Origin of the sequence: Metabacillus arenae, assembly GCF_014773385.1 — a bacterium.
GTDB lineage: Bacteria > Bacillota > Bacilli > Bacillales > Bacillaceae > Metabacillus_D > Metabacillus_D arenae.
In genome coordinates this window covers 1-57,671 of sequence record NZ_JACXAI010000005.1, presented here as the reverse complement: position 1 = coordinate 57,671, position 57,671 = coordinate 1, and the positions used below count along the sequence as shown (strand labels likewise).

Sequence of the window (57,671 nt, the reverse complement as noted above, 5' to 3'; positions counted from 1 at the left end):
TTTTCAAAAACTAATGATTTTCTTAGGAATCAGGGCAAAGAAGAGATCGACTGGTGTATTCCTTCTTTACAATATAAATAATGGAATACCAGAGAATGTATTTGTTCAGGCATCATCAGTTAAATAAAAAAAAGAAAGACCTTCAGAAAATCGAAGGTCTTTCTTTTTGATGTACATAGTTTTAGAATACTTGAAGTATTTTCAACTAAAGTCTCCAGTCACTTGCTTTTTGGTGGTCAGTGACGAATAAAAGGATTTTCCCTTCATCCAGCTTTTCTTCATATACCTCAGCTTCTTGTGAAGAGAATCCAACTTCTTGAATCTTATTTCGGAGCTCGTCCCCTTTTTTCATAAATAAGTTCCCAACTGCTGTATCTAATCCCATCTCATTTAAGCCAATGGTACTTGCATTTGAAACATCGGCAACTCGATTTGTCCGCTCATCATCATGTGATAAAACATAAATATCCTCCGGAGAAACTCCTCTAGCTTGCAGGTCATTCACATCATTTTTTAATAAATCTTCATTTTGATATTCCTTTACAACTGGTTTCATTTCTATTCCCTCCTTAAAAGGTTTATTAATCAATATCCCGAAAACACCTGTATAAAACATCTTTTTTCGTAAAATGTGACCAACATCTCATTAATATAGAAAAGGAAAGATAAACTAGAAAGAAGGATTCTTTTCGATACCTTGATATAATAAGGGAAAAGCAAAATGGTGAAAATATGAATACGAAAATAAATTGTATGGCTTGCAAACATTTTTATATAACTTGGGATAGGCAGTACCCGAACGGATGTAAAGAATTTGGATTTAAATCTAAGGCTGACCCTTCTTTGCAAGTACAACGAGCTTCAGGAGCACCATGCTTAAAATTTGTTGATAAGAGAAAAAGGTAAACAATTAATGTAATCGCTCTGTTAAAATAAAAAACATAATCTGTTTTTACGGAGGAACACTATGAACATCCATATTTCAGCTTTGATACATAAAATGGAAAAAGAGATCGGTGAAGCAAAAAAGGCTGGAGATGAGCAGTTAATCCGAATGCACATACAGGTTGTTCAATCATTATGTGAGGTAATTCTTGAACAACAGTCAAGTGAACACCAGCCCGCTATTCAACCTAAAAAGGAAACGAATCCCCTAGTAGATCAATGGGAGCTGCAAAAAATGATGGGATCAGCGCCTTCCAAAAAACAATCGTCATCTTCCAAAGAAAGTGATGCAAACGGCGATTCAATTTTTGATTTTTAGTATTCGTTAGTAATAATCTCCAAAAAAGGACAGCCTTCATAATCTGTTTGGAAAAGGAAACAATGATGATAAACAACTTTTGGAGGTTTAATATGTATTTTCATTATTACCCTAAACAGCCAGATGAGGAATTCAGTCTGGCTTTCGATACAAATACTTGGCATGACCGCTATGAGGTATACGTAAATGACAATTATGTAGGCCTAAAAAAACTTCTTTCCGTTTCAGAAAAAATAACAGATCTTGAAGATTTTTTGCATAGTGAAGGCTTTAAAAGGTTTGATACACATCTTGAAGGGGACCACTATATGATTCACACAAGTGAAGGTATGAATGGTCTAACGGATGCTCTTAAAGTCTATCTGCAAACAAGGTGAATTTGAAAGAAAATGTGTAGTTGGAATAGACGGTAATCAATCGGTAACTTTCTGGCAATTCAAGGACATTTTCAAACCTGTTAGGGAAAATTGATTAATTGCTTCTGCCCTAATAGTTTTCGCAAAGATATAAAAACGCATGGATGTCCCTCTATCCATGCGTTTTTATATCTTATAACCTATCCGTCTTTAGCGTCGACTTTTGGGAAAAAGCTTATTTACTAATAAAAACACTCTCAGACTTGCTTTCTAAAAAGTATCTAAGCTTTTTTAACTTATTTCCAAAATGTAATTTTATAATACTTATCTTCGAAAATAGAATATATCTTTGAACTTCGCATCAAATCAATAAAAGCCAACTAAATCGACATCAACAACACTTTTCTTACACCGGTCTCCTGTCTAACCTAAACCATCCGTTCTTTTAATTGTCTGTCTAGCACAAATGTCCCAAATGGTATCACGGAGGCAATGACGGCACCAATTGCCCAAAGGAATGACCATTTATGTCTAAATTTCACTTCAGCTGTAGAAAGGACAAATAAAACAAATAAACCGCCATGTAATCCACCTGCAATGGTAACGGCCATCGGGATATCCATAAAATGCTTCAAGGGCATTGCGATTCCAAGAAGAACAAGATAGGAAATCCCCTCTAATATTCCAATCACACGTAATCTGCCAATAGCTGTTTTTAACATAACAGTCACCTATTCTTTTTATATAGTCTATTTCATCATAAACGATTCATCACTTGAAAACATTGTACAAATCGTGAACATTTGAGCTCATGATTTTTTTGAAATTTACATCAAAGAACGAAAAGCGCAAGGCTTCCGCATATCGGCGATAAGTATTCGGGCGAGTCGGCTGGAAGGGTTGTTCATTAACCTTCTCGGGCGGATTTACTTATGACCTAAGGGCCGAAGCGCTTGGCCGGCGTCACGTCCTTATGTCTGCCGGCACTAGGACGTCTTGTCCGCCTGCGCTGGACATCAATGGCTAGTTTTTACCACGTTAACTTAATTAACTAAACTTTCTTAAGAAAAAAGGAACCCTTTCTGGGCTCCTTTACTCTTATCGCTTTATAAACATCTGTGTCCAATAATGTCCGTAAGATCCGCCTTTTACATAGCCGACCCCAATTTCTGTGTAAGTAGAAGATAGAATGTTTTTGCGGTGGCCTTCACTATTCATCCATGCTTTTACCACTTCATTCGGAGTAGCTTGTCCAGCTGCAATGTTTTCTCCTGCTGCAGTATAACGGATACCAAAGCTCTTCATCATATCAAAAGGCGAGCCGTAAGTAGGAGATGTGTGGCTGAAATAGCCTCTATCTCTCATATCTTCTGATTTATAGCGGGCTACTCTCGCAAGCTCCCAATTTTCTTTAAGAGGAGCTAACCCATATTTTGCTCTTTCCTGGTTTACTAGTTTTACGACCTGGTTTTCAAAGTTTAATGTTGTATTTTGAACAGCAGGTATTTTCACAGATTGACCAGGATAGATCATATTAGGGTTTTTGATTTGAGGATTGGCTTCGATGATTTCTGGCACTCCAACTTGGTATTTTAAAGCGATTTTCCACATTGTATCACTGTTTTTCACGGTGTATGTATTCCCAGCAGCAACGGCAGTTGTGCTAATTCCAAAGGCAAGGGCAACGACCAACAAAATGAGATTAAAAGATATAAAGTTTTTCATAAGGCTATTAAACCAAAGAATAGGAGGGAAGAATAGAGGTAGTTTTTACCGATTGAGAAACCGCTAACTATTCTAACTGTTTAAAGATATTGGTAGTTTAAGGGAGGGAAGAGGGGTTTTTTTCTAAATATTAGTGATAGTATGATATCCTAGGAAAGGAAGGAAAAAGGAACTTAGCAGTGCTCTTTTTAATAAGTATATCTATCGTATAGATCAGTTCCTTACAATTAAAACCATTTTGCAGCATGGAAACGCTTAAAAGAACCTTATATAATTGGAAGTTAGAGGAGATCGATGTAAGTGAAATTATTTTTTGCTGCCTTGCAGTGGATGGCTTTTATTATTACTTCCACAATTGTTGTGCCAATTGCAATTGCACAAGCCTATTCTCTAGGTCCTGAAGACACAGCCGTGCTTGTTCAAAATACAGTCTTTGTCCTTGGGGTAGCAGCCTTAGTCCAAAGTTTATATGGGCACCGTTTGCCGATAAATGAAGGGCCGGCTGGATTATGGTGGGGAGTATTTGCCATTTATGCGGGTTTAAGTACAACTTTATATGCTTCCAATATTGAGACGTTGAGAGCTCTTCAAAGTGCCATGTATATGAGTGCGGGCTTTTTCTTCTTGTTCAGCCTTTTCGGATGGATTCAAAAGTTAGCAAAACTGTTTACCCCTGTAGTAACAGGAACCTATTTGTTGCTTTTGGTTTTTCAGTTAAGTGGTCCGATCGTAGGTGGAATAATGGGAGTGGGCTATAAAAGCAATGAGGTGGATTTATTTGTGTTTTTACTCGCCATGATAACCATTGCTTTCACATTATTTTTATCTAGAAGAAAAGAAACATTTTTAAAACAATATTCGATTTTAATTGGCCTTGCATTTGGGTGGATCTTGTTTTATTTGTTTGGCGAGGCTAAGCCCATCCAAGCTGCTGAAAGCGTGCTGGCTTACCCAAGGTGGTTTCCTTTTGGCCCGCCTTTTTTGGATTGGAGCTTGCTTCCAACTGCCTTCTTTATCACGATACTACTCATTGTAAATATGCTGGCAAGCATTAAGGTAGTTGAAATTGCGGTGGAAAAGCTGACAGGAGAAACACATAAGGATCACTCAAAGTCTGCAGGTTTTGCCTCAGCTATTAACCATATGATCAGCGGAGTGTTCGGTGCGATCGGCCCTGTTCCGATTTCTGGAGCAGCCGGATTTATTTCTACGACAAAGCTGTCATCTAAAAAACCTTTTATATTAGGAAGCCTCTTGATTATTGGGATTAGCTTTATACCTTCTGTTATCCAAACGTTTTCTGCCTTGCCGACTCCGGTGGGCTTTGCTGTTAATTTTGTTATTTTCTCAAGCATGATAGGAATGGCACTGTCTGAATATGATCAATATAAGGATCATCGAAGAATTAGAACTGTCATTGGCTTGGCGCTTTTAACCGGTGTAGGGGCTATGTTTACACCGGAAGATGCCTTTGCATCAGTACCGCCGCTGTTAATTTCCCTCTTAAATAATGGGTTAGTTTTAGGCACAATTGTAGCCATATTCGTAGACCAATTTTCTTTGAGAAGAGAAAGAAGCCGGCAAATTTAACAATTTTGTGAGACTGCTGCCTGCTTTGATTGAAATTTTGTTTTCCTAATGTAAGATAGAGTTAAGAATGGTTGTGTGATAGGAGTCGAATAAAATGAAAATTTTTCTTGTATTGGCAGCTGTGAATGCCTTCTTATCAGTAGCATTGGGTGCTTTTGGAGCACATGGCTTAGAAGGGAAAATTCCAGAAAAGTACATACAGATTTGGGAAAAAGGTGTAACTTATCAAATGTTCCATGCTGGCGGATTGTTTGTCATTGCATTCCTTGCAGATAAGCTTCCCGAGGCAGGCCTTATTCCTACGGCCGGCTGGATTATGCTTACAGGAATTATTCTGTTCTCCGGCAGCTTGTATGTCCTGGCACTTACCCAAATCAGCGTGCTGGGAGCCATCACTCCGCTCGGCGGCATCGCCTTCCTTGCCTCATGGGTGATGATTATTATTGCTGCGGTTAAATACCTTTAAGATAAAATGGCCCATCCTTTTTGCCGTGAAATAAGACCATTCGAGTTTTCGAATGGTCTTATTTCGTGGTTTTAGAAGGTTTATTTATATTAAAGTATTAACGCATTAAAGTTTGCTATTTTTCGGTGCCTTTTTCGGTGCCAGGCACCAAAATTCATTAATGGGGTCAGGCTCCAATGCGAATATTAGAATTTCTGAGCGAAGTTTCTCTGTTCTCCGAGGTAAATCCTTTAAAATAGGGGAGGGTGCCAGGCACCAAATTGAAATTTGGTGCCTGGCACCCTCACTTGTTATCTGGGTGAATAGGTCGCCATGTCGTATGGATATTCGTAGTTGATTTCTTCGTCGAATGTGATGTAGTCAAGATAGACCATGAGAAGGAGATATCTCTTTCCAGTTTTTGGATCACTTAAGATAATGTGATCGCGTCCTGCTGCTTCAATAGCCCCTTTGAAGACTTTTGCGTTCCACTCTTTGTTGTTTTCAAATGTCATATAAACGGTTGCTACCTTGCCGCGGTTTAAGCGAAGTATGTTCTCTATATAGGATTCTTGTAATGGCAGCATCCCTGGTATGTCTTGGGCAGGTGATGGAGCTGACGGCATAGGCGGGACTTGCATACCTTGCTGGCCTTGTTGTGTTTGAGTAGGCGTTTGGGTCTGATAGGTGCCATATTGCTGCGGCTGTTGTTGGCGCTGGTACCCATAAATATATGGCTGTGGATACCCTTGTATCTCATAACCATATGGATTAACTTGCTGATGTTGATTGTTTGCAGACTTCACTTTAATTTCCTCCCTTTTTTAAGAATAAACACCAGGACAATCAGATTGTGTAGGAATATAGAAACAATGTGATTTGAAGCGCCCTGAATTACTTTGGTTATACCACTGCCCAGGACATGCCCCAGGCGGTTTGAAAAACCATAAGGAGTATTCAGCAGGGTGATACCGTTTTCCAGCAATAACTTTTCGCGCGAGGTCAATTTCATCTGATCGTGCTCGCTGATAAAAATAACTTTTTTGAGTTGCTTCAAACCCGCCAGGACTCTATACCATTTTTCGAATTGTTGTAATATCTTTAAAATCCAAACAAGCAGCTCTTACTCGGTTTACACCCGTATTTCCTACCATCAGCATTCCTAATTTTCCATCACCTTCTGCTTCAGCACGTAATAGACGGGCTAAAAGCTTCACATCTTCTTCGGTATGTTTAATAACTGCCATTTTTTCACCTGCCTTTTCATTACACAAGAATTGCTTCAACCTGAAATTCAGAAGAAAATAAGTCTTTTAAAAAGCTTCACTTATGTAAGTGAATATAAGTAAATGCTTGTGCAACGAAAAAATGGACAATTTTTTAAAAACCTTTGGCCTCTTTCAAGCGTATGTAAGGGGGAAAAAAGATATGACAAAAAGCCTCTATCTATTTAGACAGAGGCTTAAAAATCATACTATTGACTACTTATTTATAAACAACCTACACATGCAAGAATGAATACACTTTTTCAGGAGGCATAATGTTTCCGACAAAGAACGTACCAAACTCTCCGTAGCGGGCACTTACTTCATCAAAACGCATTTCATAAATAAGCTTTTTGAATTGCAAAACATCATCAGCAAAAAGGGTAACGCCCCATTCATAATCATCAAAGCCAACAGAGCCGGTAATAATTTGTTTTACCTTTCCAGCATACTGCCGTCCAATCATTCCATGACTGCGCATTAAGCTTCGGCGTTCCTCCATCGGAAGCATATACCAGTTGTCGCCGGCCGCGCGGCGCTTGTCCATTGGATAAAAGCACACATGTTTAGCTTTTGGTAATGTTGGATATAAGCGTGAACGCACATGAGGATTTTGATAAGGGTCTTCATCACCAGGAATATAATTTCCTAATTCCACAACAGATACATAAGAGAAAGTCGGAATTGTATACTCAGCAAGCTTTGATTTGTTAAATTCTGTTTCAATTTCATTTAATTCTTCCATGGTAGGCCGTAAGATCATAAGCATGAAATCAGCTTTTTGGCCCACAATTGAATAAAACGCCTGGCTTCCTCTTTCTTCTGTTTCTGCGATGCCCCATTTTTCAATAAGTCCTAAAAATTCGTGTATAGCAGCTTGACGCTCATCACTGCTTAACAGCTTCCAAGAAGTCCAGTCCATGGCACGAAAATCATGTAAAGAGTACCAGCCGTCTAATGTTTGAGCAGCTTCATTTGTACGTTTTTCTTCGCTCATTTTTTTCACTCCCGTAAAAAGATTACAGCGTTATATGTATATCTAAACTATAACATAGTTTATCCTTATAATAATTGAATAAAACTTGAACATCATGATTAAAGAATAATTGGTTCATAATAAAAAACCAATTGAATTGTCATTCTTTTTAGAAAAAAATGAATTTATCTTGAAAGCGTTTGATAGAAAGAACCTTGTTTAAATTCGATGACAAGAGGAGTATTCTAAATAGAGATTAGTTTTTGTACATAACTTAAGGAGGTTATTTTGTGTCTGATTTATTTTCAGTATTAAAAGATAAAGTTTCCAGTCATGATGTAAAGCTTGTTTTTCCGGAGGGTTTAGATGAGCGAGTTTTAACAGCGGCTAACCGGTTAGCTGGCGAGGGGATTCTTACCCCGATTGTCATTGGAAATAAAGAAGAAGTAAAGAAAAAAGCAGAAGAATTCAACCTGACATTAGATCGAGTGGAGGTCTTTGATCCACAAAACTATGAAGGGTTTGAAGACCTTGTTCAATCCTTTGTAGAACGCCGCAAGGGTAAAGCAACAGAAGAACAAGCAAGAAAGATTCTATTAGATGAGAACTATTTTGGGACTATGCTTGTTTATACAGGAAAAGCTCATGGCCTAGTTAGCGGAGCGGCTCACTCTACAGCAGATACAGTCCGTCCTGCTCTTCAAATCATTAAGACAAAGGAAGGCATTAAGAAAACATCAGGAGTCTTCATTATGGTACGCGGAGATGAAAAGTATGTTTTTGCTGACTGTGCGATTAATATTTCTCCTGACAGCCAGGATTTAGCTGAAATTGCCGTGGAAAGTGCTAATACAGCGAAAATGTTTAATATTGAGCCAAGAGTTGCCATGTTAAGCTTTTCTACAAAAGGATCTGCAAAGTCTCCAGAAACTGAAAAAGTGGAGCAAGCTGTGACGATTGCAAAAGAAAAAGCACCAGAGCTTACTTTAGACGGAGAGTTTCAATTCGATGCAGCATTTGTTCCATCTGTTGCTGAAAAGAAAGCTCCGGGCTCTGAAATTAAAGGTGATGCAAACGTATTTGTATTCCCAAGCTTAGAAGCAGGCAACATCGGATATAAAATCGCTCAGCGCTTAGGTAACTTCGAAGCAGTCGGACCAATTCTGCAAGGCTTAAACATGCCGGTAAACGACCTATCCCGAGGATGTAATGCCGAAGACGTATACAAATTAGCACTAATTACAGGTGCACAAGCGCTGTAAAAATTAAAGAAGAGGAGGTATTCTATGAACGAATAGATGCCTCTTTTTTTGTTGGAATAAGAAAAATTAGTTTTTTGTAATTTGTTTTAGTGTCTAGCTCCAGGCGTGGGGTGCAAAAAAATGACAGGGCAATACTATGTTGGTTGGTCAGTAAAATTGATGAATTGGTTGAATTAATTGTGAGATGATCGAATTAATTCGAATAGAAATATATGGTAATAATTAAAAAGGTCAAAACACCTAATAAATTGGCCGAATTGACACTTAGATTAACTGGATAAGCATTTAATTAGCCAGATTTTCTACATTTGCTGGATGTACCGCTGAATTAGCCGAACCGATAAAGAAGATTGTGGCGGGTTATTTGCTGCCCATTCTGCTTTCTCAATCTCTTATGGTATAATAAGATCGTTTGTACGAATGTAGAAGGAGAAAGTTATGATGCTGCAATCATCTGTTACTTTATTAACACAGCCTGCTTGGCGAATTATTGATCAATCGGGTTTAGGCCCTCATTTTGAAGCAAAACATTCTTTTGCAATAGATGATACCCTTTGTTCAACAGTTGGGAAGGGATTGTCTCAAGCGGTTGCGAGATCGTGGGTCCATCACGATACAATTGTTCTTGGCATACAAGATACAAAGCTGCCTTTTTTAAGTGAAGGTACTGCTTTTCTGCGTGAGCAGGGATATCGAGTTATTGTGAGAAATTCAGGCGGGTTAGCTGTGGTTTTGGATGAAGGGGTGTTAAATCTTTCGTTAATTTTTTCTGAAACAGAAAAAGGTATTGATATTAACCGCGGGTATGATGCGATGTGGGATTTGATGAAAGAGCTTTTTAAAGAAAATGATGTAAAGATTGAGGCAAAGGAAATTGTTGGCTCATATTGCCCCGGGAGCTATGATTTAAGTATAAATGAAAAGAAATTTGCAGGGATTTCTCAGCGCAGGCTAAGAGGTGGAGTAGCTGTGCAAATTTACCTGTGCATAAATAAAAGCGGGTCAGAGCGTGCCGAGCTTATCAGAAAATTTTATGATATTGCTTTAAAAGGAGAACGAACAAAGTTTTCCTATCCGCAGATTAAGCCCCATACAATGGCATCCCTTAGTGAACTGCTGGATTGTGAATTATCTGTACAGGATGTAATGCTGAAGCTGTTAATTACGTTAAAAAGCTTTAGTGAAAAGATTTATTCTTCTCAATTAACAGCGGAAGAACTAGAATTATTTACAGCGAATTTACAGCGGATGGTCGATCGGAATGAGAAAGTGTTTGGGCTGTCCACATAAAATATTAGGCTGCTTTTCATAAACTTTATTTCTATCTGCAACAAAATCTATCATATCTTGAATCTTTGGGGTGAGGTGCAGCAATCTCACCTATTGACATTTATAAAAGAGCTAATTAGAAAGTGCCAGACTCCTAAAATTCAGGGGTCTGGCACTAAAAAAGAGAATAGTACTTTGCCGAATTATTCTGCAAGCTTTTCCAGATTTCCGTTGCGGTCCATTTTAAAGGAGGTTGCAGAACGGTCTTCTTCTTCAAACAGCACAAGCTTTCTTGCCCTGTTCATAATCTTCATTAATGTTTCATAGTCTTCTTGTACTGTCACTGTTTGTTCTTCTAATTTCGTTACTTGTTTCTCTAACTCTTTGTTTCTCTTCATAAGCTCTTCGTTTTCTCGTTTGATTCGCGAGTTTTCTTGTGATAGTACACTAATATGTGTGGTGTTCCCTTTATAAGATTTTAAAAAGTTAATGACCTTCTCAAGTGTCAGTTCGCTTTGCTCAATTTGTGGGTTTGGCATAACCGTCTCTTTAACAACCTGGCCTACTGGCTCATTTATCTCATGTTGGCTTACTGGAACCTCACGCTCCGGCTGTTCATAGGCTTCTGCGATAGGCATCTCTAAATCTTCTAATTCATGATCAATGACTAGCCCAGTTTCAGGTGGAGAATACAGTAATTTCTTTTTAGCAGGCTGTCCTGTGCCCATTGCACGCATGCGTTGCTTTCGTTGTTTCTTTGCTAGTTGAAGCGCTTTCTCGTAATTGTGCCTTACAACCGCATTCCATCTAAAACCGCAGGCTGCTGATGTTCGATTCAGCTTGTCCCCTACTTCTTCAAATGCATTCAACTGTGTGCTGCCTTCACGGACATGCCGTAATACTGTTTCAGCTAGTAATAAATCATTTTCCTCAGACCAAGCATCTTGTCTTTGCTTCATCTTTTTCCTCAACTCCCTTAAAAACGTAATAATAAGTGATGAAACTTATTACAATTTTGTCCAGATAGGGAGACTTTTATACAAATTACTTAGCAGGATAGTAGTTTTTTGAAAAAGCGGGATGAAATGTAGAATGTACTAGGAGAAACAGCCTTTTCTTATTCTGGTAAACTACAAAAGAACTTATTTCCATTGGCTTTATGTTATTCCTTCCTAAGAACTGTGACTTGCAATGGCGTTGCAATCCATGTAAAATACCCTTTAGTGTTTATCAAATGCAGATAGTTATGCAAACTTTAACAAACTAGAGGTAATAATTGATATATGGGACATTGTCTCCTAAATACTAACAGCAAACTCTCTTAAAAAAGAACTCCTAAATGTAAAATGCTATAAGGTTTTTAAGCCAATCATATAAAGTTTAAATTAGAAAGGGTTGTTAGGCAGTGGCCAACGAATTTCGAGTGTGTGATGATTGCCAAGCAACAAATATAAAAACTTTGTTGCCACGCTTAGAGAAAATTGACCCTGATGCAAAGGTCGATATCGGCTGCCAATCGTATTGCGGACCTGGCAGAAAGAAATCTTTTGCTTTTGTCAATAATCGTCCATTATCAGCTCCTAATGAAGATGAGTTGATCGAGAAAATTAATAAGAAATTAACCAAGTAAAATAAATTTTCCATCAGTAGGATTTTCTACCCATAGGAAGTAGATCCCGCGGACGAAGACATCAGGAAATCTTTGTCTGTGTTAATTTTTTAGGACCTTGCAGGCAGTGAAACCCACTTTTTTCTTCGATTCAGCTAAAGGATTATAGTGGATTTTACTTCGTATTAAGAGCGGAATAAAATCGCCAGGAAGAAATTTGTCCTGGTGATTTTTCTTTGTTTAAATTAAGCCTATCATACTAGGATTTCAAGTGTGGGACTTAAAAAATTAGAAAATTTTGGCTTTTATTGATAAGTTAAAGTCGATATAATGAAAGGAAAAGTTCAATTAGAATATCATGTCACAATTAAAAGAGGATATACGATGGCTCAGTACAATGAAAAATTATCGGAAGAAAAAGTGTTTAAAGATCCTGTACACCGTTATATACATGTTCGTGACAAGTTGATATGGGATTTAATTGGTACGAGTGAATTCCAAAGACTCCGCCGCATTCGTCAGCTTGGGACAACTTATTTAACATTTCATGGAGCGGAACACAGTCGTTTCAATCATTCACTAGGTGTATATGAGATTGTCAGACGAATCGTGGATGATGTGTTTAAAGGCCGTTCAGAGTGGAATGAAAAAGAAAGAATGGTCAGTTTATGTGCAGCTCTCCTTCACGATTTAGGACACGGCCCTTTTTCTCACTCTTTCGAAAAAGTTTTCCATTTAGATCATGAAGACTTTACAAGAGCCATCATTTTAGGTGAGACAGAAGTGAATGCTGTTTTGCAAAGAATAGGGATTGATTTTCCAAAGCAAGTAGCAGAGGTCATCGCCAAAACCTACTCTAATAAACAAGTTGTCAGCCTGATCTCAAGTCAAATTGATGCCGACAGAATGGATTACCTGCAACGGGATGCCTATTTTACTGGAGTTAGCTACGGTCATTTTGATATGGAACGGATCCTCCGTGTTATGCGACCGAGAGAGGATCAGGTTGTCATTAAACAAAGTGGTATGCATGCTGTAGAAGATTATATTATGAGCCGATATCAAATGTATTGGCAGGTATACTTTCATCCTGTTACAAGAAGTGCAGAGGTTATTTTAACGAAGATCTTGCATCGGGCAAAACAGCTCCATCAGGATGATTACACATTTAAGCAAAATCCTGTTCACTTTTATTCAATATTTAAAGAAGAAGCGACGTTACAAGACTATTTAAAATTGGACGAATCCATTATTCTCTATTATTTTCAAACATGGCAGGAAGAAGAGGATAAAATATTAAGTGATTTATGCCGCCGCTTCTTAAACCGAAACCTGTTTAAGTATATAGAGTTTCATCCTGCAAATGAAGAAATGATGAAATTACTTGAACTAAGAACACTGTTTAAAAAGGCGGGGATTGATCCTGATTATTATCTGGTAGTTGATTCTTCTTCAGATTTACCATATGACTTTTATCGTCCTGGGGAGGAAGAAGAGAGATTACCTATTCATCTTCAGCTGCCAAATGGTGACCTGCGGGAACTGTCAAGGGAATCGGAAATCGTTGATGCAATTTCAGGGAAAAGAAGAACAGACCACAAGTTATATTTTCCTATGGATCTTATTGAGGACATGTCATCAAGAAAGAGCGCTAAGAAAAAGATTATTGAGCTGCTTAACATACATAAATAAATAGATAAAATAATGGCAAAATTAAAGAGATAGGAGATGACGGGGTGTGCTACAGGAACACGCGAAATTGATGAAGGTGTTTTCAGCATCTAAAGAAATCATTGGTCGGAAAAAGCTTCAAAAAATGATTTATATTGCAAAGAAAACAAATTTTCCATTTTACGAAAAATACGATTTTCACTTCTACGGTCCTTATTCAGAGGAACTAACCTTAAGAGTAGAAGAACTATGTAATCTAGGGTTTGTAGAGGAATTAAAAGAAAAGAAAGGCGGATATTTTCAATATCGTTATTTTTTAACTGAATCAGGGGAACAATTCCTTTCTCACTATGAATTGGACATGCCGCCTTTAAAGCCTTTCATGGAAGACTTAAACAGCCAGACTTCCCGTTTTCTGGAGCTTGTCTCTACCGTTCTATTTTTTGATGATTTGGAAAAAGAAGAAGTAAAAGAAAAAGTATTCACGCTTAAAAGTAAGCAGCGCTACACTGACGAAGAAGTTGAAGACGCTTATCACTATATAGAAAAACTAAAACTAAAAGGGGTGCCAGGCACCAATTAACGTAAAGGGTGCCAGGCACCCTTTACGTTTTTTTTACTATTAAAAGGGTAAAACGATAGTAAACAAGTTCAGAAGAGGTGGTCTAAAAGCTATGAAGATAGCAATTCCGTTTTTTTATGCTTTGTGCTTCTGTAGTCTCCTCGTTTTATCTGGCTGTAATCTAAATGGAAATAATACCGAGGATTATGAGGATGCAGCACTAGAAGAGAATACGCCTGAGGATACAGCTGAAGAAACAGGAGAAGGAGAAGGGGACAATAAAAAGGACAAGGCCGATACCTATTCCCTTCGTTTTCAAGAATTTGATCTAGATGTGATGTACGAGAACGAACAAAGCTATAAAGCAGAATATGAAGGGCTGGAAACAGGCGAGGAGGCAGAGATTGAGGATACTATAAATGACCAGAAGCTCGAAGGTGATGAAGCAGTAAAAGAGATAAGGTCAAAGCTTGAAAATCTGACCTTCTTAGAGGACACGCCTGATGAGAAGGCCATTAACGAAGTTGAGTCAGCCTTCAGCCTTAAAGAAGGCTACAAAAATTTCAATTTGAAGGTGACATTTGAAAATGGAAAAGAAAAGGAATATAGTGTGAAGCAATAGTTGCGTATGAGCATGTAAAGAGGCTCGTCCAATAACAGGAGGAGCCTTTCATTTATGCTGTTCTTTTTTTATTAGGGAAGGAATGTATGTTTAAGTTAAATAAAGTATTAATGTAGTAAAGAATGTTATCCATTTCCAGCTACAGCTCCAGCGCCTAGCCCGCCTGAGGTCACAAGCCAATCCTCCCAAAAAGGAAAAGACTTCCTTTTTGGAAGGCTCGTCTTGTGCTTGTCAGGGCTGTTCAAGACGCTTCAGCTTTTCTTAATTAAATCAGCTACAAGCACATAACGTTCGGGTGCTGACCCGATAAAATCAAAAGGATAGCATGTTGTGACAGTTAATGTCGCTTTTGGAGTTGGAACAATGACGGTCCTGTCATCCTCATCGACAATCCGGACCTTTCGGACTTTGTAAGTAAAGGTTCCAGTTCCTGTTGTGACGACAAGTAAGTCTTCTTTCCCGACTTCCCCAAGCTTACGAAAGACGGTATCCCGATGGCCTGATAAGACGGAGTTATCCTTTTCACCTGGTAAGACAGAGCCGGCAAAATGGCCAACACCCTTCTCAAGCTCATCCTCATTTGTTCCATGAAAAATCGGCAAGGTCGCATCCAGCTTTGGTATGTAAAGTTGGCCCATCTCATCTCCAATAGCCGGTGATTTGTTATAATTCTTGGTATCATTTAACAGAGGTTCCGCATCCTTCTCAAACTTGGCAGTTTTAATCTTAAGCTCGGTATTTCTTGTCTCGTGCCTGCTCTCTTCCGATTCAGCCACCTGGCTCGTTTTAAAAAGAACATACCCTTTTAATAGTTTAAAGCTGTTTGAACCTAACAAGAGGATGCCGCTGACAATTAATAGAATGGCAATGCTTCCTGTTAGAAGTCCTCGGCGCTTTTTCTTCCGAAACTTTTTAGAGCGTTTAAGCATATATTATGCTGCCTTTCTTCTAAAAAGGAAGACACCTGCTAAAATCAATACGGCACCTGCTGCAAGACCTTCTCCATAATATCCAGCCGTTTCAGGCATTCTTGCACCCTTCACAGTTTTAGGGCTTTTTGACGGAGATGTCAATTTTTCGATTTTTTCCACAACTTCCTCTACAACTTCGTTTGTTTCTTTCACATCGTTAGCAGTATTTTCGATTAGGTCCGAGCCTACCATCTCAGGTGTTAAATGAAAGTCTAATAAAAAATTGCCGCTAAGGTCGTAAACAGATACCAATAATTTAGAACCATCTAAGTTGGTTAATCGAAGCAAAGACTCGAGGCCAATTTCTGTTTTGTTACCGTCTTTTTCTAAATGGAAAACCGTTTTTACTTCAAGCAGTTTTTGCATTTCCGTTAATATAGAAAGCATTTCTGCTATTTGTTCAGCGGTTAAATCATCAACAGATTCAAATTCTTCAAATTGTAGCATTCTATTAGAAAGCTCTTCAAGTTGGGCATCGAATGAAGGGTTGCGATCATAGACATCTATTAAATGATTAAAGAGCCTGTCCAATTCTTCTTCTGTTAGCCCAAGTTCAGTAAACAATTGATCGATTTCCTCTATATCAACTATTTCTTCTGTATCTTCATACTCTTCTTCAGATTCTTCATAGGATAACCAGATATATTCTTCAATTTCAAAATTAAAGAAAAATACATCCTCAATCTGATCTTCTTTCTCCATTGCCCCATATTCTATTAATAATTCTGTTAATTCTTCCCTAGTCATTTCATAGATTTCAAGAAGTTCGTTAACAGATTCTTCTGTTACTACTCCACCTAGTAAAAACTCTAGATCCTCAAATGATTCAAAATCTTCCAATGAGTAATCATAGGCAGTAAGAATTTCAATAAATTCTTCTCTCTCTAATCCGATCTCATCTAGATAGCTTTGAAGCTCTTCTTCCTTTACTGCAGCAAATGCAGGCAAAGCACTTACCAAAACCAAAATAAAAGCAACCATACATAATAAGCCCTTTTTCAACTAGTTTTTCCCCCTTGAAAAAAATTATAGAATTAAGAAGATTATAGATTGGAAAAATGTAAAAGAATAGAATTGATAAAAACTTTTTTATAGCCTATAATTTATTGTCATCTTTCTGAAAATAGGAAAAAAGTAGAGGTTTTACATAAAGCTCTTTTCTAATGCTGTGGCTTTTGAAGGGTAAAAAGATGTGAAATAAAGGCAATCGGAGGAACGTTCTTTACCCAAGGAGTGACAAAAGTCTCGAAGGATAAATAAAAGAAGGTGCCAGGCACCAAAGTGTAACTTTGGTGCCTGGCACCCAAAAAAATCAGTTTATTCGTCACTTAGACGTTTTCCGCCTAGTGCGTAGTGATTTTTTGACATTTCTTCAATAAATACAGCAATTTTTTCTGAAGGTGCACCTGTCGTTTCTGAAACAGCTGCTGTCACCTTCTCAACGAGGGCTTTCTTTTGTTCTTCACTTCTTCCTTCAAGCATTTTGACTGTTACGTATGGCATATTCCTTGCTCCTTTCAGGTAGGTCATCTCACTTCATTTATAGTATACTGAAGTTGTTATCATTTGCATAAAGATTAAATAAAGTGAAACCTTTCTGGATGTTTCAAAGAGGTTATTTACTAGCTGTGATCCCGAAGTGAGAATCTTAGCGCCCGCTGTAGAAGTAAGAAATGTATAGATGAAGGAGAATAAGTGTGGAGAATTTTTCAGCCAATTTTTTAGCCTTTCCGTTAGAGACAATTCCGTATGTCGTAATTACGTTGATTTTTGCTTTTACGGCTCATGAGTTTGCGCATGCTTTTGTTGCTTATAAATTTGGAGATCAGACCGCAAAAAATCAAGGGCGGCTTACGTTAAACCCGATATCCCATTTAGATCCTTTTGGTACATTGCTCATATTCATAGCAGGTTTTGGATGGGCAAGGCCGGTGCCTGTAAATCGGTACTTTTTTAAAAATCCCCGGATTGCTGGAGTGTTAGTTTCTGTTGCAGGTCCGGTTAGTAATTTGATTTTAGCGTTTTTGGCTACTCTAATTTTTTACCTGTTAGCCAATACAGGGTTGATACAGGCTGGCTTAAGTGACCAAGTAGAGCAATTTTTTACGATCTTCATCAATTTGAATATTATTCTATTTCTTTTTAACCTATTGCCATTTCCTCCGCTTGATGGCTATAGGATTATTGAAGATTTGGTTCCAAGAAACGTTCGTGCTAAAATGACTCAATATGAGAGTTATGGAATTATCCTGTTTCTAATTATCGTTATTACCCCGCTTGATAGGTACATTATTCAGCCGATTTTTAATTCAGGCAGAGAGACTGTAATGAATATTTTTTATTTGATTCTTCAACCATTGCTTTAAGTAAGGAGGAGGAAAGGATTATGGATCAAGAAAAAAAGAAAAAGAATATAGGATTTAATATTATTAAAAATGACCCCACAGATGGTCATGGCGGATTTGGAGTAGGGGCGCTAAGTCTTGATAACATTTCACCAGTTTTCGTAGATATTGAGGATGGGGAAGCGTTTGTTGACATTGGTGCGATGCATGCAAGAAGTGTTGTTGAAAAGGGGATAAAATTCCTTCCGAACAAGGATGATGTACCAGAAGGTGCAAAACCTTATTGGCTTGTTTGGGTCACGATTGATCGAAAGCAGGAAGGGCCTTATTATGCAGGTGTTACAGCATGTTACATGACAGTAAACCGAGAAGCGAGAAGAGGTTATAAATCATTGCCAGAGCATGTAAATAAAATGGACAAATCAATGAAGCGCAAAATTATGGTCGACACAATGGATAACCGGTCAAAGGATATTCTCCGCGGCTTCCTTCAAAACCATGATAGAGAGATGTGGGAAAGGTCTGCAGATGAACTAAAGGAAGGCTTATGCACCAATTGATTTTTGTCTGAAATGTGAATTTTTTGTGAATGTTTTGTCAAAATCTTGAGCTTATTTTCTAAAATGAGTAGACTGAAAATTGTAAAACTAGGACATAAAAGACCCCGAATCACGCGTGATTCGGGGTCTTTTACTAATAGTATTATAATTTATGTGTTGTTCCCTTTTTGGACGATTTATAAAAATGGTTAAAAATACCATTTTTTTGTCGGATAATCGATATATTGAAATTTTCGAAGATAACTGAACCCATTTCGAAGATAATAATGAAAAATCGAAGATATATTTCAGATTTCGGAGATAAATTCGAACATTCGATGTCAACGGTACCAGGTAACAGAGGTACCAGGTACCGTGCAGTGTAAATATACCGTTGCTACCCCCAAGGAAGAATCCGCTGCCACCATTTTTGTTCTTTATCTTTTCGATCTTTCAGATTTCCCTTGTCTGAATCGTTTTCATCAGAGTCTAAGTGATCTGTACAATATTCTGTTGGTTCTGTACCCGCTACATAATAGGCATAGTGCCTGACAGGGCAATCTTTCGTTGCAAGCTTGCCTGTCTCCGGGTTGATATAGATCCCGACTACCCCTTTTGGCGGCTTAAATGATTTGGCTGGTTCATCCTCAAGAGCCTCTTCCATAAAGGATGCCCAAATGTTTTTTGCATAAGATTTTTCAGCTACAACATCAATGGTTTTCCCTTTATCATATCCTGTCCATACACCAGCTACCAGCTGAGGTGAATATCCGATCATCCAGCTGTCTGTTTCGGTTGTTCCAGATTTCCCTGCATATTTTCTTGTGAGGCTATCTGCAATGGTTTGCCCTGTTACCGTTGTATAACCGTTAAGCTTTTTATCAAACATCCCGGTCATTAAGTGTGTTGTTACAAAGGCAGCTTCATTATCTAGGATTTGCTCAGCTTCTTTAGGGTGCTCGTATAAAGTGTTTCCGTCTGAATCCTCAATTTTTGTTATAAAAGTGGGCTCAATTTGTTTACCACCGTTTGCCAAAATTCCATAGGCATTCACCATCTCATAAAGCTTCACAGGTGCTGTTCCAAGGGCTAATGAAGGTACTTTAGCTAATTTGCTTGTGATTCCAAATTCTTTGGAAGTATCGATAAGCTCCTGCATGCCCAGAAATAAATGGGTTTTTACCGCGTAAACATTATCTGACATAGCAATGGCCTGGGCAAGGGTAATCGAGTCATTCGCATAATAGTTATTAAAGTTGCTTGGCTTATAGGTCGACTCTCCATCATTAAAAGTAAAGGTTGTTGGCTCGCTTCTCATCGGAGTTGATGGACTCATCCCGCTTTTAACTGCCGCATAATAGAGAAAAGGCTTCATCGTAGAGCCAGGCTGTCTTTCTGCTTGTGTCGCTCTGTTGAAAGGGCTTTCCTTGTAGTTTCTTCCGCCCACAAGTGCTTTAATATACCCGGTTTTAGGATCTGCTGCGACAAAGCTTGCTTGTATTTCAGATTTGTCAGAAATCGTTTGCTTTACTCTATTTTCAGCAAGCTCCTGCAGCTTAGGATCAATGGTTGTATGAATTCGCAAACCAAGTGTTTCCATTTCCTGCTCTGTTACATTCAGTTTTTTTGTTGCGTCCTGTAAGACAGCATCATAAAAGTATGGAGCAGCAGCCATTTTTACATTCTCTTTAGAAGAGCTATCCTTTATAGATAAAGGTTCTTCATAAGCCGCCGCAGCCGCTTTTTTCGATAAATACCCGTGCTGCACCATTTCATTTAGAATGAGCTTTTGTCTTGATTTAGCATTTTCTAAATGGATCTTTGGCGAATAAAAACTTGGACCCTTCGGAATGGCTGCAAGCAAGGAAGCTTCACTTAATGTTAAATCTTTTGCCTCTTTGCCAAAATAATAGTCTGATGCTGCTTCGATCCCATACGCGCCATGTCCATAATAAATTGTATTTAAATAGCCTTCTAAAATATCTTCCTTCGAATAACTCATTTCCAGCCGAATCGTATATAAAGCCTCCTGAATTTTTCTTTTCCATGTTTTATCATGCTCTAAAAACAAATTTCGTGCATATTGCTGTGTGATCGTGCTTGCCCCTTGAACCTTTGCCATTGCCTTCAGGTCCGCAATTGCCGCACCGACAATTCGTTTGTAATCAAACCCATGGTGTTCGTAAAAGCTTTTATCTTCGATTGCGATGGTTGCGTTCAGAACGTGAGGGGAAATGTCATGAAGATCAACCCAAAATCGTTTCTGGCCATGATGTGTCTCCCCTAAAATACTCCCATCGCCCGCAAACACCACAGTCGATTGTGGTACTGAAAGAGAAGGAGGTCCTTGAGCTTTTGCATATAATAAAATACTCACAATAATTGTTGAAAGAAATAATCCTAATATAATACTAATAAAAATGATAGCCCGAATTGTTTTAATGGTCATTCTTAGCCGCTTGGGTGTCATGATTTCCATTTAGAAGCACCTCCTTTTAGCCAGTCTTTTTATCAAACAAGAAAGTTTCAATTTATTAAAAAATAAACTTTGTAAATTAAATTGAGTGATCGTTGTCCAGCGCAGGCGGACATGACTTCCTAGTGACGGCAGGCATAAGGCCGGGACGTTTTTGTCGGCCAGCATCCAACGACTAGTGAACTTCCTAAGTTAACATCGACTCGCTATCGCTCTTCGTGTTTCCTTTATCCCTTTTAACAGGCAGTAAGTAAAAACTAACTGCTCGTAAAAATCCGATTGGTTCAAGGGACCTTGTCGTTTCCACTAACTATCAGTAAAGCCCAACTGATGGAAGTTTCACGGCCCAGTCCAGCTCTTACGGCGCTAAACGGGTGCTTTCGCTTTTCTTACCATTATTGGTTAAAAAGATCGAATTTAAACCTATAAAAACAAGATTAGGAGATTTGAAAAATAGTCTTTGCTGCATCACAAGTTTTCTTTACATTTAACCTTGTTTCCACTATACTTTTTTTGTTAAAAAGAAACTCTAAATTTGTCGTGTTTTATTATTTTTATAAGGGTAGATTAATTAGAGATCTTTTATTAGGAAAGGAAGATTACTATGAGCGGACTTTGGTATACAGAGAAGCAAACAAAGAATTTCGGAATTACGTTAAAAATCAAGGAAACTTTACATACAGAACAAACTGACTTTCAAAAGCTTGAAATGGTCGAAACAGAAGAGTTTGGCAACATGTTATTCCTTGACGGCATGGTCATGACATCAGAAAAGGATGAGTTTGTTTACCACGAAATGGTAGCACATGTTCCTTTATTTACTCATCCAAACCCGGAAAATGTACTAGTTGTTGGCGGCGGGGACGGAGGCGTTATCCGTGAGGTGCTAAAGCACCATAGCGTCAAAAAAGCCACACTTGTTGATATTGATGGGAAAGTAATCGAATACTCTAAAAAGTATCTTCCTGAAATCGCAGGAAAGCTTGACGATCCGCGTGTGGAAGTAAATGTGGGAGACGGCTTTATGCATATTGCAGAAAGCGAAAACATCTATGATGTAATCATGGTTGATTCAACAGAGCCAGTTGGGCCTGCTGTTAACCTATTTACAAAAGGATTCTATGCTGGAATTTCCAATGCATTAAAAGAAGATGGAATTTTTGTTGCTCAATCAGACAACCCATGGTTTACACCGGATTTAATCCGCAATGTTCAACGTGATGTAAGAGAAATTTTCCCGATTACCAAATTATACATTGCGAATATCCCTACTTATCCAAGCGGATTATGGACATTCACAATCGGCTCCAAAAAGCATGATCCTTTAGAGGTAAGGGAAGAGCGGTTTTATGAGATAGATACTAAATATTATACAAAAGAAATCCACAATGCGGCATTTGTACTTCCTAAGTTTGTCGCCGACTTAACAAAATAGGGTGAGCGGAGGGATTCGTATGCGCTTTGATGAAGCATATTCAGGAAACGTGTTTATTAAAAGCCATTCGACATTTGAAGACAGTGAAGCTGTGCTGTACGGGATGCCGATGGATTGGACGGTAAGCTACAGGCCCGGCTCCAGATTTGGCCCTACTAGAATCCGTGAAGTATCGATAGGTCTTGAAGAGTATAGTGCATACCTTGACCGTGAGCTGGCAGAGGTAAAGTATTTCGATGCTGGAGATATTCCATTGCCGTTTGGAAACCCACAGCGCAGCCTTGATATGATTGAGGATTTTGTCAATCAAGTGCTCAAAGCAGACAAGTTTCCTTTAGGTATGGGTGGAGAGCATCTAGTTACTTGGCCTGTCATAAAAGCGATGTATAAAAAATACCCTGATTTAGCCATCATTCATATGGATGCCCATACAGATTTGCGTGAAGAGTACGAAGGAGAGCCACTTTCACACTCTACACCAATCCGTAAGGCAGCAGAATTAATCGGTCCTGGAAATGTCTATTCATTCGGAATTCGTTCAGGAATGAAGGAAGAATTTCAATGGGCAAAAGAAGCTGGAATGCATATTTCGAAATTTGAAGTATTAGAGCCCTTAAAAGGTATTTTACCAACATTAGCAGGGAGACCGGTTTATGTAACTATCGACATCGATGTCCTTGATCCTTCCTGTGCCCCTGGAACGGGGACAGTTGACGCAGGGGGAATCACTTCAAAAGAATTACTAGGGGCCATCCATGCTATTGCTGGTTCTGATGTAAATGTAGTAGGAGCAGACTTAGTCGAAGTAGCCCCTATCTATGATCACTCTGAACAAACTGCCAATACAGCAAGCAAGCTCCTTCGTGAAATGATTTTAGGCTGGGTGAATAAAAGTAAGTAACTATAAAAAAGGGGGGCCAGGCACCAAATTTACAATTTGGTGCCTGGCCCCCCTATTGAATTTTTGAGCAGAAATCATTATACTATTGAAGTTATATGGAACAGTAATAAAGGATGTGTCTAAAAGTGGAGAAGACACCAGTAAAGATATATGTGAATACCAAGATAGAAGATGGTTCTGATCAAGAAATAATTGAATTTTATACAAACGGTGAATTCTACATAAAAGAGCAAGCTTCTTACCTTATCTATTTTGAGGAGCATGACTATGGAAAGGTGAAGACTATAGTCAAAATTCAAGATGAAGAAATTTATATTATGAGATCTGGGGCGGTCTCAATGAAACAAAGATTTATTGAGGATATAGACACCTTTACTCACTACGAAACTCAATTTGGGCAGCTAAATCTTACGACAAATACAGACAAAATCATCAGGACAGCAAACACGCAAAGGGTGGACGGCTTTGTAGTTGTTCACTATTCTCTTCAAGTTGGGGAAAATCAAAAGCATTTGCATACATTAACGATTCAATACAAGGAGGACATGCAATGAATATCGTCGAGCAAGTGAAGGAACGTTTAAAAGACGAAATTAAAGCAGCAGTCATAAAAGCCGGTTTGGCAGAAGAGTCACAAATCCCATTGGTTTTATTAGAACTTCCTAAAGATAAATCACATGGGGATTATTCAACTAACATGGCAATGCAGCTGGCACGAATCGCAAAAAAAGCGCCAAGAGTGATTGCTGAGGAATTAGTTGCAGCATTTGATAAAGGAAAAGCTTCTATTGAAAAGATTGACATTGCAGGGCCGGGCTTTATTAATTTTTATATGAATAACATCTACTTAACGGATTTGATTCCTTCTATATTAGAAGCAGATGATAAGTATGGTGAGACAAATACAGGCAACAACGAGAAACTTCAGGTTGAGTTTGTTTCCGCCAATCCGACAGGTACTCTTCATTTAGGACATGCAAGAGGAGCAGCTGTAGGAGATTCTTTATGCAACATTCTATCAAAAGCAGGCTATGATGTAAGCCGTGAATATTATATTAATGATGCCGGAAACCAGATTAACAATCTGTCCTTATCCGTGGAAGCCCGTTATCTTCAAGCATTGGGGCAGGACGTACAAATGCCTGAGGACGGTTATCATGGCGCAGATATTATTCAAATAGGGAAAAAATTAGCCGATGAATTTGGAGACCGCTTTGCAAATGAAACCCGTGAGGAGCGGCTATCCTTTTTCCGTGAATATGGACTGAAATTCGAAATGGACAAACTCCGCAATGACCTGGAAGAGTTCCGTGTTGCTTTTGATGTTTGGTATTCGGAAACATCTCTCTATCATAATGGCAAAATTGATGAAGCGCTTGAAACACTTCGTGAAAAAGGTCATATTTATGAGCAGGATGAAGCAACATGGTTCCGTTCTACTGATTTTGGGGATGACAAAGACCGTGTATTAATAAAAAATGATGGTACTTACACGTATTTAACACCTGATATTGCTTATCATAAGGATAAATTAGACCGCGGCTTTACAAAACTTATAAATATATGGGGGGCTGATCATCACGGTTATATTCCGCGAATGAAGGCAGCCATTGAAGCACTGGGCTATGAAAAAAACACGCTGGAAGTCGAAATTATTCAGCTTGTGCACCTTTATAAAAATGGTGAAAAAATGAAGATGAGCAAGCGTACCGGAAAAGCCGTTACTATGCGTGATCTCATGGATGAGGTCGGCTTGGATGCCGTTCGCTATTTTTTCGCGATGCGCAGTGCGGATACACATATGGACTTTGACCTTGATTTAGCTGTATCACAGTCAAATGATAACCCTGTTTACTACGCTCAATATGCTCATGCCCGAATTTGCAGCATGCTCCGTCAAGGAGAAGAAAAGGGTCTCTCGTATGAAGGGGAATTAAAGCTAGATGAGATTACATCTGAAAAAGCAGTGGATCTTTTGAAAAAACTCGGTGAATTCCCGGTAGCTGTTACGGAAGCTGCTCAAAAAAGGATCCCACACCGTATCACTAATTATATTTTCGATCTTTCTTCTACTCTTCACAGCTTTTACAACGCTGAAAAGGTTCTTGATCCTGATAATGAAGAAAAAAGCCGCGCTCGTCTCGGCTTAATGAAAGCAACACAAATTACGCTCAATAATGCTCTCGACCTAATTGGAGTTTCTGCTCCTGAAAAAATGTAACAGAACAAGGCTGTCGATGATTCGACAGCCTTGTTTTAGAATAATTATATATCATTGCGAAATTTAAGCTTTAACACCATGAGAATTTGGTTCTACAGCAGAATCAGCTGCAGCCTTAACTACATACGTGTTCGCGATCATATCATGAAGTCCCCTTTTCCCGTCTGTAAAAGCAATCATAATAAAACCTATATATAAAATACCGCTTGGAATATATCCTATATAACGCAGCCACGATTTCCCCGCCTTTACTCTGTTTCCATTTTCATCAACGATTTTCAAACCCATAATACGCTTACCCAATGTTCCTTGATGCTTTGAAGCTGGCATCATCCCAAAATAAAAAATCGACCCAACAGCAATGATTAGATAAAGAAAAGCTCTTACAATCGTGTTGAATTCTGGATTTCCGGTTGTCATTAACAGCATACTTGGGATAATAAATATCAACCCCAGCATGACAGAATCAATGGCAAAAGCCACCAGCCTAATCCAAAAACCTGCTTTCTTCTGATCGTTCACTTACATCCAACCTTTCAATAATTTTTATTATTTTCTATGTAAGGAATTATTTAGAAAATAATAGTTAATAATACCCTGGGTAATAACGGGTTAAACTTCTCATTTTCCAAGTAACATTTTACTGGAAAAAGTGAAAAATTGGTACATGTTTTCAATAATTGTTAAAAAATTATCTTTAATTTTATATAATCTATAAAATAGGATTTTCAGCTCCTCAAAAATCAATTTCGATTATGTAACAAATATGAACTTGGAATGAATGTGTCAATCCAACACAAGGAGATGAGAATTAAAAATGAAGGGGATGGAAAATCCTTCAAATAGGAGGGAGTAGCTATAGAAATCTTTCAGATTCAAAAGTTATTGCCCAATTTTTAATCATAAAAAATAAGCCCGGTTAAACTAGGCTTATTGATTAAAAAGTGCGTTGTTTGCACCTCGTTATTCCCCGCTCAATTTATTAATCGCATCTAATAATTCCGTAATTTCATTTGCCGTAGCGAAAATTTCACTTTCTTCAAGGAATTTCAAATCGACTTCCCCGTTTTCAACATGTGTAAGGTATTTGTCGATCCCTTTTTCTAATGTTTCATTATGACCAACAATACTTTGATGGATATCTTCAGCCACACCAGGCGGCTCTAATTCATTAAACTCTTGAATATCTGCTTTCATTTGAGTTAATTCCTCTTCAAGTGTTACTCTTGCTTCAGAATCAGTTACAGCCTGCTCAGCTAAGGTTGGGATCTCCTCTGAAAACTGTTTCACTTCATTCACATAATCAGTCGCATTCGTCGCATAGTCCAAAGAGTTATTAACTTCATTAAGAAAAGAACAACCGCCTAAAAAGAATACTGAGAAAATCGAAAAGACCATAATCAATTTTTTCATTACTTCACTCCTCATTAAATTTTCATAAAAAAGACGCTATCATTGTTGCCTGATAGAGTCTCCGTGCAATATAAAAGAGACCTTACCACGACAAAATGATGGTAAAGGTCTCGCTAACAACAAAATCGTTGTCAGAAAAGCCGAGGAAAATCTCCTGGAATGACGACTCTTCTGCAAGAGCTACTCCCCTTTAGGAATAGATGACGTCTTTAATTACTTTTATTTTACATTTAAAATAGCTATAAAGTCAACTATGAATTTGGTACATGGATACCTCAAAAAAGGTGCCAGGCACCAAAAATGAAATACGGTGCCAGGCACCACATTTCATCTTCGGTGCCTGGCACCGAAGATGGCACCGCAGATTTGGCTGATGGCTCTTAACCAAATCGAATCATGATGTTATTCGTCCTATAAAAAATGGGAAATAGCAGTGGCGAACTTTTCTTTTGCCCTCTGGCTAATAGGCCTGTTTTCATAAAACTCCATGGTTAACTGCTCAGAATCCTTCATATCATCAAGGACTGTTTGTTTAACTGCCGATATAAAAGATTTACTATAAATCAGGCAATTTATTTCATCGTTTAAAAATAGGCTTCGCTTGTCAAAATTTGCTGTCCCGATGTCGCAAAGTTGATCATCAACAATAATCGTTTTCACATGATAAAATCCGTAATAAAAACGGTAAATTTCACAGCCTGCTGCAAGTAAAGGACCATAGTAGGGAAATGCGGCTTCTGTTACAAAAGGATGATCCTTTCGCGAGGGTACCATGATTTTTATCTTTACCCCCCGCTGTGCTGCTTTAATCAGCTCTTTTTGCAGCGGCTTTCCGGGAATAAAATAAGGGGTGCAGATAAACAGTTCTCTATTTGCCTTTTGAATGAATTCAATAAAATGCTCTTCTAAGTCACGGCCATATGAAGACAAGAAATTCATTGGGATTGAGCCCTCTTCCAGCAAGGGGAAATAAAGAGGCTTTTTCTCTACCTTCTCTTTTGAGGCTTTCTCCCAATCAAGAAAAAATTGAGATTGGAGATCCTTCACGCCTTGGCCGCTTATTTTCAAATGATAATCACGCCAAAAGCCCATTTTCGCATCGTTTCCTAAGTATTCTTCCCCAATATTAAAACCGCCTAAATAGCCAATTTTTCCGTCAATAACAGTTATTTTTCGATGATTACGGGCTTGAAGTGTATAGAAAATAAAAGGGAACCTCGGTTTATGTGAGTAAGCAAATTGAACTCCAGCGTCTCTAAGCATTTGAATCGACTTCTTCTTCATTTTCGAGGCGCCAATAAAATCAACCATTAACCTGACTTCAATGCCTTCCTTCGCTTTCCTTTCCAATAACAAAAATAACTCATGACTAATTGCATCATCCCTGATGATATAAAAGAGAATATGAATAGAAGAAGTGCTGTTAGAAACATCTTGATAAAACTGGTCATAAAAATCCTTCCCATTTATAAGCAAATCAATTTCGCCTGTTTTCATCATTGAAAAGCTTTTTTTAGGGATGGTTTTTAAATGCTCTTTACGTCCTAAGGTGTAATCAATTCTTAACCAAATTAATAGGGGCAGCAAAACAAATAACCCTGCCAAAATGAGTGTCATAATAAAACCTCTCTTCAAAATGTCCGTATTATAGAATTTACGTAATCTGCAAAAATTATCAAAATTGATTGAAGGAAAAACATTGACTGAATGCTCATTCATAATTATGATGAAAGTAGGGATAAAAGTCAGAAAAGTAGTTCCATTATTAATTTTCGGGGACAAAGGGGAGAGATTTTTTATCTGTGGAATGGGGGAGCTGTAATGGATGTATTACTGTTGATCAATTTCATTGCGTTCTTATTTGTAACCGCTTACGCAATCTATCTGTTTATCTATCTGATTCGAACAAGAATTGCGTATATTCAGCTTGGCAAGAAGGTGGAATTTGATAAACGGCTAAAAGAAAGACTAAAGAAAATTTGGGTAAATGTGTTTGGGCAAAAGAAGTTGTTAAAGGATAAAAAGAGCGGGATTATCCATGTCATGTTTTTCTATGGGTTTATTCTTGTTCAGTTCGGAGCTATTGACTTTATTATCAAAGGACTGATTCCTGAAACACATTTACCTTTAGGACCATTATATCCTGGCTTCACATTTTTTCAGGAAATTGTGACGTTTGTGATTTTAATTGCAGTAGTTTGGGCGTTTTTTAGAAGGTACATTGAAAAGCTTGTCCGTCTCAAAAGGGGCTTAAAGTCTGGACTTGTCTTGATTTTCATTGGCGGGCTTATGTTGTCCGTCCTGCTGGGCAACGCAATGAACCTTATTTGGCATCATCATGAGCTGACATGGACAGAACCGATTGCCTCATCGCTTGCATTTTTACTTGGTTTTGCAGGTGAGACTGGAGCTATTGTCATTTTCTATATTTCATGGTGGATCCATTTATTGATCTTACTTACTTTTTTAGTATATGTTCCACAATCAAAGCATGCTCACTTGATTGCAGGGCCAGCCAATGTGTTTTTTAACCGTCTGTCAAGCCCAGGGAAGCTTGAAAAGATCGATTTCGAAGATGAGTCCCAAGAAACGTTTGGGGTAGGGCAAATTGAAGATTTTAAGCAAACCCAGCTTATTGATCTCTATGCTTGTGTAGAATGCGGCCGCTGTACAAATATGTGTCCGGCGACTGGCACTGGTAAAATGCTGTCACCAATGGATTTAATTCTAAGACTGCGTGATCATTTAACAAATACAGGCGCAGTTGTAACGTCAAAGCAGCCGTGGGTCCCTGCAGCAGCCTTTTCGAATACAAAAGGAAATCAACTGGCTATAGCTGCTGCGGGCAAAGGGGCAGAGGAATCTGCCGCTACAATGGAATACAGTCCAACCATGATTGGGGAAATCATTACAGAAGAAGAAATCTGGGCTTGCACAACTTGCCGAAACTGTGAGGATCAATGTCCTGTAATGAATGAGCATGTCGATAAAATTATTGATATGCGCCGCTATCTTGTTTTGACAGAAGGGAAAATGGACTCAGAAGCCCAGCGCGCAATGACGAGCATCGAGCGTCAAGGAAATCCTTGGGGATTAAACCGGAAAGAGCGTGAGAGCTGGCGCGGGGCACGTGAGGATGTCCATATTCCAACTGTAAAGGAAATGAACAAAGCTGGTGAGGAATTTGAGTATTTATTCTGGGTAGGTTCAATGGGGTCCTATGACAACCGAAGCCAAAAAATTGCATTGGCATTTGCCAAGCTGTTAAATGAGGCCGGCGTCAAGTTTGCTATTCTAGGCAATAAAGAAAAGAACTCAGGCGACACGCCGCGCCGATTAGGCAATGAATTTCTGTTCCAAGAGCTTGCAGCAAAAAATATCGATGAGTTTGCAAAGAATGACATTAAAAAAATTGTTACGATTGATCCGCATGCATACAATATTTTCAAAAACGAATACCCTGACTTTGGTTTAAAAGCAGAGGTGCTCCATCATACAGAGCTGCTTGCTGCACTTGTAAAAGAAGGCAAATTAAAGCCGAGCCACTCAGTAAATGAAACAATCACCTTCCATGATTCATGTTATTTGGGAAGGTACAATGAGGTATACGAGCCGCCGCGGGAAATTTTAAAAGCCATTCCCGGCGTAAAGCTTGTTGAAATGGAGCGCAGCCGTGAAAATGGAATGTGCTGTGGAGCAGGCGGAGGTTTAATGTGGATGGAAGAGGATTCAGGTTCAAGAATCAATGTGGCAAGAACCGAACAAGCATTATCTGTCAGCCCATCTGTGATTAGCTCTGGATGCCCATACTGCTTGACAATGCTAAGTGATGGGACTAAAGCGAAGGAAGTGGAAGAACAGGTGGCTGCGTATGATGTAGCCGAACTGCTAGAAAAAGCTGTCTTTGGTGACGACAAGAAAAAGCTAGTTTCATAGGGTAAAAAAACTAATAATGTCTTATTGCCTATGAAGACCGCTTAGTTTGCAAATGGAACAGTGAAAAGCTCAGGAAGAACCAATACCACAAATTAAGATTGTAAGCTCAAAGAATCAGTTCTACGAAGAAGGTGTCTCTTTACACCTTCTTTAACACACTCCAATGGCGGAATATATTCTGCCTTTTCTTTCGGATCAGTGCCTGAGCGAGCGTTCAGTCATCTTGTTGTAACCGCTTACTGAATTAAAGAGTATATTTAAAAAAGGAGATGGAAGTATGGGGAAAACGGTTATTTTAGAAGGAGCACGTACACCTTTTGGGAAATTTGGAGGAGCACTTAGTACACTTACGGCCTCACAGTTAGGAGGAGTTGCTGTTAAAGAAGCTTTAGCTCGAGCGCAAGTACAAGCTGAGGATGTCGAGGAGGTTCTTTTAGGATGCGTTCTTCAAGGAGGGCAGGGACAAATTCCTTCACGCCAGGCTGCCCGCTATGCTGGGCTTCCATGGAACGTAAAAACGGAAACGATTAACAAAGTGTGTGCTTCGGGGATGAGAAGTGTTACGCTTGGTGATCAGATCATACGTTCCGGGGACGAAGAAGTGATTGTGGCCGGCGGAATGGAGTCGATGTCAAATGCTCCATACCTCATGCCTAAAGCTAGATGGGGGCTCCGCATGGGGGATGGCGCTGTTAAGGATTTAATGATTCATGATGGCCTAACCTGCTCGTTCGAAGGAGTTCATATGGGGACATATGGAAATGGTGTTGCTAAGGAGCTTGGGATTTCAAGAGAAGAGCAGGATAAGTGGGCACTGCGCAGCCAACAGCGTGCTGTTTCTGCAATTGAATCGGGCATTCTTGCTGAGGAGATTGTGGAAGTTGAAGTTCCTCAAAGAAAAGGAGAGCCGGTTTGTGTCTCAAGCGACGAGGCGCCTCGAAAAGATACCTCGCTTGAGAGACTTAGCAAGCTTAATCCCGTTTTTAACCATGGCGGATCGATAACTGCAGGGAATGCACCAGGTGTTAATGACGGAGCAGCCGCACTCGTTTTAATGAGCGAGAAGCGAGCTCAAAAAGAGGGAAGAATCCCGCTTGCAACGATCCTAGGTCATACAGCGGTTGCTCTAGAAGCAAAGGATTTTCCAAAAACACCAGGCGTTGTCATAAATCAGCTGCTCGAAAAAACTGGGAAAAAGGCGGACGACATTCATCTATTTGAAATAAATGAGGCTTTTGCTGCGGTGGCATTAGCAAGCAATCAAATCTCCGGATTAGATCCGGAAAAGGTTAATGTGAATGGAGGAGCGGTTGCACTAGGTCATCCGATTGGAGCGAGCGGGGCACGCATTATCCTCACATTAATTTATGAGCTTAAACGACGAGGCGGCGGAATTGGGATTGCTGCAATATGCAGCGGCGGCGGTCAAGGCGATGCTATCATGGTGGAAGTTTAGGGAGAAACTTATCAAGCAAACCAAGGGGGTTTTATAGGATGGATGTAAAACGTGTCATGGTTATTGGGGCAGGGCAAATGGGCTCAGGGATTGCTCAAGTTTGTGCTGGGGCCGGCTATTCTGTCATGCTGCATGATTTAAAGGAAGAGTTTGTAGAACGCGGTTTAGGAACCATTTCCAAAAACCTTCAGCGTCAAGTAAGTAAGGGAAGTCTTCAGGAAGATGAAAAGCAAGAAGTATTAACGAGAATTAACAAATCAACCAATCTTGATAATGCAAAAGAAGTAGATTTAGTAATTGAAGCAGCTGTTGAAAAAATAGAAATCAAGACAAATTTATTTGCTTCACTGGATGAGCTCACACAGCCGCATACGATCCTCGCTTCTAACACCTCTTCTTTACCAATTACCGAAATTGCTGCAGCAACGAAGCGCCCGGAAAAAGTAATTGGGATGCATTTTATGAACCCAGTTCCGGTAATGAAGCTGGTTGAAATCATTCGCGGGCTCGCGACAACAGACGAAACATATGCTGTGATCGAAGATATGACGAAGAAGCTTAGCAAAGTGCCAGTTGAAGTCAATGATTTTCCTGGATTTGTCTCAAATCGTGTTCTTATGCCGATGATCAATGAAGCGATTTATACGGTTTATGAGGGTGTTGCAGCTCCAGAAGCGGTTGATGAAGTGATGAAGCTTGGGATGAATCATCCGATGGGACCGATTACGCTTGCTGACTTTATTGGCTTAGATACTTGCCTTTATATTATGGAAACCCTGCATGAAGGGTTTGGGGATAACAAATATCGTCCGTGTCCTTTGCTGCGAAAATATGTAAAAGCAGGCTGGTTAGGCCGTAAGTCAGGAAGGGGATTTTACATCTACGAATAAAGTCAGGCAAGGGGGATAACGATGAATTTACGTTTCACAGAAGAACAAAAGATGCTGCGGAAAATGGTCCGAGACTTTGCTAAAGCGGAAATCGAACCTTTTATAGAAAAAATGGAGCAAGGTGAGTTTCCTAGAAAAATCCTATCGAAAATGGGTAATGTTGGTTTGATGGGAATTCCTATACCTGAAAAGTATGGCGGAGCAGGAATGAATTTCACCTCCTATATTATCGCAATACATGAGCTGTCAAAAGTAAGTGCAGCCATGGGCGTTATTTTATCTGTGCATACGTCTGTTGGAACAAACCCAATTCTTTATTTTGGGACAGAAACGCAAAAACAAACCTACCTGCCAAAGCTTTCTTCAGGAGAATATCTTGGGGCATTTTGCCTGACAGAGCCTGGGGCTGGTTCAGATGCAGGAAATTTAAAAACAAGGGCAGTAAAAAAAGGAACCGATTATATCCTTAATGGAACAAAGGTGTTCATTACAAATGGCGGGGAAGCTGATACCTATATCGTGTTTGCTTCTACTAGTCTAGAGGCAGGAAGAAAAGGAGTCACAGCTTTTATTGTTGAAAAAGAAACTCCTGGATTAGTAATTGGAAAAGACGAGCACAAAATGGGGTTAAATGGATCACGAACGGTACAGCTCACTTTTGAAGATGCTCAGGTTCCAGCAGAAAATCTACTCGGTCAAGAGGGAGAAGGCTTTAAAATTGCATTGGCCATCTTAAATATTGGTCGGATCGGAATTGCGGCACAGGCACTTGGAATTGCCCAAGCAGCTTTTGAACATGCCGTCTCCTATGCAAAAGAACGTATCCAATTTGGTAAACCGATCGCAGCTCAGCAAGGCATTGGCTTTAAGCTTGCAGACATGGGAACAGCTGTTGAAGCGGCCGAACTGCTAACCTATCAAGCAGCTTATCTCAAAGAAAATAATCATCCATGCGGAAAGCAAGCGTCTATGGCAAAATTGTTTGCTTCAAAAACGGCAATGGAAGTTTCGACGGAAGCTATTCAAATATTTGGCGGATATGGATACACAAAGGATTTCCCTGTCGAGCGTTTTTTCAGAGATGCAAAGGTATGTGAAATCTATGAAGGTACAAGCGAGATACAACGAATTGTAATCAGTAAATTTTTAATGAAATAGGTCATGAATGCAGGGTAGGGTGAATTCAAAGGCTTTTAAGGGGATGAGAAAATGTTTTTTAAATTATCGGAAGAACATGAAATGATTCGAAAAATGGTTCGTGATTTTGCTAAAAACGAGGTAGAGCCAAGTGCTGCAGAACGTGATGAAGAAGAGCGGTTTGATCGTGAAATTTTCGATAAAATGGCAGGTCTAGGCTTGGCAGGCATTCCATGGCCAGAGAAATACGGAGGAATTGGGAGTGATTACTTAGCCTATGTAATTGCAGTTGAAGAGCTTTCAAGAGTATGTGCATCAACGGGTGTAACTCTTTCAGCTCACACATCGCTGGCCGGCTGGCCTGTCTTTAAATTTGGAACCGAGGAGCAAAAACAAAAATATTTAAAACCAATGGCTCAAGGGAAGAAAATTGGGGCATACGGGTTAACAGAGCCTGGTTCAGGGTCAGATGCAGGCGGGATGAGGACATCAGCACGCCTTAATGGGGATCATTATGTTCTAAATGGTACGAAAATTTTTATCACAAATGGCGGGTATGCAGATATATATATTGTTTTTGCCCTAACAAACCCAGAAGACAAGCATCACGGAACAAGTGCATTCATAATAGAAAAAGACTTTTCTGGGTTTTCAGTAGGGAAAAAGGAAAGCAAACTGGGAATTCGATCATCACCAACAACTGAAATTATTTTTGAAGATTGTATCGTTCCAAAGGAGAATTTGCTTGGTAAGGAAGGAGAAGGCTTTAAGGTTGCAATGATGACACTGGACGGAGGTCGTAACGGGATTGCGGCTCAGGCTGTTGGAATTGCTCAAGGTGCTTTGGATGCTTCCGTTGCCTATGCAAAAGAGCGGGTTCAATTTGGCAAACCGATTGCTACGCAGCAAGGGATAAGTTTTAAGCTGGCAGATATGGCAACAAGTATAGAGGCTTCCCGTCTTTTAACCTATCAGGCTGCCTGGCTTGAATCAGAAGGAGTGTCTTATGGAAAAGAATCGGCCATGTCAAAGCTTTTTGCAGGAGATACCGCGATGAAGGTAACAACAGAGGCTGTCCAAGTATTTGGAGGATACGGTTATACAAAGGATTACCCGGTTGAACGATACATGCGCGACGCAAAAATAACGCAAATCTACGAAGGTACTCAAGAGATTCAAAGGCTAGTTATCTCAAGAATGCTGACGAAGTGAAGGGTGAAAACATATGACCAGACGAGAAGTGCCTGCCTCTGTAAAGGATGAGCGTTTAGTAAAAATGCGTCGAGACCAAATGATCAAAGGGGCCGTTACCCTTTTTAAAGAAAAGGGATTTCATCGCTCAACAACTCGGGAAATCGCAAAGGCATCAGGCTTTAGCATTGGAACATTATATGAATATATCAGACAAAAGGAAGATGTATTATACCTTGTCTGTGACACAATCTACGATGAGGTTAGAGAGCGGTTGGAAAAAAACATAGATATAAAGCAAGGAACAATCGAAAGCTTGAAGCTTGCGATCAGCAATTATTTTCGGGTTGTTAATGACATGCAGGATGAAGTGCTTGTCATGTATCAAGAGGCAAAGTCCCTTTCTAAGGAAGCTTTGCCATATGTTTTGCAAAAAGAGAACGAAATGGCAAGCATGTTTGAGCGTGTTATTGAAAGCTGTATTGATAAAGGGGAACTGCAGTTAAATGAACAAGAAAAAAATTTACTAGCACATAACATTATTGTTCAAGGGCAAATGTGGGGATTTAGAAGATGGGTATTGCAAAAGCAATATACAATCGATGAGTATATTGAATGGCAAACAAAGCTGATTTTACGAGGGATTATTTCGTAATTATGTCACTCAGAGGGGGAGTTTAGATGCAAAAGGCAGACATTTACCGCCCAAAGCATGCGGTTAGATTTGTTACAGCATCCAGTTTATTTGATGGTCATGATGCTTCGATTAATATTATGCGCAGAATTTTACAAAGCAGCGGGGCTGAGGTTATTCATCTTGGCCATAACCGTTCTGTTGAAGAAATTGTTCAAGCGGCAATTCAGGAGGATGTGCAAGGGATCGCAATCTCATCTTATCAAGGTGGTCATGTTGAATTTTTCAAATATATGTATGATCTTCTTCAAGAAAAAGGGGCTTCCCACATCCGGATATATGGAGGGGGGGGCGGAGTGATTATTCCTAGGGAAATAAAAGATCTCCACGAATACGGAATTGCCCGGATTTTTTCTCCAGAAGATGGAAGGCAGCATGGGCTGCAAGGTATGATCAACCAAATAATAAAAGAGTGTGACTTTCCCACAATTACTCAGCTTGAAGATGAAGTAGAACGACTAAAGCAAGGTGATGTGAAAGCTGCAGCAAAACTCATCACTCTTGCTGAAGCAAATATCCACGCTCCAGAGGAAGTGGCAGCAGCTGCTGAAAAGGTTTTTTCACAAGTGAAGGGACTAGATTCTGATGCACCAGTTATTGGAATAACCGGAACTGGCGGAGCAGGGAAAAGCTCCCTTACTGATGAACTGGTCCGAAGGTTTTTAAATGAAGTACCGGAAATGAAGCTCGCTGTCCTTTCCATAGACCCGACCAAACAGAAGACAGGCGGTGCGCTGCTCGGGGACCGTATTCGGATGAATGCCATTTTTAATCGTCGCGTGTTTATGAGAAGCTTAGCTACGAGGTCTTCCCGATCTGAGCTTTCTCTTGCGATTCAAGATGCAATAGCCGTCGTGAAGGGCGCAGGATATGACCTTGTAATAATCGAAACGAGCGGGATCGGTCAAGGGGACGCTGAAATTACAAACATTTGTGACATTTCCATGTATGTGATGACAAGTGAATTTGGAGCACCTTCACAGCTGGAAAAAATTGATATGATAGACTTTGCCGACCTTATTGTTATAAATAAGTTTGAGCGAAAAGGGTCAGAGGATGCGAAAACCCAAGTTCAAAAACAATACCAGCGCAGCCATTTATTATTTGATAAAGAATTGGATGATCTGCCAATATACGGCACGATTGCCAGCCAATTTAATGATCCTGGTACCAACACTTTATTTGTTGCCCTTTTAGACCTTATTAAAACAAAGGCATCGAAACAATGGTCAACAGATTTAGCGACTGTAAAAGAAGTAGAAAAACAAAATGTCATCATTCCTCCAGAAAGAAGATACTACTTGAGAGAGATTAGTGAAACGGTTCGGAATTATCATAAGCAGTCTGAAATAGAAGCAGAACTAGCCCGTAAATTTTATCAGCTTGAAGGGGCATTGAAGACTGTAAGGGAAACTGAAAAAAATGAGGAATTGGTAGCATCGCTGGAGGCGATGAAGGAACGTATAAAAGAGCAGCTAAACCATGAAACAAAGCATATTATTGAGTCATGGCAGGAGACGAAGGAAAAGTATGCCGCAGATGAATTTGTAGTGAAGATTCGGGATAAAGAAATTCGAACGAAACTCAAAACAAAATCATTGGCAGGCCTGCAAATTCCTAAAATTTCATTGCCAAAATTTAAAGATTATGGAGATATTGTTCATTGGGTTTACCGTGAAAATGTCCCAGGTGCGTTCCCATATACAGCAGGAGTATTTCCGTTTAAACGAGAAGGCGAGGATCCGAAGCGCCAATTTGCTGGTGAAGGAACACCAGAAAGAACAAATCGCCGTTTCCATTACTTATCAAAGGATGATACAGCGAAACGCCTTAGCACTGCATTTGATTCGGTCACGCTTTATGGAGAGGATCCGGCATATCGCCCTGATATTTTTGGGAAGGTTGGAGAAAGCGGTGTAAGTATTTGTACATTAAGTGATATGAATAAGCTGTATGCAGGGTTTGACCTGTGCGCACCATCCACATCCGTGTCGATGACAATCAATGGGCCTGCGCCAATCATTCTAGCAATGTTTATGAATACGGCGATCAAGCAGCAAGTTGAAGCTAAACAAGCAGAGCTGGGAAGACAGTTAACGAAGGAAGAATTTGCCGAAGTAAAAGCAAAAACGCTTCAAACCGTACGGGGAACAGTGCAGGCAGACATATTAAAAGAGGACCAAGGTCAAAACACTTGTATTTTCTCAACAGAATTCGCTCTTCGAATGATGGGCGATATCCAAGAATATTTCATCAATGAGAAAGTCAGAAACTATTATTCTGTTTCGATTTCCGGCTATCACATTGCTGAAGCGGGAGCAAATCCAATTTCTCAGCTTGCCTTTACACTAGCCAATGGATTTACGTATGTTGAGTATTATTTAAGCCGTGGAATGAATATCGATCATTTTGCACCAAATCTGTCGTTCTTTTTCAGCAATGGATTAGATCCTGAATATACTGTAATCGGCCGGGTGGCAAGGAGAATCTGGTCAACCGTTATGAAGAATAAATATGGTGCCAATGAGCGCAGCCAGAAATTAAAATATCATGTTCAAACCTCCGGCCGCTCGCTGCACGCTCAAGAAATAGATTTTAATGATATCCGTACAACGCTGCAAGCATTAATGGCCTTACATGATAACTGCAATTCGCTTCATACGAATGCCTATGATGAAGCGATCACAACCCCAACAGAAGAATCAGTAAGACGTGCAATGGCCATCCAAATGATTATTACAAAAGAACACGGCCTAACGAAAAATGAAAACCCTCTGCAAGGCTCATTTATAATTGAAGAACTAACCGACCTGGTTGAAGAGGCAGTTCTTCGGGAATTTGACGCTATCAACGAACGAGGCGGTGTCCTTGGAGCAATGGAAACACAATACCAACGGGGGAAAATTCAAGAAGAATCCATGTTCTATGAAATGAAAAAGCATACCGGCGAGCTTCCGATAATCGGAGTCAACACGTACCTAAATCCAAACCCTCCATCAGAAGAACAGCTTGATGGCATGGAAATTGCAAGAGCGACAAAGGAAGAGAAAGAAACACAAATAATAAATTTAACATCTTTCCAAGATAGCAATAAAGATCAAGCAGATGAAGCTCTGAACCGTCTGAAGCATACTGCCATCTCAGGCGGCAACATCTTTGCAGAACTAATGGAAACAGTTAATGTAGCCAGCCTCGGCCAAATTACCCATGCCCTATACGAGGTAGGAGGGCAATACCGGAGAAACATGTAATAATAATAAAGCGGGCCTTACCCAGCGAAAGTGGATAAGGCTTTCTTTTAATATGTAAAAGTTGTAAAAGTTTTACCCTGCTTCAAGCCTTGATAATGTGGTATTTTCATGTATGAAGACAAACTTTTGTAAATGGATTTTTGCGATGATTATAAACGCCGGGAGAATATCCATAAATGGCATCAAACTGCAAGAAAACGTAAAACCCGGATCAAGTCACGCCTTGTGCTTGTCGCTGAAGGACTAGCACTCTGAGCTTTTCGTTCTTTATTGATCATGGCAGAACGAATGTTAAAATCGGCTGAGCAAATTTCTATATAGCTTGTCATCCTCTCGGCAGAACTTATTTTGAAAAAATAAAAGGAATTAAAGCGTCAACACAGAATACTCATATATCATTCCTTAGGAAGAGAGTATCTATGATTTCCATACAACTAATGAAACACAAAGACCTCAACCGTATAACTGAAATTGACCGCTCCGAAGAGATAGAGTCTATTTACCGCAATAAAAACGGCAGTTTAATCAAAGTCCCTATGAAAAAGACCATCTCAAATTGGTCTTCAGAAACGAACGAAGCCAATATCAAGTTGCTAACACCCATTCTTGCACAAGGAGGCAAACTTATTGGAGCTTTTGATGGTCCTAAGCTTGCAGGCGTCTCTGTTCTTGGAAACTCTTTGATTGGGGAAAATAAAAATCAGCTTCAAATGGCTTTTTTATATGTGAGTAATGGGTATAGAAGAAGGGGTATAGCAGCACAGTTAATGGATTTTATGTGTGATCTGGCTATTAAAAAAGGGGCAGCCTTCCTATACATATCTGCAACTGAAACAAATTCTGCTGTTGATTTTTATTTAAAGTATGGATGTAAGCTGACTGATGAGCTAAACCCTGAATTATTTGAACGAGAACCAAACGATATTCATATGATTTATCGTTTAAAAAACCATTTAGAAAAAGAATCAAGATAAATTTCAAATTAAGAAGAATTAAGGTAGCATAAAGTATTAGAATTTGTTTATAATGAATGGTATGGTTTGCAGCAATACCGCTAGATACATAGTGCGAAATAAAGGAAACTGCCCTCAGCATCCCATGCTGAGGTTAATAGAACTAATTGATAGCGCGGTTTATCACGCTAAATACCTAATAGGGGATAAAATGACCAGTCCCATTTCGCTTCATTAATAAAGGCCCTTGCTAAGCGATTGTTGCTATAAACTTATAGGGACATTTAAGTAAAGGCGTCGCCGATTCCTTCAAGCCTAACATCACGCCGATTACCTTTATAAGTTATCTTTACTTTCAAAGGGATAAACTTTATTTAAATAGTAACAAAGTTTGTGAAAACAGCCTTAAAAAGATAGATGAATCACCAGAAAGGGAGTGCCTAAACTTGAAACTATCTCAATATTCACCTGAGGAATTAAAAGAAACGGCTCTAGTAGAATTAGCTTACTTGCTTTTTGAGGAAAAAAGAAAGCCGGTTCAATTTACAGATTTAATAAAAGAATTAAAGCAGCTGCTTGGATTAAGTCAGGAAGAGCTGGAGGAGCGCATTCCACAATTTTACACAGATCTAAATATTGATGGGCGCTTTATTATGCTATCTGATGGTTCTTGGGGCTTAAGAAGCTGGTACCCATATGATCAGCTTGAAGAAGAGACTCAGCATGTTGTCAAAACTAAAAAGAAAAAATCGAAAAAGGTCAAAGAAGAAGACCTTGACGACTACGAAGAGATGGAAGATGAAGCTGTTGATTATGATGACGATGATGAGGACTTTGAAGAAAGTGATCTTGACGAGGATTTGGAAGATGACGAGTTAGATGAAGATGAGGACCTAGAAGATGACGATCTTATTGATGATGATTTCGAAGATATGGAAGACGACGATGATAATTTGGAAGATGATGAAGATGAGGAAAATGACTAAAAAAGATCTTCTTGACTTTTCATATTGAAGTGAGTAGTATTTTATTTGGGCTCTTAAAAAAGCGTAAAAATTTTTTTTATATAATAAATATGCTCCCTTTCAAGAAATTGAAAGGGAGCTTTCTTATTTTAAATTCGCTTAAAGCGATATATTGGTATAGGTGGTTAATTTTATTAAATGAAATCGGCTTGTTCGCAGATTTCCTCAAAATCCGACCTCCGATTTCTCATTTCTAGAAGAGATACGGATTGCCTTTATTTTAGAAAGTTGAAGTTCATCAAAGTAAAAAGGTATAGGTGGTTACTTATAAAAAGAAATCAGCATTTTCACTGATTTTCACGAATCAGGCTTCTGACCTCTTATTTCTAGGTAAACGCGAAGCGTTTTTCTAAATATATCCCCTCATTTTTAAAGAAATTTAGTACATGTTAAGATTAGGTGTTTTTAGGGAGGAGTACAGTAAATGACAAAATATATATTCGTAACAGGTGGCGTTGTATCTTCTTTAGGAAAAGGAATCACAGCAGCTTCTCTTGGCAGGTTGTTGAAGAATCGCGGGTTAAATGTGACCATCCAGAAGTTTGATCCGTACATTAACGTGGATCCGGGAACAATGAGCCCATATCAGCATGGGGAGGTTTTCGTGACAGATGACGGCGCAGAAACGGATCTTGACTTAGGTCACTATGAGCGTTTTATTGATATTAATCTGAATAAGTACAGCAATGTAACTACTGGAAAGATTTACTCCACTGTTTTACGTAAAGAAAGACGCGGAGATTACCTCGGCGGCACAGTTCAAGTTATTCCTCACATTACAAATGAAATTAAAGACAAGGTATTTCGTGCAGGGAAGGAAACTGGAGCAGACGTTGTTATTACGGAAATCGGCGGAACGGTGGGGGACATCGAGTCATTGCCATTTCTAGAAGCGATCCGTCAAATCAAAAGCGATATCGGCCGGGACAATGTCATGTATATCCACTGTACACTTGTGCCATATTTAAAGGCAGCAGGAGAAATGAAAACAAAGCCGACACAACATTCTGTTAAGGAATTGCGCAGTCTTGGCATACAGCCAAATGTTATAGTTGTCCGTACAGAAATGCCAATTTCTCAAGACATGAAAGACAAAATTGCGTTATTTTGTGACATTGATTCAAAAGCAGTTATCGAAGCTGGAGATGCTGAAACTTTATATTCTGTTCCATTGTCATTGCAGGAGCAACATTTAGATACAATTACTTGCGAACATTTAAAAATGGAATGCCTTGAAGCAGATATGACGGAATGGAAAGAGCTTGTTAAAAAAGTTACACACCTTTCTAAGAAAACAAGAATTGCACTTGTCGGAAAGTATGTTGAGCTTCAAGATGCCTATATTTCTGTCGTCGAGGCGCTCCGTCATGCAGGATATGCATATGACGCAGATGTAGATATTAAATGGATCAACTCAGAGCTTGTTACATCCGAAAATATTAGTGAGCAAATGAAGGATGTAGATGGAATTTTAGTTCCAGGCGGATTTGGCGATCGTGGTGTGGAAGGGAAAATTATTACGACAAAATTTGCCCGCGAAAACAAGATCCCGTTCTTAGGCATTTGTTTGGGAATGCAAGTAGCCTCCATTGAATTTGCAAGAAATGTATTGGGATTAGAGGGCGCTCATTCATCTGAGCTTGATCCGTTAACTCCAAATGCAATTATTGACTTATTACCTGAACAAAAGGATATTGAAGATTTGGGCGGTACTTTGCGTTTAGGATTATATCCATGTAAATTAGACGAAACATCTAAAGCCTATGAGGCTTACCAAGATGAAGTAGTATATGAGCGTCATCGTCATCGCTATGAGTTTAATAATGAATACCGCCAGCTAATGGAAGATGCAGGCTTCATGTTCTCAGGGACAAGCCCTGATGGCCGATTAGTCGAAGTCATTGAATTGAAGGACCACCCTTGGTTTGTAGCTTCACAATTCCACCCGGAATTTACTTCAAGACCGACAAGACCACAGCCGCTATTCCGTGAATTTATCGGAGCATCGTTAAAAAAAAATAGCTAAAAAAACGAAGAAGCCAGTTGCGCTTGGAATTTTCAAGTGAAACAATGAAAAATGGGTCTGATCTTTTGAGGGATCAGACCCATTTTTTATTATAAGTTCCGAATGGTTAAGTAATTAAATACAAAAGGATATATTAAAGGTTCACTACATAAGTACAAACAATCAAACTATAAAAAAAACACAGTAAATCACATCAAAATGTAGTGTATGTTTTTTGTCGATAAATCAATGATTTTTCTAATTTTATGGGGTTTCATCTGAGAAATTAGTATTGATAAAAGATGAATAGAATATTTATGTTAATTTTTTTGGGTTAAACTACTGCTGAAATGCCAGATGATGCCCGAATTCACGAAATCCCCCCGATTCAGGTCACTATAACCGCGGTATGATGCTCGATTTCATAAAATCATTCCGATCTTGAACTTCTTGATTGCCTAATGAAGAATTTCCCTTTTGGACGACTCGCCCAGAGGTTGTAGCTGGTAGGCAGACACTCATCGCTTTCCGTTCAAATATGGGAATTTAATTTATTATTCTTTTCTAGCTCATACCGTTATCTGTCCATATTTTCAGCGAAGGGCTACTAGCGGCTTTTCTTACTCATACTCATTCAAAATCTCGTTTATCGTCAGGTGAAGGGCATAATAAACATAGAGCGATGTCATGATAGCTGGGAAACCATATCTGCTGCCATCTTCATGTGGAATTAATCCGTTTTTTAGTTTTGAGTCAATATGGACATCACAAATGTCAGCAAGTCCTTGCTCTTCACTTTGCAGGGCAGCTGAAACGCCTACAATCTGAATACCATTTTTGGATAATTGTTTAGCAAGTTCAATTGCTTTTTCATCATTAGAGTGATGAGAGAAAAGGAGAACTCTGTCCTCGGCACGAACTTCACTTGGATCTATCAATTTTTTTGCATGTGGGAAAGGTTCACTGCTTTTTATAGCCTCGATTAAAATCGCTTCTAACTCTCCTGCCCCATACAGATAAATATCTCCATCACCAACAGCTGCTTGTGCAAGAAGGCGGGCGCCATCTTCAAGGGAATATTCCTCCTTTTCTTGTATGCGATTTAAATGACCTATTAATTGAGTCGTAAATATTTTTAGCATATATTTAAAATACACTCCGTTTCTATTCAAAGTACTATATTATTATAACAAGCATGTACTAAAGTAAAAAATTGTCGAGAAAGTATTTTTTAAAAAGGCAGGAAAATGTTTTCTTAAAAAGAATAGATAAATTATGTTTAAATGGGGTTATTAATAAAAGTAATTTTGCTAATTAAAATATTTTAAACAAGGATTGCTCTCTTTCAAATAAGTACTCCAAGCGGACATAATAATAACTAAGAGGTGTCAAAGAATGAAAGACGAAAAAATTTTAATTGTTGATGATCAATACGGAATTCGGATTCTTTTAAATGAAGTATTTCAAAAGGAAGGATATCAAACTTTTCAGGCAGCGAGCGGATTTCAGGCATTAGAAATTGTAGAGAAGCATGCTCCCGACTTAGTTCTATTGGATATGAAAATTCCTGGTATGGACGGAATAGAAATTTTAAAAAGAATGAAAGTGGTCGATCCGGATATAAGAGTCATTATCATGACTGCTTACGGGGAATTAGATATGATCCAAGAGTCTAAGGATTTAGGTGCGTTAACTCATTTTGCAAAATCTTTTGATATTGATGAAATTCGCGGGGCAGTTAAGAAGTATTTGCCAATAAAATCGAATTAAAATTGTTTGTTTTTTACAATTGGTGTCGAAATGTTGCCGATTTTCGCAATAGTTGGTATTCTTATGTATGTGAAAAGCTATGTGATGATTCCCTAAATTTACATATGAAGGACTTATTATGGTCATGCTAGTAATGACGGGCTTTTCGTGAAAAGAAAGGGCTGTTTTCTGAATCCTTATTAAAATGACTACTACTTGTTTTCAAGTACAACATCTAACCTTATGAGGCGGGTAGATGTTGATTTCATTTTTAACAATGATTTGAAAAACTTGCCAAAAGAAAACGAGCTACATAAGGAGGAGCTTTCGACATGCCTTTAGTATCAATGACAGAAATGCTGAACAAAGCAAAAGAGGGCGGCTATGCAGTCGGTCAATTCAATTTAAACAACCTTGAGTTCACTCAAGCAATCCTGCAAGCTGCACAGGAAGAGCAGTCTCCAGTTATTCTGGGTGTTTCTGAGGGTGCAGGTCGTTACATGGGTGGTTTTAAAACGGTTGTTGCGATTGTTAAAGCTTTAATGGAAGATTACAAAATCACTGTACCAGTTGCGATCCATTTAGACCATGGTTCAAGCTTTGAATCTTGTGCTAAAGCAATTCATGCTGGATTTACGTCCGTTATGATTGATGCATCTCACCATCCGTTCGAAGAAAACATTGAGACTACATCAAAAGTAGTTGAACTTGCTCATTTCCACGGAGTATCTGTTGAAGCAGAACTTGGTGTTGTTGGCGGACAAGAAGATGATGTTATTGCTGATGGAGTGATCTATGCGGACCCTAAAGAATGTGAAGAGCTTGTTACTCGTACGGGAATTGACTGTTTAGCACCTGCACTTGGCTCTGTTCACGGACCATACAAAGGTGAACCTAACCTTGGATTCACTGAAATGGAACAAATCGGCAGCGCAACAGGTGTTCCTTTAGTACTGCATGGCGGTACAGGTATCCCGACAAAAGATATCCAAAAAGCGATCTCTTACGGAACAGCTAAAATTAATGTAAACACTGAAAACCAAATTGCTTCTGCAAAAACAGTTCGCCAAGTTCTTGCAGATCAGCCAGAACAATATGATCCACGTAAATACCTAGGACCTGCTCGCGATTCAATTAAAGAAACAGTTCAAGGTAAAATGCGTGAGTTTGGTTCTTCAAATAAAGCTCAGTAATCATTGATTGCCGCCTAAGCGTTGATACTAGCCAATCGCTGGGCGGTTTCCTTAAGGTTTTGCAGAAAGCGCAAACATTTTTAACTTTTGAAGAGGCAGCTGCTATTAACATAAAATGAGACTTTTAAATAAATGCAATCGGTGAAGCACTGATTGCTCCTAGTCTCACATCTGACCTCTAACTTCAAGAGATATCTAAACTCTCGAAGTGAAAGACTTTGTTTCAGCCAGTAATATTGTTTGCGAAAAACCTAACTTTTAAAATAACTAGGAGGGTAATTTATGCAATTTTTCATTGATACGGCAAATCTTGACGAAATTAAAGAGGCACTAAGCTTAGGGGTGCTTTCTGGAGTTACGACCAATCCTAGTTTAGTAGCCAAGGAAAATATTTCTTTTCACGATCGCTTAAGAGAGATTACAAGTGTTGTTTCAGGATCTGTAAGTGCTGAGGTTATTTCCTTAAAAGCAGACGAAATGATTGAAGAAGGAAAAGAATTAGCAAAAATCGCGCCGAATATTACTGTGAAGGTGCCCATGACACCAGATGGACTAAAAGCTGTAAAAGCATTCAGCGATTTAGGAATAAAGACAAATGTGACTCTTGTATTTAGTGCTAATCAAGCCCTGTTAGCTGCCAGAGCTGGTGCAACCTACGTATCGCCTTTTCTAGGAAGACTAGATGATATTGGTCAAAACGGATTAGATTTAATCTCTGAAATTAATGATATTTTTTATCTTCATAACATTGAGACAGAGATTATTGCAGCATCTATCCGCCACCCGATGCATGTAACAGAAGCAGCTATGAGAGGTGCACATATTGCAACAATTCCTTACAAAGTTTTATTGCAGCTGTTCCATCATCCATTAACTGACCAAGGGATTGAAAAATTCCTAGCTGATTGGAATAACCGAAAACAATAGATCAGGTTATATTCAATCTGGGTAAAGTGAAGGGGCAACTTTGTAAGCAATCAGTTTTTAAAAATTTTAACTCTAGTTTAAGAGTTATCCCCTCAAGGTCCCATTCTTATTCTTAGCAGGTAGTAACCCCCACCTAAAGCTTCAGAAGAAACAAAGAAAGAAGGTGGGGGATAACTTGCCGCACTAAAGGGACAAATCTACAAATCACCTTATGGCGGGGAAAGGTCAAATACTCTACATAAGGAATTTTCACTTTATCTACAATAAACTAGTTAAACCCTCAGTAGATTTCTTCTATATCTCTTCAAATATCATTGGTAAAAATTGACGAATGGTTGTATTCTTTCTTATGATATTGGAAAATATTTGTTAAAAGGGCTTTTTTTAAAAGAATAAACAGGTTTCCTTGTTATTTGTTAAAATGAATGAAAAGATTTATAAGTCAACTTCAGAAGAAGGGAGACTATCATGGAAAAGTTGAAGATTGCAGGAGGGTACTCGTTAAAAGGGACAGTAGGAGTAAGCGGCGCTAAAAATAGTGCTGTTGCGCTTATTCCAGCAACAATTCTTGCCGAGTCACCTGTTATCATTGAAGGGTTGCCTGATATTTCAGATGTACATATTCTCCGGGCTTTGCTTGAAGAAATTGGCGGGAAAGCGGCATTCGAGGATGGAGAAATGCATGTGGATCCTTCCACAATGATTTCAATGCCCCTGCCAAATGGGAAGGTGAAAAAGCTCCGTGCATCCTATTATTTAATGGGAGCTATGCTTGGCCGATTCAAAAAAGCAGTTATTGGATTGCCGGGCGGATGTCATTTAGGTCCGCGTCCAATTGACCAGCATATTAAAGGATTTGAAGCACTAGGTGCTCAAATTACGAATGAACAAGGTGCGATTTACTTACGTGCTGATGAACTAAAAGGTGCCAGAATCTACCTTGATGTCGTCAGTGTCGGAGCAACAATTAATATTATGCTTGCGGCTGTCCTGGCAAAGGGACAAACAATTATTGAAAATGCAGCAAAAGAGCCTGAGATTATTGATGTAGCTACGCTATTATCAAGTATGGGCGCCAAAATTAAAGGTGCCGGAACAGATGTTATTCGCATTGATGGGGTCGAAAAGCTTCATGGATGCCGTCATTCGATCATTCCCGATCGAATTGAAGCAGGAACGTATATGATTATCGGGGCTTCGATGGGGAAAGAAGTCATTATTGATAATGTCATTCCTCTTCATTTGGAATCATTGATTGCGAAGCTGCGGGAAATGGGCATTCATGTAGAGACAAGCAATGACCAAATTATGATTGTCGGTATTCAAAAGGAACTGAAAGCAGTCGATGTTAAAACGTTAGTATATCCAGGTTTTCCGACGGACCTTCAGCAGCCAATGACAGCATTGTTAACGAAAGCAACAGGGACAAGCGTTGTTACAGATACCATTTATTCTGCACGTTTTAAACATATTGATGAATTGCGCCGTATGAACGCAAATATGAAGGTTGAGGGCCGTTCTGCTATTATCTCAGGACCTTCGCGTCTTCAAGGAGCAAAGGTAAAAGCAAGTGATTTGAGAGCTGGTGCATGCCTTGTTGCAGCAGGCTTAATGGCAGAAGGGATAACTGAAATTACAGGTCTTGAACATATTGACAGAGGCTACAGCCAATTAGAAGAGAAATTGAATGGACTAGGCGCAACGGTTTGGCGTGAAAAGCTGTCTGAAAAAGAAATCGAACAGCTCCAAAATTTATAACAGGGTACCTGGTACCCTAATAAAAGATAAAACTACACAACAAGGGGAATAAGGAGAGGTTTACAAATGGAAAGAAGTTTATCAATGGAGCTAGTTCGAGTTACAGAAGCTGCTGCTTTAGCTTCAGCACGCTGGATGGGCAGAGGCAAAAAGGAAGAGGCGGATGATGCAGCAACATCTGCGATGAGAGATGTCTTTGATACCGTTCCAATGAAAGGGACTGTAGTGATTGGGGAAGGAGAAATGGATGAAGCTCCGATGCTTTACATAGGGGAAAAGCTTGGGAATGGCTACGGCCCCCGGGTTGATATAGCAGTTGATCCACTGGAAGGAACAAACATCCTTGCAAGCGGCGGCTGGAATGCCCTTGCTGTTTTGGCAGTAGCCGATCATGGAAACCTGCTTAATGCACCAGATATGTATATGGACAAGATTGCTGTCGGTCCTGAAGCTGTCGGCTGCATTGATATTGAGGCTCCGATTATTGACAATTTAAAAGCAGTCGCAAAAGCAAAGAATAAAGATATTGAAGATGTGGTAGCGACAGTTTTAAATCGCTCCAGACATGAAAGGATTATTAATGAACTTCGGGAAGCAGGCGCCCGAATTAAACTGATAAATGACGGAGATGTTGCAGGTGCCATTAACACCGCATTTGATCATACTGGTGTAGATATTTTATTCGGTTCAGGGGGAGCGCCTGAAGGTGTGATTTCAGCAGTGGCTTTAAAATGTCTTGGCGGGGAAATCCATGGAAAGCTTCTTCCTCAAAGTGAAGAAGAGCTTGCAAGGTGTAAGGAAATGGGTGTTGATGTAAACCGGATTCTTAGAATGGAAGACCTTGTAAAAGGGGACGACGCCATTTTTGCTGCCACTGGAGTAACAGACGGAGAATTGCTAAAAGGCGTTCAGTTTAAAGGGTCTTCAGGGACAACCCAATCCCTTGTCATGAGAGCAAAATCGGGAACAGTCCGTTTTGTTGATGGACGGCACAGCCTAAAAAAGAAGCCGAACCTTGTCATTAAACCATAGTTTTAACAATAAAAACACTTTTCTATGATTATTGCTTTTGACAGAATAAGCGGGAATTTCAAATTAAGGCAATCGGTATACCGCAAATTGCTTCAAATTCGCAAAAGTTCTCGAGTAATCATGATGATTAATCTCAGGTAAAATTTACTTAAACAGCCAATTAAAGGGGGAAGCGGGTACCTCAATCACTCGCTTCCTTTTCATTCTTATGACAAAACGGAAAAACCATTGATTAAAGAGTCGAAATAAGGTAAAACTAAAGAGTGCTGCATATTCATAAACTGCTTCGTTTACTTCAAGTATTCATCTTCATTCCCTTCTCTATCCATAAAATACTCCTTTTCAATTCGAAATTTAAGCTTGTATGGGTGGAAGAGCAATTATCTTTATACAATAATTTATGGTATGTGAAACTTGTAAAACTGTGTTCGATCCGTTTTTAGGACAGGGTTTTTGCTTTGTACTTATGCAATTTTTTATATTGCAGCAAATAAATTTTATTTAACAAAAGAGTGGTGTAGATATGAGTGAAAAAAAAGTTTCGATTTCATCACTTGAAAACATGAAATTGAAAGAGCTGTATGAACTTGCTCGTCATTATAAAGTGTCATATTACAGTAAGCTGACAAAAAAAGAATTAATTTTTGCTATTTTAAAAGCAAATGCAGAACAAGAAGACCTTCTGTTTATGGAGGGTGTTTTAGAAATCATTCAATCTGAAGGATTTGGATTTTTACGTCCAATCAACTATTCTCCAAGCTCAGAGGATATTTATATTTCTGCATCCCAGATTCGCAGATTTGATTTGAGGAACGGAGATAAGGTATCTGGGAAAGTTCGTCCCCCTAAAGAGAATGAACGCTATTACGGTTTACTCCATGTAGAAGCAGTAAATGGAGATGATCCGGAATCTGCGAAAGAACGTGTCCACTTCCCGGCTTTAACACCATTGTATCCGGATCGTCAGATCTACCTTGAAACTCAGCCTAGAGCTTTATCGACAAGGATTATGGATTTGATTGCTCCTGTTGGTTTTGGACAGCGCGGTTTGATTGTAGCCCCCCCAAAAGCAGGTAAAACCATGCTTTTAAAAGAAATTGCCAATAGTATTACAACAAACAATCCTGAGGCTGAGCTAATCGTCTTGTTGATTGATGAGCGTCCTGAGGAAGTAACAGACATTGAACGCTCAGTAGCAGGAGATGTTGTCAGCTCAACGTTTGATGAGGTCCCTGAAAACCACATAAAAGTAGCAGAGCTAGTGTTAGAACGAGCGATGCGTTTAGTAGAGCACAAGAAGGATGTAATTATCCTTATGGATAGTATTACTCGTCTTGCGCGTGCCTATAACTTGGTTATCCCGCCAAGCGGACGTACCCTTTCTGGAGGGATTGATCCTGCTGCTTTTCATAGACCGAAACGGTTCTTCGGGGCTGCAAGGAACATTGAAGAGGGTGGAAGCCTTACCATCCTTGCAACAGCATTGGTTGACACTGGCTCCAGAATGGATGACGTTATTTACGAGGAATTTAAAGGGACAGGCAATATGGAATTGCATCTTGATCGTTCGCTTGCCGAAAGAAGAATTTTTCCTGCGATTGATATCCGCCGTTCTGGAACAAGAAAAGAAGAGCTTCTTGTTCCAAAAGATCATCTTGAAAAGCTATGGACCATTCGAAAAACGATGTCAGACACTCCTGACTTTATCGAAAAGTTCATGAAAAAGCTGCGCCAATCTAAAACAAATGAAGAGTTCTTTAACATATTGGATACAGAAATGAAGCCGGCAGGCGGTAACGGGTCCTATAGAAGAAATTAATAAACGAAGAAGATTAACAATATTTAGTTGGTCCTTGCAAAACCAATTTAACCTTGTTATAATTTCAACATGTGCTTTCAGATGTTTCTTATAAAAATCAAGTGATTTTTATAATCTGAAATAGATAACTCTGTTTCGAATATGACTCAGGGCAGAAGGAGATGAAAAGAATGAAATCAGCAATTCATCCAAACTATAAAAAAGTAACGGTGAAGTGTGCTTGCGGTAACGAATTTGAAACTGGTTCTGTATTAGAAGAGGTGCGCGTTGAGGTTTGTTCAGAATGTCACCCATTCTACACAGGTCGTCAAAAATTCGCCGATGCAGGTGGACGTGTAGATAAATTCAGAAAAAAATACGGTATCAAATAAGCGATCGAGTTTAACAAACAGGCAAGACACTGTTCCTTGCCTGTTTTTTTACGAAAAAAAACAGCTTTTTGCACTCGAAGTTACTTCATATGGGCATCGAAATGGGAGTATTTAGATAAATAACCCAAACCTTATGGAGTATGGAAGAACGAAGGGAGAGGCCACCAGAATGTATGTAATGAAACAAACCGGATGGCTTGAAGTAATCTGCGGGAGTATGTTTTCTGGGAAATCGGAGGAATTGATTCGCAGAGTAAGACGTGCTCAATTTGCAAAACAAAAGGTACAAGTTTTCAAACCAGTAATTGATAACCGGTACAGCGAAGAAGCTGTTGTCTCACATAATGGGACGTCAGTCATATGCAAACCGATTGCCTCATCATTCGACATCATGCAGGCCGTATCGGAAAACACAGATGTTGTAGCAATCGATGAGGTTCAGTTTTTTGATAACGAAATTGTTGAAGCTGTGACACTTTTGGCTAATCAAGGTCATCGAGTAATCGTTGCAGGACTAGATCAAGATTTCCGAGGAGAACCATTTGGAACAGTTCCTGAGCTAATGGCAATAGCTGAATTAGTAACAAAGCTTCAAGCGGTCTGCTCTGTTTGCGGCTCGCCAGCAAGCCGTACTCAACGTTTAATTGACGGTAAACCAGCTTCTTACGATGACCCCATTATTTTAGTCGGCGCATCTGAGTCATACGAACCCCGTTGCAGACATCACCATGAAGTTCCAAACAAACCAATTTCTAATCAAATGAAACAAGCAAAAATTCAAAAGCCTTAATTTCTTTCTACATAAAAAGGCTTTTAGCCTAACAGCAGCTATCCTCCTATTTTTACAGAGGCAGCTGCTATTTTTATTTATCCTCCTCTTAACAACAGACCTCAGCCAAAACTTCAGGTTTCTATGAAAGCAATGAAGCAGACTATCCGGTCATCCCGTAACTGAGGTTAAAAAACTCCCAAAGCCTGAAAGTTTCCGTTTATTTTGGGCACCTTATGAATGGAGGTGCTTTGATCATATGAAGAAAATCTTTGTTTATTTGCTTTCGGCTCTTATTTTAACTTTAACTGCTTGTTCCTGGAGCCCAACCGGTCAACAAATTCCCCAAGAGGAAGATAAGAATGGAACAAATTTGATGAATTCCGGACAAAAGGAAACTGGGTATCAACGGGAACTTGATGATGAAAGGACGAATACCAATCAAAACCCTAATTTTATTGATTTATCCGAAAGCCGCCCCAACTTGGATACTGACAAGGATAAGGTTGGCGAAGCTTTAAAGGATTATGATTATCTTGAGCTCGGACCTGTTCTCATCAACGGAAAAAATGCCAGGGTAACGGTATACTCTGAAAAAAATCTTTCTCAGAAGGAAATGAAGAAGCTGGAAAAGGAACTTCACGATAAAATGGTAAACGCTTTACCCCGTTATAGGATCCAAGTGAATGTTGAAGAATAGTATAACCTTTTGCTAAAAGAAAAATAAGACTAGGGGCGTCCTAGTCTTAAAAGCTTAAAAGAGAACTAATCAAGTTTTTGCGTTTTTGTTTCGGTTTTTTGTGAGGATGGTCGAATACGAGCAGATTATCCTTCCCTAGCAGCTCTTTTTGTTTCTGCAATTCATCAAGCTGCATTTGGAGTGACTTAATTTTTTCTTGAAGCTCTTCTAATTCCTGACGGTGCTGAAGTAATTGGTAGGACACGACAGAGTCCGCTTTTTCATTTACTTTCCTTTCAACCTCCTTCAGCCTTTCCAGCCATTCATCATCAATTGTGGCTTCTTTTTTTTCTACTAAATGCCCTGTACGTTTTGGTTTTGTCACTTGGATTTCCTGTAATAATACGCCGTTATGAATTTGTGTTTGAACTTCTCTCAACAAGTCAATGTCCTTGTCTGTGAAAAAATAGTGACCCAGTTCGTTCCGTTCCATTGGCAAATTAAGCTGTTTGACCCAGCGCTGAATCGTTTTGGTTGAAACAGAGAGCTCTTTAGCTACCGCACTAGTATTCATTCATCATTCCCCCTTAGAAGAGGAGTTCTCTTTTTACATCTTTTTTCCTTCCCAGAAGACAAAACAAGTATTTATTCGGCAAAGATAGTGAAGTTTCGCCAGTTTTAGTTTTCGTAGATTTCCAGTGGCAAACCGTCTGGATCTTGGAAAAATGTGAACTTCTTCCCTGTTTCCTCATCAATTCGAATTGGTTCACATTCAATCCCTTTGTCAGAGAGCTTCGACACTGTCTCATGGATATGATCCACTTCAAAAGCTAAATGCCTTAAACCGGCAGCCTCAGGCTGTGAAACTCTTTTTGGAGGAGATGGAAAAGAAAATAACTCAATCTGATAGGTTTCAGAAATCGCTAAATCAAGCTTGTAGGAATCCCTTTTCTCGCGATACACCTCATTTACAACGTTAAATCCCAGCTTATTCACATAGAAATCCTTTGAAGCTTGATAATCAGAAGATATAATGGCGATGTGATGGATTTTCTTAAACATGTGTTCTACTCCTTTTAGTTAAAATAATAGGCTGATTTTTGAAGCATAAAAGCATTCAAAACTACGATATACCGCCATAATTTAATGATTAGATGGCCAGTATAAAACGTTTTTGCTAATTTGCTTTTGACGCTAAAGTTCTCCTATACTATAATTATAACGTTATGGAGAAAAATTGAGGTGAATAACGTGTTAGATCGTTTACAAGCCGTTGAAGAACGATACGAAAAATTAAATCAGCTTTTAATGGATCCTGATGTGGTCAATGATACAAATAAGCTGAGAGAATATTCTAAGGAACAGTCTGATCTTCAAGAAACTGTTGAAGTGTATAGAGAGTATAAATCTGTAAAAGAGCAAATCAGTGATGCAAAAAGCATGCTTGAAGAAAAGCTTGATTCAGAAATGCGAGAGATGGTAAAAGACGAATTGGCAGAACTTGAGGAACAGGAAGAAGCTCATTCTGAACGTCTGAAAATTTTGCTTATCCCAAAAGACCCTAATGACGATAAAAACGTTATTATGGAAATTCGCGGGGCAGCAGGCGGAGACGAGGCTGCCTTGTTTGCAGGTGACTTATACCGAATGTACAGCCGATATGCAGAAGCGCAGGGCTGGAGAACAGAAGTAATTGAAGCGAGCACAACGGGAACCGGAGGCTATAAAGAGATTATTTTCATGCTTACAGGGAAAGGTGCTTATTCCAAGATGAAGTTTGAAAACGGTGCCCATCGTGTCCAGCGAGTACCTGAAACAGAATCAGGTGGCCGTATCCATACATCGACTGCAACGGTTGCCTGCTTACCTGAAGCAGAAGAGGTTGAGGTGGATATTCATGAAAAGGATATCCGCGTTGATACATTTGCATCCAGCGGTCCAGGCGGACAAAGTGTAAATACAACGATGTCTGCGGTTCGTTTAACTCATGTGCCAACAGGCGTTGTCGTATCATGTCAGGATGAAAAATCACAAATAAAAAACAAAGAAAAAGCTATGAAAGTATTACGCGCCCGGATATATGATAAATTTCAACGAGAGGCTCAGGCAGAATATGATCAAACTCGAAAATCAGCTGTCGGAACAGGCGACCGTTCTGAGCGTATCCGGACATATAACTTCCCGCAGAATCGTGTGACAGATCACCGTATAGGTCTAACGATTCAAAAGCTTGACCAAATTCTGCAAGGAAAGCTTGATGAATTCATTGACGCTCTAATTGTAGAGGATCAATCATCAAGACTACAGGCAGCGGAAGACTAGAATGACCAGAATATTTGAAGCCCTCAATTGGGCTTCTTCTTTTTTAAAAGAAGCTGGAAGAGATGAAAATGCGGGAGAACTTCTGCTTCGTCATCATGTAAACATGAACAGGTCAACCCTATTAAGTAGTCTGCGGGATACCATTCCGGATAATGTATATCAATCGTTCGTGTTAGATATAAAGCTTCATGGAGCTGGTGAACCCATTCAATATTTAATGGGATATGAAGATTTTTATGGAAGACGTTTTACGGTGAATAGGGAAGTCCTTATTCCAAGACCTGAAACAGAAGAGCTTGTAGAGGGTCTGTTAAAAAGAATGGCTAAACATTTTGACAAGAAATCACTTCATTTAGTTGATGTAGGCACAGGCAGCGGGGTAATTGCCGTAACTTTGGCGCTTGAAGAGCCCCATCTATTTGTGACAGCTACTGATATCGCTCCTGAATCTTTAGAAGTCGCCGCACAAAATGCAAAGCGGCTCGGTGCAACCGTACAATTTGCTCATGGAAATCTTTTGAAGCCAATCATTCAAGAAAAAAGGAAAGTAGATATCGTTGTATCCAATCCACCCTATATACCTGACAAAGAAGTGTTAAAATTGTCCACAGTTGTAAAGGACCACGAACCTAGCCGTGCTTTGGCCGGAGGGGAAGATGGGCTGGATTTCTACAGAAAATTTATGGACGAACTGCCGCTCGTGTTAAAACCAAAAGCGTTAGTTGGCTTTGAAATTGGGGCAGGGCAAGGAGAAGCAGTCCGGCTGCTGCTGAATGAAACCTTCCCAACTTCTAAAGCAGAAATCGTGTTTGATATTAATGGCAAAGATCGGATGGTCTTTGCAGAAATAGGGTAAGCATCTCTTATAGCAGAGGTGCTTTTTTAACAAATAGCCCCCTTAACATGGAACCCCCAACCTTCTAGCCAGAAGTAGGAAGAAATGGCCGGCTTGCGATTATTCCGTTAGACATTAGCTAGTTCGGGAGAAACTCGAAGCTAGTACTTGGTAAACCACATTGAAATACAAAGTATCCTGTTAATACTTAGGGAAACAAGATCACAATTTGATTGTTCAGTCAGTATGGCAGAACCGCTATAAAATTACTGAGTGGACCATATGCTTCAAACTTGCAGCAAATAAAGAGCCCTAGAGGACAAAAAGCATCAAGCCACGGCAAATAAAGAGCCCTAGAGGACAAAAAGCATCAAGCCACAGCAAATAAAGAGCCCTAGAGGACAAAAAGCTTCAAGCCACGGCAAATAAAGAGCCCTAGAGGACAAAAAGCTTCAAGCCACGGCAAATAAAGAGTCCGTGTGGCTAATATATTTCAAACTTGGCCAGTAAATTTCCGCAATCGGCAAGAAAATTCCCTGATACGGAAAGTAAAAGGGGAGGACTGTACAATAAACGAAGCAACCGGATAAAAAAGTTGGCAATTAGACAGAAAAGCCCAAGAAACGAAAAACACCTATAGTTAATTAACAAAAAGTGGAAATATAACTTTTTAGACCCCTTAATCATTTAGACACGAAATATTAAAAAAAGTAAACTATGACTAAGCTGATAAGTATCTAAGTGATGGAGGTCTATTAAGGT

Annotated in this window: 54 protein-coding genes and 1 pseudogene (1 of these 55 running past the window's edge); 38 read left to right on the top strand and 17 right to left on the bottom strand. The window is 39.3% G+C overall.

What is annotated here, in order from left to right; translation table 11 throughout:
• Positions 1-81, top strand: partial view of a uracil-DNA glycosylase gene (locus IC621_RS05760; RefSeq protein WP_191156890.1) — the 3' end only. 606 nt of this gene lie to the left of the window's left edge; only the last 81 of its 687 coding nucleotides appear in the window; its start codon lies off the left edge, out of view; the stop codon is at positions 79-81.
• 124 nt (positions 82-205) lie between these two features.
• Here IC621_RS05760 and IC621_RS05755 read toward each other — a convergent pair whose 3' ends face one another.
• The gene (locus IC621_RS05755; protein WP_191156651.1) at positions 206-556 is read right to left on the bottom strand and encodes a general stress protein; all 351 of its coding nucleotides are present in this window, start codon (positions 554-556) and stop codon (positions 206-208) included.
• Between the two features lie 411 nt (positions 557-967).
• Here IC621_RS05755 and IC621_RS05750 point away from each other — a divergent pair, with 411 nt between their 5' ends.
• Both IC621_RS05750 and IC621_RS05745 read left to right on the top strand, forming a co-directional pair.
• Positions 968-1,264 carry a YwdI family protein gene (locus IC621_RS05750; RefSeq protein ID WP_191156649.1) on the top strand — a complete coding sequence of 99 codons (297 nt, stop codon included), beginning with the start codon at positions 968-970 and terminating at the stop codon, positions 1,262-1,264.
• Between the two features lie 92 nt (positions 1,265-1,356).
• Positions 1,357-1,641 (top strand): hypothetical protein, encoded by a 285-nt coding sequence (locus IC621_RS05745; RefSeq protein WP_191156647.1) that lies wholly within the window; start codon positions 1,357-1,359, stop codon positions 1,639-1,641.
• 407 nt (positions 1,642-2,048) lie between these two features.
• Here the strand turns inward: IC621_RS05745 and IC621_RS05740 are convergent, their stop codons facing one another.
• Both IC621_RS05740 and safA read right to left on the bottom strand, forming a co-directional pair.
• Entirely contained in the window at positions 2,049-2,342 is a 294-nt protein-coding gene (locus IC621_RS05740; RefSeq protein WP_191156645.1) for a DUF3817 domain-containing protein, read from the bottom strand.
• A 376-nt stretch (positions 2,343-2,718) separates the two neighbouring features.
• Entirely contained in the window at positions 2,719-3,345 is a 627-nt protein-coding gene (gene safA, locus IC621_RS05735) for a SafA/ExsA family spore coat assembly protein (protein WP_191156643.1), read from the bottom strand.
• A 300-nt stretch (positions 3,346-3,645) separates the two neighbouring features.
• Between safA and IC621_RS05730 the strand changes: the two genes are divergently transcribed.
• Positions 3,646-4,935: a purine/pyrimidine permease gene (locus tag IC621_RS05730; RefSeq protein ID WP_191156641.1), complete on the top strand. Its 1,290-nt coding sequence runs from the start codon at positions 3,646-3,648 to the stop codon at positions 4,933-4,935.
• 94 nt (positions 4,936-5,029) lie between these two features.
• Positions 5,030-5,401: a DUF423 domain-containing protein gene (locus tag IC621_RS05725; protein ID WP_191156639.1), complete on the top strand. Its 372-nt coding sequence runs from the start codon at positions 5,030-5,032 to the stop codon at positions 5,399-5,401.
• Positions 5,402-5,691: 290 nt separating this feature from the next.
• On the opposite strand, the gene gerQ is transcribed toward IC621_RS05725, so the two are convergent.
• The 3 genes and pseudogenes from gerQ to hemQ all read right to left on the bottom strand — a co-directional run bounded on the left by gerQ (position 5,692) and on the right by hemQ (position 7,642).
• A complete protein-coding gene (gerQ, locus tag IC621_RS05720; RefSeq protein WP_191156637.1) occupies positions 5,692-6,186 on the bottom strand; it encodes a spore coat protein GerQ in 495 nt (164 codons plus the stop codon).
• An 18-nt stretch (positions 6,187-6,204) separates the two neighbouring features.
• Positions 6,205-6,627 (bottom strand): annotated as a pseudogene (locus IC621_RS05715) (cell wall hydrolase).
• Positions 6,628-6,880: 253 nt separating this feature from the next.
• Positions 6,881-7,642, bottom strand: a complete 762-nt coding sequence (gene hemQ / locus IC621_RS05710; protein ID WP_191156635.1) for a hydrogen peroxide-dependent heme synthase — start codon at positions 7,640-7,642, stop codon at positions 6,881-6,883.
• 269 nt (positions 7,643-7,911) lie between these two features.
• Between hemQ and pta the strand changes: the two genes are divergently transcribed.
• Together pta and IC621_RS05700 are read left to right on the top strand one after the other, a co-directional pair.
• On the top strand, positions 7,912-8,883 hold the full coding sequence (gene pta / locus IC621_RS05705; protein ID WP_191156634.1) for a phosphate acetyltransferase: 972 nt from the start codon (positions 7,912-7,914) through the stop codon (positions 8,881-8,883).
• A 441-nt stretch (positions 8,884-9,324) separates the two neighbouring features.
• Entirely contained in the window at positions 9,325-10,173 is an 849-nt protein-coding gene (locus IC621_RS05700; RefSeq protein ID WP_396652984.1) for a biotin/lipoate A/B protein ligase family protein, read from the top strand.
• A 182-nt stretch (positions 10,174-10,355) separates the two neighbouring features.
• On the opposite strand, the gene IC621_RS05695 is transcribed toward IC621_RS05700, so the two are convergent.
• Positions 10,356-11,111: an RsfA family transcriptional regulator gene (locus tag IC621_RS05695; RefSeq protein WP_191156632.1), complete on the bottom strand. Its 756-nt coding sequence runs from the start codon at positions 11,109-11,111 to the stop codon at positions 10,356-10,358.
• Positions 11,112-11,557: 446 nt separating this feature from the next.
• Here IC621_RS05695 and IC621_RS05690 point away from each other — a divergent pair, with 446 nt between their 5' ends.
• The 4 genes from IC621_RS05690 to IC621_RS05675 all read left to right on the top strand — a co-directional run bounded on the left by IC621_RS05690 (position 11,558) and on the right by IC621_RS05675 (position 14,616).
• Positions 11,558-11,782, top strand: coding sequence for a DUF1450 domain-containing protein (locus IC621_RS05690; protein ID WP_191156630.1), 225 nt, complete (start codon positions 11,558-11,560; stop codon positions 11,780-11,782).
• 363 nt (positions 11,783-12,145) lie between these two features.
• Positions 12,146-13,453 (top strand): HD domain-containing protein, encoded by a 1,308-nt coding sequence (locus tag IC621_RS05685; protein WP_191156628.1) that lies wholly within the window; start codon positions 12,146-12,148, stop codon positions 13,451-13,453.
• Positions 13,454-13,499: 46 nt separating this feature from the next.
• A complete protein-coding gene (locus IC621_RS05680; protein ID WP_191156626.1) occupies positions 13,500-14,015 on the top strand; it encodes a YwgA family protein in 516 nt (171 codons plus the stop codon).
• A 91-nt stretch (positions 14,016-14,106) separates the two neighbouring features.
• Positions 14,107-14,616, top strand: a complete 510-nt coding sequence (locus IC621_RS05675) for a YusW family protein (RefSeq protein ID WP_191156624.1) — start codon at positions 14,107-14,109, stop codon at positions 14,614-14,616.
• Between the two features lie 251 nt (positions 14,617-14,867).
• Here the strand turns inward: IC621_RS05675 and IC621_RS05670 are convergent, their stop codons facing one another.
• From IC621_RS05670 to IC621_RS05660, 3 genes are all read right to left on the bottom strand, one after another.
• Complete coding sequence (locus tag IC621_RS05670; protein ID WP_191156622.1) at positions 14,868-15,545, bottom strand: class D sortase; 678 nt, start codon at positions 15,543-15,545, stop codon at positions 14,868-14,870.
• A 3-nt stretch (positions 15,546-15,548) separates the two neighbouring features.
• Positions 15,549-16,589 carry a processed acidic surface protein gene (locus tag IC621_RS05665; protein ID WP_191156620.1) on the bottom strand — a complete coding sequence of 347 codons (1,041 nt, stop codon included), beginning with the start codon at positions 16,587-16,589 and terminating at the stop codon, positions 15,549-15,551.
• A gap of 315 nt (positions 16,590-16,904) precedes the next feature.
• Positions 16,905-17,090 carry a 2-hydroxymuconate tautomerase gene (locus tag IC621_RS05660; RefSeq protein WP_224752336.1) on the bottom strand — a complete coding sequence of 62 codons (186 nt, stop codon included), beginning with the start codon at positions 17,088-17,090 and terminating at the stop codon, positions 16,905-16,907.
• A 194-nt stretch (positions 17,091-17,284) separates the two neighbouring features.
• Here IC621_RS05660 and IC621_RS05655 point away from each other — a divergent pair, with 194 nt between their 5' ends.
• Both IC621_RS05655 and IC621_RS05650 read left to right on the top strand, forming a co-directional pair.
• On the top strand, positions 17,285-17,953 hold the full coding sequence (locus IC621_RS05655; protein WP_191156616.1) for a site-2 protease family protein: 669 nt from the start codon (positions 17,285-17,287) through the stop codon (positions 17,951-17,953).
• A gap of 20 nt (positions 17,954-17,973) precedes the next feature.
• Positions 17,974-18,492: a YwhD family protein gene (locus tag IC621_RS05650; protein ID WP_191156614.1), complete on the top strand. Its 519-nt coding sequence runs from the start codon at positions 17,974-17,976 to the stop codon at positions 18,490-18,492.
• A 376-nt stretch (positions 18,493-18,868) separates the two neighbouring features.
• Here IC621_RS05650 and IC621_RS05645 read toward each other — a convergent pair whose 3' ends face one another.
• Positions 18,869-20,950: a transglycosylase domain-containing protein gene (locus IC621_RS05645; protein ID WP_191156612.1), complete on the bottom strand. Its 2,082-nt coding sequence runs from the start codon at positions 20,948-20,950 to the stop codon at positions 18,869-18,871.
• A 601-nt stretch (positions 20,951-21,551) separates the two neighbouring features.
• Here IC621_RS05645 and speE point away from each other — a divergent pair.
• From speE to argS, 4 genes are all read left to right on the top strand, one after another.
• Positions 21,552-22,382, top strand: a complete 831-nt coding sequence (gene speE, locus IC621_RS05640; RefSeq protein WP_191156610.1) for a spermidine synthase — start codon at positions 21,552-21,554, stop codon at positions 22,380-22,382.
• Positions 22,383-22,401: 19 nt separating this feature from the next.
• Positions 22,402-23,283 (top strand): agmatinase, encoded by an 882-nt coding sequence (speB, locus tag IC621_RS05635; protein WP_191156608.1) that lies wholly within the window; start codon positions 22,402-22,404, stop codon positions 23,281-23,283.
• Between the two features lie 125 nt (positions 23,284-23,408).
• Entirely contained in the window at positions 23,409-23,837 is a 429-nt protein-coding gene (locus tag IC621_RS05630; protein ID WP_191156606.1) for a DUF1934 domain-containing protein, read from the top strand.
• Positions 23,834-25,504, top strand: a complete 1,671-nt coding sequence (gene argS / locus IC621_RS05625; protein ID WP_191156604.1) for an arginine--tRNA ligase — start codon at positions 23,834-23,836, stop codon at positions 25,502-25,504. The genes IC621_RS05630 and argS overlap by 4 nt, the downstream gene beginning before the upstream one ends.
• A 63-nt stretch (positions 25,505-25,567) precedes the next feature.
• Here the strand turns inward: argS and IC621_RS05620 are convergent, their stop codons facing one another.
• The 3 genes from IC621_RS05620 to cls all read right to left on the bottom strand — a co-directional run bounded on the left by IC621_RS05620 (position 25,568) and on the right by cls (position 28,534).
• On the bottom strand, positions 25,568-26,026 hold the full coding sequence (locus tag IC621_RS05620; RefSeq protein WP_318153007.1) for an RDD family protein: 459 nt from the start codon (positions 26,024-26,026) through the stop codon (positions 25,568-25,570).
• Between the two features lie 441 nt (positions 26,027-26,467).
• The gene (locus tag IC621_RS05615; protein WP_191156602.1) at positions 26,468-26,917 is read right to left on the bottom strand and encodes a DUF6376 family protein; all 450 of its coding nucleotides are present in this window, start codon (positions 26,915-26,917) and stop codon (positions 26,468-26,470) included.
• A 411-nt stretch (positions 26,918-27,328) separates the two neighbouring features.
• Complete coding sequence (cls, locus tag IC621_RS05610) at positions 27,329-28,534, bottom strand: cardiolipin synthase (protein ID WP_191156600.1); 1,206 nt, start codon at positions 28,532-28,534, stop codon at positions 27,329-27,331.
• Between the two features lie 204 nt (positions 28,535-28,738).
• Here cls and IC621_RS05605 point away from each other — a divergent pair, with 204 nt between their 5' ends.
• From IC621_RS05605 to IC621_RS05560, 10 genes are all read left to right on the top strand, one after another.
• Positions 28,739-30,853: a (Fe-S)-binding protein gene (locus IC621_RS05605; protein ID WP_191156598.1), complete on the top strand. Its 2,115-nt coding sequence runs from the start codon at positions 28,739-28,741 to the stop codon at positions 30,851-30,853.
• A 277-nt stretch (positions 30,854-31,130) separates the two neighbouring features.
• On the top strand, positions 31,131-32,309 hold the full coding sequence (locus tag IC621_RS05600) for an acetyl-CoA C-acetyltransferase (RefSeq protein WP_191156596.1): 1,179 nt from the start codon (positions 31,131-31,133) through the stop codon (positions 32,307-32,309).
• Positions 32,310-32,347: 38 nt separating this feature from the next.
• Positions 32,348-33,199: a 3-hydroxybutyryl-CoA dehydrogenase gene (locus IC621_RS05595; RefSeq protein ID WP_191156594.1), complete on the top strand. Its 852-nt coding sequence runs from the start codon at positions 32,348-32,350 to the stop codon at positions 33,197-33,199.
• Between the two features lie 21 nt (positions 33,200-33,220).
• Positions 33,221-34,357, top strand: a complete 1,137-nt coding sequence (locus tag IC621_RS05590) for an acyl-CoA dehydrogenase (RefSeq protein ID WP_191156592.1) — start codon at positions 33,221-33,223, stop codon at positions 34,355-34,357.
• A gap of 51 nt (positions 34,358-34,408) precedes the next feature.
• Positions 34,409-35,548: an acyl-CoA dehydrogenase gene (locus IC621_RS05585; RefSeq protein WP_191156590.1), complete on the top strand. Its 1,140-nt coding sequence runs from the start codon at positions 34,409-34,411 to the stop codon at positions 35,546-35,548.
• Between the two features lie 13 nt (positions 35,549-35,561).
• Complete coding sequence (locus IC621_RS05580) at positions 35,562-36,182, top strand: TetR/AcrR family transcriptional regulator (RefSeq protein ID WP_191156588.1); 621 nt, start codon at positions 35,562-35,564, stop codon at positions 36,180-36,182.
• Between the two features lie 26 nt (positions 36,183-36,208).
• Positions 36,209-39,472: a fused isobutyryl-CoA mutase/GTPase IcmF gene (icmF, locus tag IC621_RS05575; protein ID WP_191156586.1), complete on the top strand. Its 3,264-nt coding sequence runs from the start codon at positions 36,209-36,211 to the stop codon at positions 39,470-39,472.
• A gap of 419 nt (positions 39,473-39,891) precedes the next feature.
• Positions 39,892-40,446 (top strand): GNAT family N-acetyltransferase, encoded by a 555-nt coding sequence (locus IC621_RS05570; RefSeq protein ID WP_191156584.1) that lies wholly within the window; start codon positions 39,892-39,894, stop codon positions 40,444-40,446.
• A 425-nt stretch (positions 40,447-40,871) separates the two neighbouring features.
• Positions 40,872-41,411, top strand: a complete 540-nt coding sequence (gene rpoE, locus IC621_RS05565; protein WP_191156582.1) for a DNA-directed RNA polymerase subunit delta — start codon at positions 40,872-40,874, stop codon at positions 41,409-41,411.
• 463 nt (positions 41,412-41,874) lie between these two features.
• Positions 41,875-43,476, top strand: a complete 1,602-nt coding sequence (locus IC621_RS05560; protein ID WP_191156580.1) for a CTP synthase — start codon at positions 41,875-41,877, stop codon at positions 43,474-43,476.
• Between the two features lie 599 nt (positions 43,477-44,075).
• Here the strand turns inward: IC621_RS05560 and IC621_RS05555 are convergent.
• The gene (locus IC621_RS05555) at positions 44,076-44,597 is read right to left on the bottom strand and encodes a DUF2529 domain-containing protein (protein WP_191156578.1); all 522 of its coding nucleotides are present in this window, start codon (positions 44,595-44,597) and stop codon (positions 44,076-44,078) included.
• Positions 44,598-44,850: 253 nt separating this feature from the next.
• On the opposite strand from IC621_RS05555, the gene IC621_RS05550 reads away from it, so the two are divergent.
• The 9 genes from IC621_RS05550 to IC621_RS05510 all read left to right on the top strand — a co-directional run bounded on the left by IC621_RS05550 (position 44,851) and on the right by IC621_RS05510 (position 53,773).
• On the top strand, positions 44,851-45,225 hold the full coding sequence (locus IC621_RS05550; protein WP_191156576.1) for a response regulator: 375 nt from the start codon (positions 44,851-44,853) through the stop codon (positions 45,223-45,225).
• 311 nt (positions 45,226-45,536) lie between these two features.
• Positions 45,537-46,397, top strand: a complete 861-nt coding sequence (locus IC621_RS05545) for a class II fructose-bisphosphate aldolase (RefSeq protein WP_191156574.1) — start codon at positions 45,537-45,539, stop codon at positions 46,395-46,397.
• Positions 46,398-46,679: 282 nt separating this feature from the next.
• Positions 46,680-47,324: a fructose-6-phosphate aldolase gene (gene fsa / locus IC621_RS05540; protein WP_191156571.1), complete on the top strand. Its 645-nt coding sequence runs from the start codon at positions 46,680-46,682 to the stop codon at positions 47,322-47,324.
• A gap of 468 nt (positions 47,325-47,792) precedes the next feature.
• Positions 47,793-49,082 carry a UDP-N-acetylglucosamine 1-carboxyvinyltransferase gene (locus IC621_RS05535; RefSeq protein ID WP_191156569.1) on the top strand — a complete coding sequence of 430 codons (1,290 nt, stop codon included), beginning with the start codon at positions 47,793-47,795 and terminating at the stop codon, positions 49,080-49,082.
• Positions 49,083-49,148: 66 nt separating this feature from the next.
• Positions 49,149-50,114, top strand: coding sequence for a class II fructose-bisphosphatase (glpX, locus tag IC621_RS05530; protein WP_191156567.1), 966 nt, complete (start codon positions 49,149-49,151; stop codon positions 50,112-50,114).
• Positions 50,115-50,637: 523 nt separating this feature from the next.
• A complete protein-coding gene (gene rho, locus IC621_RS05525; RefSeq protein WP_191156566.1) occupies positions 50,638-51,933 on the top strand; it encodes a transcription termination factor Rho in 1,296 nt (431 codons plus the stop codon).
• 170 nt (positions 51,934-52,103) lie between these two features.
• Positions 52,104-52,304, top strand: coding sequence for a 50S ribosomal protein L31 (gene rpmE / locus IC621_RS05520; RefSeq protein WP_191156565.1), 201 nt, complete (start codon positions 52,104-52,106; stop codon positions 52,302-52,304).
• A gap of 169 nt (positions 52,305-52,473) precedes the next feature.
• Positions 52,474-53,094: a thymidine kinase gene (locus IC621_RS05515; RefSeq protein ID WP_191156564.1), complete on the top strand. Its 621-nt coding sequence runs from the start codon at positions 52,474-52,476 to the stop codon at positions 53,092-53,094.
• A 238-nt stretch (positions 53,095-53,332) separates the two neighbouring features.
• Positions 53,333-53,773 carry a hypothetical protein gene (locus IC621_RS05510; RefSeq protein WP_191156563.1) on the top strand — a complete coding sequence of 147 codons (441 nt, stop codon included), beginning with the start codon at positions 53,333-53,335 and terminating at the stop codon, positions 53,771-53,773.
• A gap of 46 nt (positions 53,774-53,819) precedes the next feature.
• Here IC621_RS05510 and IC621_RS05505 read toward each other — a convergent pair whose 3' ends face one another.
• Both IC621_RS05505 and gloA2 read right to left on the bottom strand, forming a co-directional pair.
• Positions 53,820-54,326: a MerR family transcriptional regulator gene (locus IC621_RS05505; protein WP_191156562.1), complete on the bottom strand. Its 507-nt coding sequence runs from the start codon at positions 54,324-54,326 to the stop codon at positions 53,820-53,822.
• A gap of 104 nt (positions 54,327-54,430) precedes the next feature.
• Entirely contained in the window at positions 54,431-54,814 is a 384-nt protein-coding gene (gloA2, locus tag IC621_RS05500; protein ID WP_191156561.1) for an SMU1112c/YaeR family gloxylase I-like metalloprotein, read from the bottom strand.
• Positions 54,815-55,003: 189 nt separating this feature from the next.
• Here gloA2 and prfA point away from each other — a divergent pair, with 189 nt between their 5' ends.
• Positions 55,004-56,074, top strand: a complete 1,071-nt coding sequence (gene prfA / locus IC621_RS05495) for a peptide chain release factor 1 (RefSeq protein WP_191156884.1) — start codon at positions 55,004-55,006, stop codon at positions 56,072-56,074.
• A 1-nt stretch (position 56,075) separates the two neighbouring features.
• Entirely contained in the window at positions 56,076-56,930 is an 855-nt protein-coding gene (gene prmC, locus IC621_RS05490) for a peptide chain release factor N(5)-glutamine methyltransferase (protein ID WP_191156559.1), read from the top strand.
• Positions 56,931-57,671 lie beyond the last annotated feature (741 nt).

Excerpts from the sequence above, each read along its gene's own strand:
- prmC (WP_191156559.1), top strand. The coding sequence starts at position 56,076 with ATGACCAGAATATTTGAAGCCCTCAATTGGGCTTCTTCTTTTTTAAAA.
- IC621_RS05590 (WP_191156592.1), top strand. The coding sequence starts at position 33,221 with ATGAATTTACGTTTCACAGAAGAACAAAAGATGCTGCGGAAAATGGTC.
- IC621_RS05700 (WP_396652984.1), top strand. The coding sequence starts at position 9,325 with ATGCTGCAATCATCTGTTACTTTATTAACACAGCCTGCTTGGCGAATT.
- gloA2 (WP_191156561.1), bottom strand. The coding sequence starts at position 54,814 with ATGTTTAAGAAAATCCATCACATCGCCATTATATCTTCTGATTATCAA.
- IC621_RS05600 (WP_191156596.1), top strand. The coding sequence starts at position 31,131 with ATGGGGAAAACGGTTATTTTAGAAGGAGCACGTACACCTTTTGGGAAA.
- icmF (WP_191156586.1), top strand. The coding sequence starts at position 36,209 with ATGCAAAAGGCAGACATTTACCGCCCAAAGCATGCGGTTAGATTTGTT.
- IC621_RS05615 (WP_191156602.1), bottom strand. The coding sequence starts at position 26,917 with ATGAAAAAATTGATTATGGTCTTTTCGATTTTCTCAGTATTCTTTTTA.
- IC621_RS05555 (WP_191156578.1), bottom strand. The coding sequence starts at position 44,597 with ATGCTAAAAATATTTACGACTCAATTAATAGGTCATTTAAATCGCATA.
- IC621_RS05585 (WP_191156590.1), top strand. The coding sequence starts at position 34,409 with ATGTTTTTTAAATTATCGGAAGAACATGAAATGATTCGAAAAATGGTT.
- IC621_RS05750 (WP_191156649.1), top strand. The coding sequence starts at position 968 with ATGAACATCCATATTTCAGCTTTGATACATAAAATGGAAAAAGAGATC.
- IC621_RS05545 (WP_191156574.1), top strand. The coding sequence starts at position 45,537 with ATGCCTTTAGTATCAATGACAGAAATGCTGAACAAAGCAAAAGAGGGC.
- IC621_RS05745 (WP_191156647.1), top strand. The coding sequence starts at position 1,357 with ATGTATTTTCATTATTACCCTAAACAGCCAGATGAGGAATTCAGTCTG.
- IC621_RS05645 (WP_191156612.1), bottom strand. The coding sequence starts at position 20,950 with ATGGAAATCATGACACCCAAGCGGCTAAGAATGACCATTAAAACAATT.
- IC621_RS05675 (WP_191156624.1), top strand. The coding sequence starts at position 14,107 with ATGAAGATAGCAATTCCGTTTTTTTATGCTTTGTGCTTCTGTAGTCTC.
- IC621_RS05660 (WP_224752336.1), bottom strand. The coding sequence starts at position 17,090 with ATGCCATACGTAACAGTCAAAATGCTTGAAGGAAGAAGTGAAGAACAA.
- IC621_RS05570 (WP_191156584.1), top strand. The coding sequence starts at position 39,892 with ATGATTTCCATACAACTAATGAAACACAAAGACCTCAACCGTATAACT.
- IC621_RS05695 (WP_191156632.1), bottom strand. The coding sequence starts at position 11,111 with ATGAAGCAAAGACAAGATGCTTGGTCTGAGGAAAATGATTTATTACTA.
- IC621_RS05725 (WP_191156639.1), top strand. The coding sequence starts at position 5,030 with ATGAAAATTTTTCTTGTATTGGCAGCTGTGAATGCCTTCTTATCAGTA.
- rpmE (WP_191156565.1), top strand. The coding sequence starts at position 52,104 with ATGAAATCAGCAATTCATCCAAACTATAAAAAAGTAACGGTGAAGTGT.
- IC621_RS05510 (WP_191156563.1), top strand. The coding sequence starts at position 53,333 with ATGAAGAAAATCTTTGTTTATTTGCTTTCGGCTCTTATTTTAACTTTA.
- IC621_RS05755 (WP_191156651.1), bottom strand. The coding sequence starts at position 556 with ATGAAACCAGTTGTAAAGGAATATCAAAATGAAGATTTATTAAAAAAT.
- speE (WP_191156610.1), top strand. The coding sequence starts at position 21,552 with ATGAGCGGACTTTGGTATACAGAGAAGCAAACAAAGAATTTCGGAATT.
- IC621_RS05605 (WP_191156598.1), top strand. The coding sequence starts at position 28,739 with ATGGATGTATTACTGTTGATCAATTTCATTGCGTTCTTATTTGTAACC.
- fsa (WP_191156571.1), top strand. The coding sequence starts at position 46,680 with ATGCAATTTTTCATTGATACGGCAAATCTTGACGAAATTAAAGAGGCA.
- rho (WP_191156566.1), top strand. The coding sequence starts at position 50,638 with ATGAGTGAAAAAAAAGTTTCGATTTCATCACTTGAAAACATGAAATTG.
- argS (WP_191156604.1), top strand. The coding sequence starts at position 23,834 with ATGAATATCGTCGAGCAAGTGAAGGAACGTTTAAAAGACGAAATTAAA.
- speB (WP_191156608.1), top strand. The coding sequence starts at position 22,402 with ATGCGCTTTGATGAAGCATATTCAGGAAACGTGTTTATTAAAAGCCAT.
- IC621_RS05595 (WP_191156594.1), top strand. The coding sequence starts at position 32,348 with ATGGATGTAAAACGTGTCATGGTTATTGGGGCAGGGCAAATGGGCTCA.
- IC621_RS05515 (WP_191156564.1), top strand. The coding sequence starts at position 52,474 with ATGTATGTAATGAAACAAACCGGATGGCTTGAAGTAATCTGCGGGAGT.
- IC621_RS05740 (WP_191156645.1), bottom strand. The coding sequence starts at position 2,342 with ATGTTAAAAACAGCTATTGGCAGATTACGTGTGATTGGAATATTAGAG.
- glpX (WP_191156567.1), top strand. The coding sequence starts at position 49,149 with ATGGAAAGAAGTTTATCAATGGAGCTAGTTCGAGTTACAGAAGCTGCT.
- IC621_RS05560 (WP_191156580.1), top strand. The coding sequence starts at position 41,875 with ATGACAAAATATATATTCGTAACAGGTGGCGTTGTATCTTCTTTAGGA.
- IC621_RS05685 (WP_191156628.1), top strand. The coding sequence starts at position 12,146 with ATGGCTCAGTACAATGAAAAATTATCGGAAGAAAAAGTGTTTAAAGAT.
- IC621_RS05505 (WP_191156562.1), bottom strand. The coding sequence starts at position 54,326 with ATGAATACTAGTGCGGTAGCTAAAGAGCTCTCTGTTTCAACCAAAACG.
- safA (WP_191156643.1), bottom strand. The coding sequence starts at position 3,345 with ATGAAAAACTTTATATCTTTTAATCTCATTTTGTTGGTCGTTGCCCTT.
- IC621_RS05650 (WP_191156614.1), top strand. The coding sequence starts at position 17,974 with ATGGATCAAGAAAAAAAGAAAAAGAATATAGGATTTAATATTATTAAA.
- cls (WP_191156600.1), bottom strand. The coding sequence starts at position 28,534 with ATGACACTCATTTTGGCAGGGTTATTTGTTTTGCTGCCCCTATTAATT.
- IC621_RS05535 (WP_191156569.1), top strand. The coding sequence starts at position 47,793 with ATGGAAAAGTTGAAGATTGCAGGAGGGTACTCGTTAAAAGGGACAGTA.
- IC621_RS05550 (WP_191156576.1), top strand. The coding sequence starts at position 44,851 with ATGAAAGACGAAAAAATTTTAATTGTTGATGATCAATACGGAATTCGG.
- IC621_RS05580 (WP_191156588.1), top strand. The coding sequence starts at position 35,562 with ATGACCAGACGAGAAGTGCCTGCCTCTGTAAAGGATGAGCGTTTAGTA.
- hemQ (WP_191156635.1), bottom strand. The coding sequence starts at position 7,642 with ATGAGCGAAGAAAAACGTACAAATGAAGCTGCTCAAACATTAGACGGC.
- IC621_RS05670 (WP_191156622.1), bottom strand. The coding sequence starts at position 15,545 with ATGCTTAAACGCTCTAAAAAGTTTCGGAAGAAAAAGCGCCGAGGACTT.